Source organism: Enterococcus sp. LJL128 (assembly GCF_056924295.1).
In genome coordinates, this window is sequence record NZ_JBXPBP010000001.1 from 173014 (window position 1) to 228184 (window position 55171).

71 protein-coding genes, 1 tRNA gene, 1 pseudogene and 1 other annotated feature (2 of these 74 running past the window's edge) are annotated in these 55171 nt (G+C 39.2%); of the genes and pseudogenes, 6 read left to right on the forward strand and 67 right to left on the reverse strand.

Annotated features, from left to right (window positions below; all coding sequences use genetic code 11):
- Positions 1-305, forward strand: the 3' end of a protein-coding gene (locus AC1Z3K_RS00835; RefSeq protein ID WP_461731520.1) for a recombinase family protein. Its footprint begins 547 nt before the window's first position; the window shows 305 of its 852 coding nt (coding positions 548-852); the start codon falls outside the window, past its left edge; its stop codon occupies positions 303-305.
- A gap of 41 nt (positions 306-346) precedes the next feature.
- Here AC1Z3K_RS00835 and AC1Z3K_RS00840 read toward each other — a convergent pair whose 3' ends face one another.
- The 57 genes from AC1Z3K_RS00840 to AC1Z3K_RS01120 all read right to left on the reverse strand — a co-directional run bounded on the left by AC1Z3K_RS00840 (position 347) and on the right by AC1Z3K_RS01120 (position 42438).
- On the reverse strand, positions 347-1210 hold the full coding sequence (locus tag AC1Z3K_RS00840; RefSeq protein ID WP_461731521.1) for a lytic exoenzyme target recognition domain-containing protein: 864 nt from the start codon (positions 1208-1210) through the stop codon (positions 347-349).
- The gene (locus AC1Z3K_RS00845) at positions 1203-1445 is read right to left on the reverse strand and encodes a phage holin (RefSeq protein ID WP_461731522.1); all 243 of its coding nucleotides are present in this window, start codon (positions 1443-1445) and stop codon (positions 1203-1205) included. The genes AC1Z3K_RS00840 and AC1Z3K_RS00845 overlap by 8 nt, the downstream gene beginning before the upstream one ends.
- A gap of 2 nt (positions 1446-1447) precedes the next feature.
- The gene (locus AC1Z3K_RS00850; protein WP_461731523.1) at positions 1448-1777 is read right to left on the reverse strand and encodes a hypothetical protein; all 330 of its coding nucleotides are present in this window, start codon (positions 1775-1777) and stop codon (positions 1448-1450) included.
- Positions 1778-1902: 125 nt separating this feature from the next.
- Positions 1903-4671 (reverse strand): hypothetical protein, encoded by a 2769-nt coding sequence (locus AC1Z3K_RS00855; protein WP_461731524.1) that lies wholly within the window; start codon positions 4669-4671, stop codon positions 1903-1905.
- The gene (locus tag AC1Z3K_RS00860; protein ID WP_461731525.1) at positions 4661-5140 is read right to left on the reverse strand and encodes a hypothetical protein; all 480 of its coding nucleotides are present in this window, start codon (positions 5138-5140) and stop codon (positions 4661-4663) included. The genes AC1Z3K_RS00855 and AC1Z3K_RS00860 overlap by 11 nt, the downstream gene beginning before the upstream one ends.
- A complete protein-coding gene (locus AC1Z3K_RS00865) occupies positions 5130-5321 on the reverse strand; it encodes a hypothetical protein (protein ID WP_461731526.1) in 192 nt (63 codons plus the stop codon). The genes AC1Z3K_RS00860 and AC1Z3K_RS00865 overlap by 11 nt, the downstream gene beginning before the upstream one ends.
- A gap of 4 nt (positions 5322-5325) precedes the next feature.
- Positions 5326-5985, reverse strand: a complete 660-nt coding sequence (locus tag AC1Z3K_RS00870) for a hypothetical protein (RefSeq protein WP_461731527.1) — start codon at positions 5983-5985, stop codon at positions 5326-5328.
- Entirely contained in the window at positions 5982-8051 is a 2070-nt protein-coding gene (locus AC1Z3K_RS00875; RefSeq protein ID WP_461731528.1) for a peptidoglycan amidohydrolase family protein, read from the reverse strand. Before AC1Z3K_RS00875 ends, AC1Z3K_RS00870 begins: the two co-directional genes overlap by 4 nt.
- An 11-nt stretch (positions 8052-8062) precedes the next feature.
- Positions 8063-8938: a hypothetical protein gene (locus tag AC1Z3K_RS00880; protein ID WP_461731529.1), complete on the reverse strand. Its 876-nt coding sequence runs from the start codon at positions 8936-8938 to the stop codon at positions 8063-8065.
- A gap of 27 nt (positions 8939-8965) precedes the next feature.
- On the reverse strand, positions 8966-10048 hold the full coding sequence (locus AC1Z3K_RS00885) for a right-handed parallel beta-helix repeat-containing protein (protein ID WP_461731530.1): 1083 nt from the start codon (positions 10046-10048) through the stop codon (positions 8966-8968).
- 10 nt (positions 10049-10058) lie between these two features.
- Positions 10059-14312 carry a tape measure protein gene (locus tag AC1Z3K_RS00890; protein WP_461731531.1) on the reverse strand — a complete coding sequence of 1418 codons (4254 nt, stop codon included), beginning with the start codon at positions 14310-14312 and terminating at the stop codon, positions 10059-10061.
- A 278-nt stretch (positions 14313-14590) separates the two neighbouring features.
- Positions 14591-15205 carry a hypothetical protein gene (locus AC1Z3K_RS00895; protein ID WP_461731532.1) on the reverse strand — a complete coding sequence of 205 codons (615 nt, stop codon included), beginning with the start codon at positions 15203-15205 and terminating at the stop codon, positions 14591-14593.
- 57 nt (positions 15206-15262) lie between these two features.
- Positions 15263-16612: a hypothetical protein gene (locus AC1Z3K_RS00900; RefSeq protein WP_461731533.1), complete on the reverse strand. Its 1350-nt coding sequence runs from the start codon at positions 16610-16612 to the stop codon at positions 15263-15265.
- Positions 16613-16627: 15 nt separating this feature from the next.
- The gene (locus tag AC1Z3K_RS00905) at positions 16628-16780 is read right to left on the reverse strand and encodes a hypothetical protein (RefSeq protein WP_461731534.1); all 153 of its coding nucleotides are present in this window, start codon (positions 16778-16780) and stop codon (positions 16628-16630) included.
- Between the two features lie 11 nt (positions 16781-16791).
- Complete coding sequence (locus AC1Z3K_RS00910; RefSeq protein WP_461731535.1) at positions 16792-17160, reverse strand: hypothetical protein; 369 nt, start codon at positions 17158-17160, stop codon at positions 16792-16794.
- A gap of 20 nt (positions 17161-17180) precedes the next feature.
- A complete protein-coding gene (locus AC1Z3K_RS00915) occupies positions 17181-17426 on the reverse strand; it encodes a hypothetical protein (protein WP_461731536.1) in 246 nt (81 codons plus the stop codon).
- Complete coding sequence (locus AC1Z3K_RS00920; protein ID WP_461731538.1) at positions 17423-18136, reverse strand: hypothetical protein; 714 nt, start codon at positions 18134-18136, stop codon at positions 17423-17425. The genes AC1Z3K_RS00915 and AC1Z3K_RS00920 overlap by 4 nt, the downstream gene beginning before the upstream one ends.
- A gap of 4 nt (positions 18137-18140) precedes the next feature.
- Positions 18141-19283 (reverse strand): hypothetical protein, encoded by a 1143-nt coding sequence (locus AC1Z3K_RS00925; RefSeq protein WP_461731539.1) that lies wholly within the window; start codon positions 19281-19283, stop codon positions 18141-18143.
- A 5-nt stretch (positions 19284-19288) separates the two neighbouring features.
- The gene (locus tag AC1Z3K_RS00930; protein WP_461731540.1) at positions 19289-20398 is read right to left on the reverse strand and encodes a hypothetical protein; all 1110 of its coding nucleotides are present in this window, start codon (positions 20396-20398) and stop codon (positions 19289-19291) included.
- Positions 20379-20699, reverse strand: coding sequence for a hypothetical protein (locus tag AC1Z3K_RS00935; protein WP_461731541.1), 321 nt, complete (start codon positions 20697-20699; stop codon positions 20379-20381). Before AC1Z3K_RS00935 ends, AC1Z3K_RS00930 begins: the two co-directional genes overlap by 20 nt.
- Positions 20680-20907, reverse strand: a complete 228-nt coding sequence (locus AC1Z3K_RS00940; protein WP_461731542.1) for a hypothetical protein — start codon at positions 20905-20907, stop codon at positions 20680-20682. Before AC1Z3K_RS00940 ends, AC1Z3K_RS00935 begins: the two co-directional genes overlap by 20 nt.
- Positions 20908-20945: 38 nt before the next feature.
- Entirely contained in the window at positions 20946-21209 is a 264-nt protein-coding gene (locus AC1Z3K_RS00945; protein WP_461731543.1) for a hypothetical protein, read from the reverse strand.
- A gap of 14 nt (positions 21210-21223) precedes the next feature.
- On the reverse strand, positions 21224-21904 hold the full coding sequence (locus AC1Z3K_RS00950; protein WP_461731544.1) for a structural protein: 681 nt from the start codon (positions 21902-21904) through the stop codon (positions 21224-21226).
- Positions 21905-21906: 2 nt separating this feature from the next.
- Positions 21907-22455: a hypothetical protein gene (locus AC1Z3K_RS00955; protein ID WP_461731545.1), complete on the reverse strand. Its 549-nt coding sequence runs from the start codon at positions 22453-22455 to the stop codon at positions 21907-21909.
- 11 nt (positions 22456-22466) lie between these two features.
- Positions 22467-23846: a hypothetical protein gene (locus AC1Z3K_RS00960; RefSeq protein ID WP_461731546.1), complete on the reverse strand. Its 1380-nt coding sequence runs from the start codon at positions 23844-23846 to the stop codon at positions 22467-22469.
- Positions 23847-23873: 27 nt separating this feature from the next.
- Positions 23874-24080 carry a hypothetical protein gene (locus AC1Z3K_RS00965; RefSeq protein ID WP_461731547.1) on the reverse strand — a complete coding sequence of 69 codons (207 nt, stop codon included), beginning with the start codon at positions 24078-24080 and terminating at the stop codon, positions 23874-23876.
- A 224-nt stretch (positions 24081-24304) separates the two neighbouring features.
- Complete coding sequence (locus tag AC1Z3K_RS00970) at positions 24305-25843, reverse strand: hypothetical protein (RefSeq protein ID WP_461731548.1); 1539 nt, start codon at positions 25841-25843, stop codon at positions 24305-24307.
- Positions 25836-26675, reverse strand: coding sequence for a phage terminase small subunit (gene terS / locus AC1Z3K_RS00975; protein WP_461731549.1), 840 nt, complete (start codon positions 26673-26675; stop codon positions 25836-25838). The genes AC1Z3K_RS00970 and terS overlap by 8 nt, the downstream gene beginning before the upstream one ends.
- A 43-nt stretch (positions 26676-26718) precedes the next feature.
- Positions 26719-26997 carry a hypothetical protein gene (locus AC1Z3K_RS00980; RefSeq protein WP_461731550.1) on the reverse strand — a complete coding sequence of 93 codons (279 nt, stop codon included), beginning with the start codon at positions 26995-26997 and terminating at the stop codon, positions 26719-26721.
- A 1-nt stretch (position 26998) separates the two neighbouring features.
- Positions 26999-27211: a hypothetical protein gene (locus AC1Z3K_RS00985; protein WP_461731551.1), complete on the reverse strand. Its 213-nt coding sequence runs from the start codon at positions 27209-27211 to the stop codon at positions 26999-27001.
- 200 nt (positions 27212-27411) lie between these two features.
- Positions 27412-28686 (reverse strand): site-specific DNA-methyltransferase, encoded by a 1275-nt coding sequence (locus AC1Z3K_RS00990; protein WP_461731552.1) that lies wholly within the window; start codon positions 28684-28686, stop codon positions 27412-27414.
- A gap of 46 nt (positions 28687-28732) precedes the next feature.
- Entirely contained in the window at positions 28733-29008 is a 276-nt protein-coding gene (locus AC1Z3K_RS00995; RefSeq protein WP_461731553.1) for a hypothetical protein, read from the reverse strand.
- A 16-nt stretch (positions 29009-29024) separates the two neighbouring features.
- Positions 29025-29210 (reverse strand): hypothetical protein, encoded by a 186-nt coding sequence (locus tag AC1Z3K_RS01000; protein WP_461731554.1) that lies wholly within the window; start codon positions 29208-29210, stop codon positions 29025-29027.
- 52 nt (positions 29211-29262) lie between these two features.
- Entirely contained in the window at positions 29263-29562 is a 300-nt protein-coding gene (locus tag AC1Z3K_RS01005) for a hypothetical protein (RefSeq protein WP_461731555.1), read from the reverse strand.
- Between the two features lie 414 nt (positions 29563-29976).
- Positions 29977-30047: transfer RNA gene (locus AC1Z3K_RS01010), tRNA-Cys, on the reverse strand.
- 121 nt (positions 30048-30168) lie between these two features.
- Positions 30169-30639 carry an ArpU family phage packaging/lysis transcriptional regulator gene (locus tag AC1Z3K_RS01015; RefSeq protein ID WP_461731556.1) on the reverse strand — a complete coding sequence of 157 codons (471 nt, stop codon included), beginning with the start codon at positions 30637-30639 and terminating at the stop codon, positions 30169-30171.
- Between the two features lie 194 nt (positions 30640-30833).
- Entirely contained in the window at positions 30834-31034 is a 201-nt protein-coding gene (locus tag AC1Z3K_RS01020; RefSeq protein WP_461731557.1) for a hypothetical protein, read from the reverse strand.
- Positions 31031-31264, reverse strand: a complete 234-nt coding sequence (locus AC1Z3K_RS01025) for a hypothetical protein (RefSeq protein ID WP_461731558.1) — start codon at positions 31262-31264, stop codon at positions 31031-31033. The genes AC1Z3K_RS01020 and AC1Z3K_RS01025 overlap by 4 nt, the downstream gene beginning before the upstream one ends.
- Positions 31265-31302: 38 nt before the next feature.
- Positions 31303-32034 carry a DUF1642 domain-containing protein gene (locus AC1Z3K_RS01030; RefSeq protein WP_461731559.1) on the reverse strand — a complete coding sequence of 244 codons (732 nt, stop codon included), beginning with the start codon at positions 32032-32034 and terminating at the stop codon, positions 31303-31305.
- 13 nt (positions 32035-32047) lie between these two features.
- The gene (locus AC1Z3K_RS01035; RefSeq protein WP_461731560.1) at positions 32048-32371 is read right to left on the reverse strand and encodes a hypothetical protein; all 324 of its coding nucleotides are present in this window, start codon (positions 32369-32371) and stop codon (positions 32048-32050) included.
- 11 nt (positions 32372-32382) lie between these two features.
- Positions 32383-33189 (reverse strand): DNA adenine methylase, encoded by an 807-nt coding sequence (locus tag AC1Z3K_RS01040; protein WP_461731561.1) that lies wholly within the window; start codon positions 33187-33189, stop codon positions 32383-32385.
- Positions 33190-34140, reverse strand: a complete 951-nt coding sequence (locus AC1Z3K_RS01045; protein ID WP_461731562.1) for a hypothetical protein — start codon at positions 34138-34140, stop codon at positions 33190-33192.
- A complete protein-coding gene (locus AC1Z3K_RS01050; protein ID WP_461731563.1) occupies positions 34133-34732 on the reverse strand; it encodes a hypothetical protein in 600 nt (199 codons plus the stop codon). The genes AC1Z3K_RS01045 and AC1Z3K_RS01050 overlap by 8 nt, the downstream gene beginning before the upstream one ends.
- Before the next feature lie 21 nt (positions 34733-34753).
- Entirely contained in the window at positions 34754-35143 is a 390-nt protein-coding gene (locus tag AC1Z3K_RS01055) for a DUF7448 domain-containing protein (RefSeq protein ID WP_461731564.1), read from the reverse strand.
- A gap of 11 nt (positions 35144-35154) precedes the next feature.
- Positions 35155-35595, reverse strand: coding sequence for a RusA family crossover junction endodeoxyribonuclease (locus tag AC1Z3K_RS01060; RefSeq protein ID WP_461731565.1), 441 nt, complete (start codon positions 35593-35595; stop codon positions 35155-35157).
- Between the two features lie 162 nt (positions 35596-35757).
- A complete protein-coding gene (locus AC1Z3K_RS01065) occupies positions 35758-36018 on the reverse strand; it encodes a hypothetical protein (RefSeq protein WP_461731566.1) in 261 nt (86 codons plus the stop codon).
- A 7-nt stretch (positions 36019-36025) separates the two neighbouring features.
- A complete protein-coding gene (locus tag AC1Z3K_RS01070; protein WP_461731567.1) occupies positions 36026-36880 on the reverse strand; it encodes a DnaD domain protein in 855 nt (284 codons plus the stop codon).
- Positions 36881-36892: 12 nt separating this feature from the next.
- Positions 36893-37621, reverse strand: a complete 729-nt coding sequence (locus AC1Z3K_RS01075; protein WP_461731568.1) for an MBL fold metallo-hydrolase — start codon at positions 37619-37621, stop codon at positions 36893-36895.
- Positions 37614-38657 (reverse strand): hypothetical protein, encoded by a 1044-nt coding sequence (locus tag AC1Z3K_RS01080; RefSeq protein WP_461731569.1) that lies wholly within the window; start codon positions 38655-38657, stop codon positions 37614-37616. The genes AC1Z3K_RS01075 and AC1Z3K_RS01080 overlap by 8 nt, the downstream gene beginning before the upstream one ends.
- A 2-nt stretch (positions 38658-38659) precedes the next feature.
- The gene (locus tag AC1Z3K_RS01085) at positions 38660-38857 is read right to left on the reverse strand and encodes a hypothetical protein (protein WP_461731570.1); all 198 of its coding nucleotides are present in this window, start codon (positions 38855-38857) and stop codon (positions 38660-38662) included.
- Complete coding sequence (locus AC1Z3K_RS01090) at positions 38854-40797, reverse strand: AAA family ATPase (protein WP_461731571.1); 1944 nt, start codon at positions 40795-40797, stop codon at positions 38854-38856. The genes AC1Z3K_RS01085 and AC1Z3K_RS01090 overlap by 4 nt, the downstream gene beginning before the upstream one ends.
- Entirely contained in the window at positions 40790-41089 is a 300-nt protein-coding gene (locus AC1Z3K_RS01095) for a hypothetical protein (RefSeq protein WP_461731572.1), read from the reverse strand. The genes AC1Z3K_RS01090 and AC1Z3K_RS01095 overlap by 8 nt, the downstream gene beginning before the upstream one ends.
- A gap of 48 nt (positions 41090-41137) precedes the next feature.
- Complete coding sequence (locus AC1Z3K_RS01100; protein ID WP_461731573.1) at positions 41138-41425, reverse strand: hypothetical protein; 288 nt, start codon at positions 41423-41425, stop codon at positions 41138-41140.
- Positions 41407-41676, reverse strand: a complete 270-nt coding sequence (locus AC1Z3K_RS01105; RefSeq protein ID WP_461731574.1) for a helix-turn-helix transcriptional regulator — start codon at positions 41674-41676, stop codon at positions 41407-41409. Before AC1Z3K_RS01105 ends, AC1Z3K_RS01100 begins: the two co-directional genes overlap by 19 nt.
- Before the next feature lie 28 nt (positions 41677-41704).
- On the reverse strand, positions 41705-41908 hold the full coding sequence (locus AC1Z3K_RS01110; RefSeq protein ID WP_461731575.1) for a hypothetical protein: 204 nt from the start codon (positions 41906-41908) through the stop codon (positions 41705-41707).
- A gap of 12 nt (positions 41909-41920) precedes the next feature.
- Complete coding sequence (locus tag AC1Z3K_RS01115; protein ID WP_461731576.1) at positions 41921-42184, reverse strand: helix-turn-helix domain-containing protein; 264 nt, start codon at positions 42182-42184, stop codon at positions 41921-41923.
- Between the two features lie 11 nt (positions 42185-42195).
- A complete protein-coding gene (locus AC1Z3K_RS01120; RefSeq protein WP_461731577.1) occupies positions 42196-42438 on the reverse strand; it encodes a helix-turn-helix transcriptional regulator in 243 nt (80 codons plus the stop codon).
- Between the two features lie 126 nt (positions 42439-42564).
- On the opposite strand from AC1Z3K_RS01120, the gene AC1Z3K_RS01125 reads away from it, so the two are divergent.
- From AC1Z3K_RS01125 to AC1Z3K_RS01140, 4 genes are all read left to right on the forward strand, one after another.
- Positions 42565-43041: a helix-turn-helix domain-containing protein gene (locus AC1Z3K_RS01125; protein ID WP_461731578.1), complete on the forward strand. Its 477-nt coding sequence runs from the start codon at positions 42565-42567 to the stop codon at positions 43039-43041.
- Positions 43042-43132: 91 nt separating this feature from the next.
- The gene (locus AC1Z3K_RS01130; RefSeq protein ID WP_461731579.1) at positions 43133-43603 is read left to right on the forward strand and encodes a toxin; all 471 of its coding nucleotides are present in this window, start codon (positions 43133-43135) and stop codon (positions 43601-43603) included.
- A gap of 84 nt (positions 43604-43687) precedes the next feature.
- Positions 43688-44107 carry a hypothetical protein gene (locus AC1Z3K_RS01135; RefSeq protein WP_461731580.1) on the forward strand — a complete coding sequence of 140 codons (420 nt, stop codon included), beginning with the start codon at positions 43688-43690 and terminating at the stop codon, positions 44105-44107.
- Between the two features lie 132 nt (positions 44108-44239).
- Positions 44240-45472 (forward strand): tyrosine-type recombinase/integrase, encoded by a 1233-nt coding sequence (locus tag AC1Z3K_RS01140; RefSeq protein WP_461731581.1) that lies wholly within the window; start codon positions 44240-44242, stop codon positions 45470-45472.
- Positions 45473-45512: 40 nt separating this feature from the next.
- Here the strand turns inward: AC1Z3K_RS01140 and sufB are convergent, their stop codons facing one another.
- The 5 genes from sufB to sufC all read right to left on the reverse strand — a co-directional run bounded on the left by sufB (position 45513) and on the right by sufC (position 50762).
- Positions 45513-46907: a Fe-S cluster assembly protein SufB gene (sufB, locus tag AC1Z3K_RS01145; protein ID WP_461731582.1), complete on the reverse strand. Its 1395-nt coding sequence runs from the start codon at positions 46905-46907 to the stop codon at positions 45513-45515.
- A gap of 97 nt (positions 46908-47004) precedes the next feature.
- Positions 47005-47466, reverse strand: coding sequence for a Fe-S cluster assembly sulfur transfer protein SufU (gene sufU, locus AC1Z3K_RS01150; RefSeq protein WP_426082916.1), 462 nt, complete (start codon positions 47464-47466; stop codon positions 47005-47007).
- Positions 47453-48688: a cysteine desulfurase gene (locus tag AC1Z3K_RS01155; protein ID WP_461731583.1), complete on the reverse strand. Its 1236-nt coding sequence runs from the start codon at positions 48686-48688 to the stop codon at positions 47453-47455. Before AC1Z3K_RS01155 ends, sufU begins: the two co-directional genes overlap by 14 nt.
- Positions 48685-49971, reverse strand: a complete 1287-nt coding sequence (gene sufD / locus AC1Z3K_RS01160) for a Fe-S cluster assembly protein SufD (RefSeq protein ID WP_461731584.1) — start codon at positions 49969-49971, stop codon at positions 48685-48687. Before sufD ends, AC1Z3K_RS01155 begins: the two co-directional genes overlap by 4 nt.
- Positions 49972-49988: 17 nt before the next feature.
- Positions 49989-50762, reverse strand: coding sequence for a Fe-S cluster assembly ATPase SufC (gene sufC, locus AC1Z3K_RS01165; protein WP_426082910.1), 774 nt, complete (start codon positions 50760-50762; stop codon positions 49989-49991).
- 267 nt (positions 50763-51029) lie between these two features.
- Here sufC and AC1Z3K_RS01170 point away from each other — a divergent pair.
- Positions 51030-51557 (forward strand): annotated as a pseudogene (locus tag AC1Z3K_RS01170) (transposase); the annotation flags it as partial.
- 260 nt (positions 51558-51817) lie between these two features.
- Here the strand turns inward: AC1Z3K_RS01170 and AC1Z3K_RS01175 are convergent.
- The 5 genes from AC1Z3K_RS01175 to AC1Z3K_RS01195 form a co-directional block, all read right to left on the reverse strand.
- Positions 51818-52666, reverse strand: coding sequence for a MetQ/NlpA family ABC transporter substrate-binding protein (locus tag AC1Z3K_RS01175; RefSeq protein ID WP_461731585.1), 849 nt, complete (start codon positions 52664-52666; stop codon positions 51818-51820).
- Between the two features lie 18 nt (positions 52667-52684).
- Positions 52685-53371: a methionine ABC transporter permease gene (locus AC1Z3K_RS01180; protein ID WP_426082906.1), complete on the reverse strand. Its 687-nt coding sequence runs from the start codon at positions 53369-53371 to the stop codon at positions 52685-52687.
- Positions 53364-54398, reverse strand: a complete 1035-nt coding sequence (locus AC1Z3K_RS01185; protein WP_461731586.1) for a methionine ABC transporter ATP-binding protein — start codon at positions 54396-54398, stop codon at positions 53364-53366. Before AC1Z3K_RS01185 ends, AC1Z3K_RS01180 begins: the two co-directional genes overlap by 8 nt.
- Positions 54399-54501: 103 nt before the next feature.
- Positions 54502-54757, reverse strand: a binding site (T-box leader).
- A gap of 62 nt (positions 54758-54819) precedes the next feature.
- A complete protein-coding gene (locus AC1Z3K_RS01190) occupies positions 54820-55137 on the reverse strand; it encodes a glycine cleavage system H family protein (protein ID WP_461731587.1) in 318 nt (105 codons plus the stop codon).
- Positions 55134-55171: the 3' portion of an arsenate reductase family protein gene (locus AC1Z3K_RS01195; protein WP_461731588.1), read on the reverse strand. Its footprint extends 322 nt past the window's final position; 38 of the gene's 360 nt are visible here — the last part of the coding sequence; its start codon lies off the right edge, out of view; its stop codon occupies positions 55134-55136. The genes AC1Z3K_RS01190 and AC1Z3K_RS01195 overlap by 4 nt, the downstream gene beginning before the upstream one ends.

Here is a 55171-nt window from a genome sequence, read left to right on the forward strand (position 1 = left end):
TTAATGAAATATATGATATGTATTTAGAAATCAAGTGTATTAGTAAAGTAACAGAGTTTATTAATGATATGGGGTATAGAGGATTAAGAGGAAAAAAATTTCATTTTAACTCAATAAGAATTATTCTGACGAATATTTCTTATACAGGATTTTCTCGATTCAAGGGTAGTATTCCATGCAAATATAAAACCATCCCTCAAATCGTTTCTGAATCAAAATATGATGAAGTACAAAGAATTCTTAAATCTAATGCTAAAGGAAATGGTATAGAATATAAAACAGTCAATGAATGGCTCGCAATATAGAAAAAAACCTGCTTCTTAATCGAGGCAGGTTTTTCCTTTTATTACCCTTTTAACAAATGCTTTCTGTCCCAAGCACTCAACCATACACGTCCTCCATGTTTAAACTGAACAGGAATCCAATAATAGTTTCCACTACCATACGCTCCAGAACCGATGCTACTTATTTTCGATTCAGGAATAATGAAGTAGCTTCCCTGATTGGTCACTTGTTGAGCTTCAGGTAAAACATTTCCTTTAGAATCAGTAATCGTGATGTCCTCACAGGCGATTCCATTGTCAGTCCAATTGAATTCCACCGGCACTAAATCATTACACCGAACCTGCCAAATGTTATGAACCTTTTTCAGCTCATCTACTCTGTATACTTTATTTTTACTTGCTGGAGCTGGTGATGGCTTAGCCGGCGGCGGTGTTGGTTTTACATTCTCACTAGGTTTGTTAGTGGATGTTTGCTCTCGATATACCATCTCACGTGGTCGACCATTGATCTCCCAAATTTGGTTATAATTGTCTACAGTAACCCCATCACTACCAAAATTGCAGTGGATCATCTGAGCAGTTCCATCCGTTTTTCCATCAAGCATAATAACTACATGGCCAAACGCGCCTAGTGAGCTGCCTCCGTTACGTGGTCCCCAAATGACTACATCACCGCGTTTTGGATTAAATGAACCATCTACCGCATCGTGAATTAGTTTATAGTTGATACCTGGTAGTGCTGTCTTTAAAGTTTCTGTATTATTGTTCATACTGATTCCTAATGCCTTACTTACAGCGGAACTGCAATCATACTCAATCCGACCATCGCCATCAGCATCATTTCCATAACGATCCCCCATATCATAATAAACCGGGATTGCCTTTAAGTCGTACATCACTTTTATACTGCTTTCAATTCTACTCATCTTTATTCCCTTCTTTCATTCGCTTATCTGCTTCTATCGCTGCAGCAGTGAAGCTATTGTTTTTCCACCATGCTATTAATGTAGACACAATAGTGAACAATAAAGAGACGACTTGATAAACATCATTTTCTGCGATATCGAGCGTTCCTTTACCTAAAATAGCTAGTAGTTGATTAATTAAAGCTAAAAATAAAACGATTGTTCTTGCGATTGTTTCTGATGATACTTTGTTCATTTTTATTTCTCCTTTCTAAATAGCGTCTTAATGCGTTCATCGTGCTTTATTACAGTGTCTTCTAATCCGTTAATCTTTGTGTCGTGGACATCTAGTTTCTGAACGACTTCTGTGTGTCGCTCATGAATCCACTTTGTTTCAGCCTCAACATTTTTAGATAATGCCTTTATTGATTCTGATAACCCGTCTAAATTTTTTCGAATTGGATCAGAAATATTGTCCTTAACTGCTTGATATGCTTTTCTAATCAACCAGGCGCACCAAGCAGTAAATGTTCCTAAGATTGCTAATAGTGCAGCAACCTCTGCAATAGTTAAACCAAAAAATCTCATACTTCACCAACTTCCCATCATTTTCATAAATACTAAAATCACCACAATACAAAAAGGAATGACTATTAAACAGCCATTCCTTAAACCTTTAAAAAACTCATTGCGTTTCACTCCCCATGTAGTGACTACTGATTATAAAATTCAGCCTTTGTAATATACGTATCGGATATTTTCATTGTGCCGCGTACAGTCAAAGAACCGTAATCGGCTGACATTTCCGCGGATTCTGTTGCTGTTGCCGGGTTTGAATAAAGGACTACGTTAATATATCCATCAGCGTCTACGCTGTCTTTAACGTTTGCTACTGTTTTGATTTCTGCTATCACACTTGACGTATTAGCTTTAATATTTTGAAGTGATTTATTATCGCCACGTTCAATACCTAAGACAGCGTTGTTTGCTCCTGCAACGTTTGCTTTACCTAATACCCTAGCCTCTAACATGTCAGCATTTTCGTTACGTAATTTGTTTATTTTTTCTTCTTTTGTTGTTAAACCTGAAAAATAAAATTCATTTATTTTTTCATACAAATCTATTGCATCATAACGCTGTCTTAGTAAGCAGCGTGTCCCTGATACGCTTGTTGAGAATGTAGCAATATCATCATTTTCAACAGCAAAAGCAATGATTTGCGATTGTTCAACCTCTACATATCCTGATGTTGTATGATTTGCGTGATAGGCAACAGTTAGGACGTTACGATTAGAAGTCAAGTCACCAACTAACTTACCTTTGAAATCTGACAGCTGACTAATTTCTGGTTCTGCTGCTACTTTTTGCCAACCTCCTTTCCAGTTCCCGTCAACAATTACCCGGTAAAACATTTGATTACCATCATCAACCCCGATTACGTTTCCGTACGTTGATGATGTCATTTGTACCATGAACCTAAAAGCTTGCGACGTTGGTGGATGGTCAGATACTGTGTTTGTTGATACGTAAGACCTTAGCCCTGCTGCTGTTTTAGCTACATCTAAAATACTCCCGGTTGTCAGCGTAGAAATTGGCCGTCCGTCGTCTGCGGTTATTTTAATCATTTGTGCTTGTGATACGTTTGCTTTACTGAATAAAGTTTCCGCTACAACTCTTACAGAATTTGCTGTTGCTGCTTCTGTTACGCTTGTGCTTGTTGTTGTATTAGCTAACTTGACAATACCTGATTGTAAAGTTGTTGCCGGTTGTAAGAATTTTTCATCTGCTTCGGATTTTGTATAGGTGTCACTCTTTGTTGCATAGATATCAGTTGTGCTAATTGAAGTTGTTAGCTCTATACTTGCATAGTCAATATTCACAATACTTGCTATTGTTCCGTCTGAAGCTGGCGCATACGCAATGACGTAGACAAAACCGTCAGGGTGAATCAAGTTTGAAATAGCATATTCTGTATTGTAATTCCACGATATTTTCTTAATCTGAGTTGTTAAATTTGTGCTTGTACCAGACCACGCATTATTAAAATAAACAGCTGCGCTTAGTTTATTACCTTCTACTCCGCTACCAAATCCGAAAACACTAGGCACTAAACTTTTAATTTCTTTTTTTGCAAAAGCAACTTTTTCTGCAAGAGTAGCAGCACCTTGAAAAATAGCAGGATACTGTCTTTCTAATATTTCTATAACATTCCATGAAAACATTACTTGAAAAATATTACTGTCAGCCGCACTAGATTGTGTATAGACATTTCCGTCTAAGTTTTTTACAGCATCATATTGAGTTTGATTATTCTCAATCGTAATTGAGCTAGGTGCTAGTAAATTGGGATACGCCGTTCTCGTCATGCGATTTGGATTTTCTATATCACTTCCAGTGACTTTTCCTTTCAAATCTGATGTATCAACTAAAGTTATAGAGTTTCCTAAGAGAGCTTGTTTAGTTACTACATCTGGCTTATTCTGAATGTAACCAGCAGTCAGCGGTTCTGCATTGTTCCAGTCAGGTGAATCCTGCTTCAAGTAATACTCCCATCGAGCATTAATCCCGCCCTTTTTAAAGACTTTGATACTTGTCACTGCTTTGACTGCAATAGTGTAGTAGGTCGCGTTATTAGCACGAACGAACTCACCTTCTGACGCTTCATCTTCGTGTTTTACGTCAAATAATTCACGTGTATCTCCTTCAAGAGCAAGTGTAAAAGTATTTAAATGCCAACCTTGTTCTCGAATTATAGGGAGTGCGTGCGATATCCCATCTGCTGTTATTGTGTTATCAGTAATGGTTATATATTCGCCGGCTTTTAGTTTATCTTGTTTCAGGCTAAGCTGAGACTCAATCTTCATCGAAGAATATGTGTTATACCACGTCGGATTATTATCATCGATATTGTTTGTACTCAAAATTAAAAAGAAAATACCGTCGTCACCAATAAATTCAATAGCAGCCAGATACATTCTAGGTTGTTGCTCGTTTGTTGAGATAAAAACAAGCATTCCTGTTGAAAGACGGTCAACCGATTCGATAGGTGTCCAATCCGACTCCTCCCAACTTGCATCAGCGAAATTAAAAGCTACACCAGCTCCAGTAATCCACAAAGTATCTACTACACTAGGGTCAAGGTCCAACGCCTTGACGTAATCTTTTTGATTGATTTTTTCAATAAACGATTGAGATAAATTTGCTGCTACATCATAGGTTCCGCTACCGGTTATTGTCAGCATCCCATCCTCGTTTTTTATTAGAGTAGGTTGACCACCGGAGCCTCCACCACTTAATTGTACAAATCCTGTCTCGTCAAAATTGAGAACCCAAACAGAGTTATCAGGAAGAATATATGCATAATCTCTTGAAGGATTGGTGATTTCTGATAGATCATTTACAGGAACTTCCCAAAAAGCACATGGATCTGGAATAGGATTAACAACTTTTTTGGCTGAAGGATTACAATAGTTAGGTTTCATCTGGGGCTCCTCCTTTCAATATGTCAGCAAAGCAAGCAGCACACTCAGTAACCTCAACGCCTAAAAATTGAGACACTGCTTTTATGAATAGTCTATTTTTATTCAAAGCAGCTGATAATAAATCTTCATCAGAATCGCTTGCTTGCCAAGCCTCAAACGCAGTCATCATTGCTATTCCTAAATGTTTTACACTACACCATTTTTCTTTATCACCTGTTGCTCCGTACAAATTAAAAAGATAGAGCATATCAGAGCGGCGTAGCTCAGCGAGTGTGTTAATCTCTTCTTTCAAATCTTCAATTTTTTCAAGTTGTTGTGGCGTATCACTATCAAAATCGATGAAACCATTTTCCAGCTCAGAAACTCTTTTTTCAAGAAGTGTTTTTGCATGCATCTCGGCGCTGGCAATTTGGACAAAGCTCCTGATAATATCCTCTGCTATTCCATCTGTGCTGTGTTTATTTTTCATTATTACTACCACCTTTCTTTATCTTTGCGATTTGAGCCTTCACTTTGTTTTTCTTCAAACGTTTTTCAAATTCAATTGAACAACTCTCAGCAACAAAAAGACTGACCACAGATTGATAGTCAGCCGGATGGTCGGAGAGATGAGCTTGAATCTTCTCTGCCTTTTTATCAAATTTATTCATACCATTACCTGTTTACATGGGAGTATTTTAGATAATTAACCAATGTCGCGTTAAACACCCCTTGCCCCTTCAGTTCTACTTTTTTGTATCCCGGTGCTAGAATAGTTCCCTTCTGCCACTCTTCCATAAAACCTACAGCTGCAAGAATATCGAAGTTTGATAAATCAGTTGCTGGATAAACACCCTCGCCGTTTATCCATCCTGGATGCTGAACTTTTAAATAAGGAGTGACGTCAATCCCTTCTATCCAAATTTGAAAATCGGATATTTCACTAGGAAAAATGGAGATACCTGCCTCTAAATCGTGAATATGTGATTTAGTTGAATGTCCATGAGGATTCGGGCTGATAGCGTCTTGATTTAGAGAAAGAGTTGTATCGTTAACCTCAACAACAGCTGGCTTCGTTGCTCCAGAACCAGCAATCGGCATAATGAATGATTGAATGATTATTTTGAACTCAAACCGTTCATAGTAAATCAAATCCGGACTAACAGAAATGTAAAAAGTAGCAGGATGATTGGTGTCTCCTTGTCGAGTGAATTCCATACCGTAAATGTCAACGACTTGATTCCGCCGCTGCAGCTGGTCTTGTCGAGTATCACGAGTTCTATCAGAAACTCTTTCAGCAACTTTATTTATCGCTCTGTCATATGTTAGTCTCATTGCGGATCACTCTCCCGGTCAATTTTCAAGAATTTTTCTAAGACTATTCGATTGTGTTCTACTCCGCTCTGATCAAAAATATAGTCGATTCTAGTTATATAAAACCAATCATCCAAACTAAGAATTTTCTTCATGTAATTAGAGCATTCCTCAATCATCAGCAACTGGTTATCGTATAACAGGCGAATCTTATCCCCTACCTCGATATCTGCCGGAAGTCGTTCTGTAGTCAGTTCAATTTGATAAGAGCGCCGCGCTTGTTTTAATTTTTTTACTGCAGCATCATAAGCAGTCTTTGCGGCCTTCGCTCTGTCTTCATCTGTTATCTCCTCAGAGTCAGTATTAAACGGCGCCAAATCATTGAAGCTGAATGACCCCTCAATCACCTTACCAGATTCAAGTGCTATACTTTCAGAATCTATTACAGAGTATTCAAGCTCATTATTGGGGGCTAGCTTTGTGAACTCAACATAGTCATAGTCTCGTTCATTATTGACTCCTTTTTTTAAGATGACCACTGGAAATTGCGAATCCTGAGCAGACTTATCTTGTTGAATTTCTCTTAAGCTCATGCTAGACATCCCGCTATCCGATTTTTCACCATAAACTGTCGCTACATTGATTACATTATCGAACTTATGAATGATTGTGGGCTCGGTAATGATTCGTATGTTTTGATCGCTTGATGGTTTCGTAGAAAGCGTATAAGGTTTCTTATCACCAAAGACACCTATTTCCAAAGAACGCCCGAAATGGAAGCCTACACGCCAAAACAAGTCATCAGTAAGCTCGCAAGTCTTTGTTAATCCTTCGAGTTTATTCTGACGGCTATAAACATAGTCGATGACTCGAGATGCTGAATCTTGTAAATATTCGATATTCCATCCCTGATAACGAAAATCTAACGTACTATATAAATCATTTACAGTTCTATTTTTTGCAGCAAGATTTGTAGATATTTGTCTATATTCCCATTCAGAAATGACATGCATCAAGTCAACAGTGATGATTTCTCTTTCCTTGTCTAACTCATATCCGATGATTATTCCATGAAAGACCTTATGATTAATAAAGATTTTCATCTCCTCATGTCCTTCGATAAATTCAGCATATTCAATCGGTAAATCAACGCGAGTATCAGGAACAAACATCAACTCGTTAGTCCAAGATAAAGTATTAAGAATCTTGTTAACTCGCTTGACTACTTTACCTTTACTGATAATTTCTAGGAAAAACTTTTCATTAGTTGATGCATAGTGATCAATTTCAATATCGAATGCCTGCTCAAAGATTATAATTTTATCGAATATCAATCTGTCCGATTCTGAACCAGAAGAACGAATACCAACGACATAAACAGCTGTGCCATTTTCTACTTTAATCCGAACATCAAACCCCGACTTCTCTACACCTTCAACATTCGGATATTCTTCTTTCACATCTGGCCGGTCAATAATTTCTGTTTTTATTCGTTTAATCTCTTGACCGGTTACTGCATTAATAAATAAGATTTCCTGAATATCTTTACCAGAACTGTAATGCCAACCGGTTGCTTCGACATAACCATTTTTTATGCCTAAGTAGTCCAGTGTTCCGGCGTTCTGTAAATTCTCAGGACTAGGAGTAGGATCATCTGGCACTGGTTCTGAATCAGCGTTAGCAGCACGATAGATAGTTGCAGGAGGATTACCATTAGCATTCCATATACTTGAGTAAGTATTCACTGTAATGCCGTTATAACCAAAATTACAATGAATGATGTTTGAGGCATCGGTAAAAATACCAGTGTGTCCTGCAGCCCCTGAAGATGCTCCTCTGTTTCCCCAAATGAAAACATCACCTCTTTGCGGAGTAGCTACTGACTTCCAGCCAGCTGCTTCAAGATGTCCAAAAAGACTGTCTGTATTTCCCATCAAACCAGCGGATAAAAATCCACCAGCGATGAGAGCGAAATAAACAGCCGAGCTACAGTCATAACTCGATGGGCCACCTCTAGCAGCCATACTGTATGTTACTTTGCCTGAACGTTGCCCCATCCAATTAAGTGCCGTTTCTATACTAGCCATTTCGCCACCTTCTATCCTCTTGTTGTGAATACTCTCAAAGCGGGATTATCCTGTGAAAAACTTGTTGATAATCCTTGCTCATCTGGATAACTGGCACCTAGATATATCACTTTCAAAGTATTTGGAGAATCTGGTTCTACATCGAGCATTAAACGTCCAAAAGTACCGTTTCCCAAAAAGTATCCTGTACTAAAGGCAGCAGAATATACAGTTAATTGATTCCATAAATTATCCGTTATACCCCAACTTTTTGCTGTAGCTTTATCAACTGTGCACAAGACATCATTAGAACTCAAGTTTTCAACTCTGTATCCGATGATTGTTGGCGCAACCCACTCAACTGTCATTTTATTACCATCACAGTCTCGAGTATCAATTCTTCTATAGCTAATTCCAGCATGTCTATCGGGGTGATGATTTCCATTATTTACTAGATGATATTTCGTAGGGAAGTCATACCGCTGTGGTTGCTGGTCTAGTAACGCACTAGTTATTGAGCAGATATCCTCTAACCTATCTTCAAGTTCCCTTAATTTGTCCTCTATTTCATGGATTTTTTTCCATTGCCCACAGTCGGAACAGATCATAGCTTTCTGTATTGTATGCAGCTTATTGATAAGTTGATTCACATATTCTTGCCAATCACATTCGCTATATGCGGGTAATTCAGCTTGCTGCCTTCCCAATAAACAATCAAGTAAATCATTTAAATCTTCACAGTTATTGTGTAACACATTCAATCTAGGGTTTAGTCCTGTATCTTTCTGAAGACTATTGCACATTTCCTCGGTGATTCCAGTGCATTCGATTCCTGGAGCAGTTTCTTTCAGATCATTACATGCTGCACAGTAATCGATATTATTATCGCAATTGCAATAAGACATCATTCTATTTTCTCCTTTCAGTTGTCGCCTTTATATTGTAATGCTGTCCACTTTTACATAGACACACACCATTCCACAGCAATCATTCGTATTAACGATTATGCTGTTCATTCCTTGATGAATTACAAAACCGAATGTTGAGCAATCAAGGATTTTCAGGTTGTTAACATCGATAGAAAAAACCTCAGGACAACATTTTTCTTGATAGAAAATATCGCCGCTAGAGGTTATTGTCAAAAGACCTTCGTACTCACCAAGTATTTGCATAGAATTACCATTAATCGTAATTATCGGATCTTTTACTTTTCCATCGATGGTAATAGTCACATTCTCACTATCAGTATTTGTGTTGCTGTAAAACTGGCCAGCAATTGTTCCATCATCAACAGATGATTTACAAAGCTTTTCACCTAGCATCTTCTCATCGCCCCAAATCTTGCTACCTGCTTCACAGTTATAAATAATTCGGTAAGTATCACCACATTGTTTATAAAAATCACTAGCTATCTCTTTTTTCAGTTCGCAAAGAGAATTTTCAGCATTAAGGAAGTCACATTCACAAATACATCGAGGACAAGACTTCTGTGCTGGCAGTGAGCATGCTACACAACAATCAATGCATTCATCTACTTCTCTGAAGTCCAAACAGTCAGCAAAATCACAAGCTGAATAAGGCTGCAGGAATACTTTTCTTGAATCTGCTTTGTGCCATATCCCCTCATAAAGAATAAGATCCACATCAAGACTGACTGTGTATTTATCTATTGAATATGACTCGCTGAAGTCTTTTATAAATGCATTAGTCCACAACAGCTGCTCTCCTTCAATCGCCCACAATTTACCAGCCGACATTAGATTCATGAATACATAGTCTTTGTAATACTTAACCTGATCACAACTCAGCTTTCTAGTATCGAGATTTAGAGTCAAACTCAATGACTGTTCTTTAGAAAATTGTTGTTTGGATTTGAATGGAGCATAGCTGCCATGACCGAAACTATAATCAATAGTTGCAGACTTGAACCCGCCGCTTAAATCTGCGGATTTCAACATGTCATAATTGTCTATTACTAAATCATTGAACTGAATATATTTTCTAACTAAAATGGTCACTTAATCACCTCTATTTCAAGTATCTACTAGCACGCTGCATCATATAGTCAGGATTTCCACCAGACACATGCTGCGTAACCTTATTCGCATTAGTTGTCGTTTGATTAATATTGTTCACAACAGTCGATACAGAAGGAGCAAGCATGTTTTGAGAATTGAATCGATTTGTCATTGCATTAAAGGCTCCTTGAATATCCAGCCGATTAACACGTTCCATAAAATCAAGTCCGAAAGTATTTACAGCTGCCTTTCTTTGAACAAACTCGCCGGGTGTCAGCATTGCAGGAACTGTGTCGGTTCCTTTCTTTTTAAACACACCAGCAACGCCGCCATCAGAATGATACTCAGGAACTTCACCACCCTGCGAGCGACCTATCGCAGTACCAAGTGAAGCACCACCAGTAACCAAAGAACTACCTGAACCAGTAACGCCGACATTTACTGTCTTGTCTTGTAGACCGTTTATAGCAGACTTAATTGATTCTATAGATTTAGATGCAAAGTCCTTTACTGTGATTTTCAACTCTTTTGGTGGAATCTTTAGATTATTAAAATCAATAGTTGTCTTTTTAGATTGTCCAATCTTTGCCTCGTAATCCCTATTGTTTGCTTTAATTTGCTTTTCAGTAACTGGAAGTCGTTCCCACTCAGCAATTGATTCTTCTGATTCTAATACAGCAGTTAGCAAATCCGTATTAGTCGCTAACAATTTCTTGTCATCGACAGGAAGTTTCACCCAGCGGTCATATGCTTCAGTAGATGAATTGATCACGTCTAAAATACCCGGATTCGAAACTACAAGTTTCTTCTCTAATTCTGGCATATTATTCCAGCGGTTAAATGCTTCCTCCGAAGCTGTCATGGTTGCTAGATAATCTTTATTTTCAAGTAGTAACTTTTTATCTTCAACAGATAAAGCATTCCATCGATTCAGAGCCTCTTGAGAGCTGTAAATCGAATTTATAAAATCGTAGTCATCACCAATCAGTTCAATTACTTCTGCGTCTTGGCTATTCCATGATGACAGCTTTTCTTCTGAGCTGGCCAGCGTCGCTAAGAAATCGTAATTTTTGGCATCTAGCTCTTTAATCTCAGGTTGGAAATCATTCCACAATCCTAAGTTGACCATCGTTTCTGCCATGACCTCTGGAGTATCAGAATAGAGAACAGCTTTTTTCTGTTCAAAATCCAAGTCATTCCATTTGCCCTTTGCCTCTATAGATTCAATCATCGTATCAGTCACATTGCTATCGATTAGAGCTTCACGATCGCTAAAGTTGAGATGATTCCATTTACCAGCTGCGATTGTTGCTTCAGCAATCATCAACTTAGCATTTGAGGAAATATCTGCATCCTTTGAATAAGTCATTAGCTGACTGAATCCTGAAGCTGACTTGGACATCTCGTTCAGTTCTTCTTGGAGGTTTGACTTGATCTTGCCACTTGAATCAGTGATCATCTTATTCCAATTTTTAGCAAGAACTGATGGCGATTTAGCCATTAAGTCAGTAGACTTTTTATATTCTTCAGCTCTCTTCGCAACTGTACTAGACATATCAGTAAAACTTTTAGACAGTTCTTTATTAGCATCAATTTGAGACTGAGCATATTGTTGATCTTTTCCATAAGGACTGTTCATTTCTATTTTCCCACCAGTGCTCAAATCGATTTCATTTGCTAAATCTGAATATTTAGCCATGATGGAACTGATTTGCGCCTCAATTGGTGCTGCCTGGTTTTCTGATCTTTCGCGAATAATATCAAGTTGTTGCTCGATGTATTGACTATTAGGATCTAACTCCAACTGTTTAGATAATGCTTGTCTAGTATCATCAATGAGCTTTCTATTTTCCTCTTTAACATCAGCACGTTGCTTTGCTAACCCTGAAAGCCATCCTTTCGCTTGGTCTCTAGTTGCTTGAGATACATCGCCTGTCATTTGGGCTAAAATCTGTTGAGCATCCTCTCTACTTTTGCCAAGAGAATCAACGTAAGCTGCCGCACTATTATCAGAAATATTTTTAATCATCAAGGTTTCTTCAACAGTTACTTCTCTTCCCTGATTTTTGGCATTGCTTCGGATGGTTTCAATTTCTTTGTTATTATCTTGGATAACTTTTAGATTTTTTTCCTGATCAGTTGCATATTGCTCAGCGATTTTTGATGATGCTTCTCGAATATCTTCAGGCAGTTTACTAACTATATCACGAAAAGCTTGGATTTTTCCTGTCATATTTTCTTCGATGGATTTACCCATATCAGCAAAACCGGAGACAGCTTTCTCAGTGCTGGTCGTAATCCCTTGCTCTAATAAACCAACTTCACCGATTGCTCCTTGATACTGATCTTGAAAACCTGTTAATGATTCGTTTAGTTCATCACTAACGTTGGAACCCCAGTTTTTAATTTTCTGTTGAGAGTTATAGGCCTCTTTACCCCACATCTCCCAAACAACAACACCAGCGCCAACTGCACCAGCAACTAACCCCAACGGACCAGCTAGAGAACCAAGCGACCTAACAACTTCGATGATTGTTCCCGGCAATCCTGCAATGTTAGAACCGAATGCCTTAAAAATGCTGAATGCTCTTGAAAGTCCAGAAAAGCCAAGAAATGCCTTTCCAAGAATTTTGGCAGCAGCTGCAGTCTTAATGAAAAGACCTGGTAACTTACCAAGACCTTTGGCAAAACTACCGCCACCTAAATCGGTTATCTTATCCTTAACAAACTTTACAATCGGCTCAAGTCTTTTCTTGAATTCCTGAGCACTTTCAACCAGCTCGGTGAAACCTTCCTTCAATCCCTGACCAAAACTTTGCCAGTCAAAATCTTTAATCATCCCACCGATAAAGCTCTTAAACTCATTGAATTTTGTAGATGCAAAATTGATAAACTCAGCAATCTTACCTTTGTTGTTTTCCAAAGCTGAGGCTAGTTTGCTGAGATTCTTTTCGTAAGAAGATCCAATTTTTGCGAATACTCCAGTGAAGCCGCCAAGACCTAAATCTTTCAGGATATTATCAGCTGATCTAATGACATTCGTAACACCCCGAACAACTGCCGTCTTCATCGTAGTTAATCCAGTACGAATACCACCTGTCGCATTTTTAGCTTGCTCAGCGAATGAAAGGAAGCCGTTCACTCCAGTTGAATTGAGCTCCATAATCTTTTCGATGAAACTATCCATCGCGATGTCGCCACTTCTTAGACCTTCACCCAAGTCATCAGCACTAACCCCCATAGCCTCGGCTACCTGAGCAATCTGAGCTGGCATAGCTGTCAATGAACTCCGCCATTCGACCATGTCCATCTTGCCTTTAGAATAAGCCTGAGATATTTGTTCCAGTGCTGAACTTTGAATCTCACCACTGGCACCGCCGGCAAGAATTGCATTATTTAGAGCTAAGAACATTTCTGTAGAACGACCAATGTCTCTATTTTTCGAAGTGAACCGCTGAACTGAGAGAGCAGCATCATTTAACGTTGTAGGAAGTCCGGTCAACTTATCTCCGAGTTTGTCGATTGCAGCTTGAGAATCTTCTACTCCAATTTTCAAGTTAGACATAACCTTCGGAAAATTGTTCAGTGTATCGAATCTGGTAATCGCTCCATCAACGGAACCCTTTACCATGTCAACAGCTGCACTCACACCTTTAATTGCGGCGCCTAAACCAATGAACTGATTAATCTTGGAAGCAAGCGGGTTAAACATGTTAAGCATTTTGCTGCCAATTCCGTCCAACTGATTCCCCACTGAGCTAAGTGTAGATGAAATATCAATCTTAACTTTGTTATTGCTTAAGCTTTGCAGCCTAGCAGACAGACGACCTAAACCAGATTCAGCTTGTTCTAAGTTTCCAGCATCAACTTGTAGCCGGGCTTTTTTATTATTAAGCTGATTCATTTCACGATTAAGACTGTTAAGTTCTCTATCGGCACCCTTTAATTTTTCAGTAGTAACTTGCAGGGTTGCCTTTCTAGCTCTGAGCTTTTCCATCTGTGTATTAATTTCAGCGATTTTCACTTTAGCATTATCTATATTTTTAGAATCTGCTTTGATGGTCGCCTTTTGTGCTGCGAGCTCCTTCAGTTGAATATTAACCTTGCTAATCTCTTTCTTGGCATTACCCAGTTTTTCAGCATTAATCTGCAGCTGCACTTTTGATGTTTTAAGCTTATTAATTTGAGAATCCAGCTGAGCTAATTGCTGACGAATTTCCCTGCTGTTACTTCGAATATCAACGGATATTCTTTCGATTGCCATTTACTCACCTCCCTCCGTATCGTTTGAAACGTTACAAAATAAAACTCTATAAGGAGCCGGCTGGTCTACTTTTTTCTTTGTGTCAATGTCAAGCTCTTTCCACTCAAGGAAATTGCGGTAACTTTCTTCATTCGAATACTGGCCAAACGTCACTAATAGTTCAGCAACTCCCCAAGTATCTAAGATTGAGCCTGGACTAATATGTAATTTTTTGGCAGTATATAAAGCCATTCCGATATACGTATTTACATTAGGGAAAAAACTATCGTCTAACTCTTCTACTTTATTTCCTTCGCCAACGCTGAGAGCTTTTCGATAGGCAAGCCGAAAAAAACGTCCGACTCATTTACTAATTCAGGATGGTTATAAAGGATTTCTAAGAAGGTTTCGAACACAGACATTTGTTCCATATATTCGCCATAATAATCATCGATTCCAAGCATCGTTGCAACGATATTATATAGAGGTAAATATAATTGATCACCAGCAAGCAAGATTCTTTCAGTTAAAACCGTATCAGATGCTCGCTCGATTGAGCCATCAGGCAAAAACTCGCTGAAAAATGGATTTAGCTCCATGAAATATTTGACTAAACTAGTATTCATACGAGGTGTGATTCGTTTATCTTTTAAGGTGACAACTGCACGATAACGACCACTTACCTCTATCACTGCAGCATCTTGATAAGGGAAATCCGCCAGCTGGTCTTCATAAAGTAGAAAACTAATTGTGTAGTCATTTGATTTGATTTCAGTTTTGTTAGCATCACCATTGACGATTAGTTCATCTTCCTCATTCATAGCTAGATAAGGCGTTGAGTCTTTTTCAGCTTCCGCCATCGCTTCTTTTATTTTCAGAATTTCAGCAACTGTTCTGGTTTCTGTTTCATTCATGTGTTTTCCTCCTCAAATATAAAAAAGAGACGAGGGAAAACCCTCATCTCAAACGTATTATTCAATTACCCGGAACATTTCGTAGAAATCACCATTTCTATCGCGTTGAACTGAAATAGTGAAGTTAAAACTAGGCTCTTCATTTGTAATCGAAGCTGGGAACGATGTAACCAAAACATTATTGTAAATGTAGTTCAGTTTCACACCATCAGTCTGCTCGTTTACAAAGCTCATACGAACTCTACGTTGTTCTAGAGCATTTTCATTACCCACATAATGCTCAGCATCAACTTTCTTAGGATAGCTGATAATGACCTTCTGTCCTACAAGCGAGCTATGGAAAATCAATTTCCCTGCATCGACCATTGTAGTTGTTGTTCCGTCAAGCACGATGAACTGCTTTTCATTCACTGAGACAATGACAGGGCTACTTACTCGATTTAGCATTGAATCAGTCACATTGCAGTTGTCTGCCATAGTTGCTAAAGTAAATGAACATTCATCCATATTCATATCTGCCAGCTGCACATATCCGTAATCATTTCCATCGATAGTAATAGCAGTAACTTCTTTTTCAACTGTTTGAGGAATCCAACCTGTGGTCAAATCCCCTCGTGAGTTTAGTGGATTAAGTTTCCAATAATTCGGAGTAGCCATTTTACCTGTGATGGTTCGCTCGATTGTGATACTTGTCGGATCATAACTAGCTCCGAAGCATGATGCATCACGTGGGCTAACAGTAAAGTCACCTGAAAACTCATCCAGACAACTCAGTTTAACTACATCGTTCACTTCGAAATCTTCGATACTATCGTATACAAAAATTGTTGAGAAGCCGATGTTTGGGATGACCGTATCATCAACCGGAGTGGCTTCTAATTTAATCAGAACGCCGCTCTCTGATGCATCCCAGCCTGTTCCTTCCTGAGAAGTTGGAACTTTTGACAAGTCAACTACGACAGGGAAAAAACCTTCACTTTGAACAGTTACCACCTGAGAGTAAATATCTGCATTTGTCATATTCTGATTGGTAATATCAGAAATAGTTGTTTTTAAAGTATACTCACCAGCTGTCGGAAAATGAACATAATAGGTGATAACACCAGCGACAAAATCAGTTGCATCTGCAAGGACTGAGAATGTCGCTCCAGAGGTTAAGCCGGCACCGTTAGTCACCATCAGTGTTCCTGTTGTCTTACATCCTTCAGCAAGACAGTTGAACATGTCATCAGGAGTGCTATATCCATTGTAAGTTGCTGTTGTTCCTTGATAATCGATGTAGTTCTTTGTGTTTACCCTTACGCAGCTGTCAATATCTGTCAGCACAGCGAAATCAACTTCCATCAATTTCGTTAAAGCCTTTAGCCCGATTTTATTAATCAGGACATCATTTCTACATTTAGCCATTAAATTATGCCTCCTCTATAAGTTGTTTTGAACAACACGTGCTGCGTCTCTTTCGTAGCGACCGCCGTTCTTTTGATTCAATGTTTGAAGTTTCTTTTGTACAAAGGCCTGAGCATCCACTGCAGGCTTTTTTTCTTCAACCTTCTTTTCTTTATCCAGTTTCGTCATTTTATTGCCTCCTAAATTTTTGGACGGCGTAAAACCGCCCGCTTAATAAATGGATCACCGGCTGATGCGGGAATCCTGACAGACCTAGCAAAATGAACTTGTCCATCTCGGCCAATCCATCTCAACGCCTTAGCATTTTTAGGCCGGATTGTATAAGGTCCATGACCATCATGATAAAAAGGCGAATAGTCAATATTTCCTATATTTCGTGAATCTGCCTTTAATTTGGCTGCATCCACTCCAACAAGATAGTGACCTTCACCCTTTTTTTCTTTTGTTATGGCATCACGTGTGGCGCCTGACTTAACATGAACCTCATCCTTGATGGTTTGTTCCATTTTTGTCGCATAATTATCAATTCTTTTGTTAATTGAATTCATAACAATATTTTCTAAAGACATCAGGTCACCTTCTTAAACATCCGAGTTGGTACACCATTCAAGTGATACACCTGGTCGATTAAAAATAAGCCATCATGTTCGATGACTTCATATTTTTCTCCAGCTCTAAATGTCACTATTCGGCCAGATGGCAATGTCATTCGCTTTTCACGCTGAAAATTGTATTGCGATACTCTTCTCTTTCCGCAGGATGAACAACCGGACTTTCTAGCCTGCTGCTTCAATCCTAAAAATTCAACTTTCAAATTACCTCACCCCACCAGTTCAACATTTTTCTGTTACATAAGCTAATTAACCCAAGCTGATTTTTATACGCACTCTCAATCAACCTCATGAAAACACGTTCTAAATATGCTGTCGGGTCCAGATTGCCGTTATAGTCATCTGTTGAAATATATCCCTCACTCGATGAACTGTCATTACACGTCTGGCATTTTGAACAATCACACTCATTCTTTGAAGTGATGATGTGCAGCATATCACAGAAAATAGGAAGCAAGCATTCAGGAAGTTCTTGATAACCAGCGATGTACTCGACAATCAGCATATACTCGTACTGACAGTTACAAAGGTCATTACCAAGATATTTGCTGAGGTCGACACGTAACTCGTCAGAGAACTCACTATAGAGATACTCATCCGCTCCAATTGGAAATAGCTCTTCCTTAATACCAAAGCGACGGATTAACGTCAGTTCAAAACTTTCTGCAAAAATTTGCGTAAAGAAGGGCGTGAACTTAAAAATCCCGCCCTCACAACCACATCTTTTCACATCCTCAACTGTGAAAATCTCTTTTCTTTCTTCTGCTAGAAATGTCTCACACGCTTCTTGAGTCCAGCAAGTCATCATACTGACTAGGTTTATTAGTTCAGTGATGTTTTTTTCTAATTGTTCTGTTTCGGCATCTGGCAAGCAATCACAATAACCTTTTAACTGCTCGATAATTTCCTTCATAGGCCTAGCCCATAGGGACCAGCGTCTCAGGAACAAGCAATCCGTCCAATCCTTGAAGTGTGTCGCCTAAACAGTTCGCATCTAGAGGAATATCTGTGATTACAGCCAAGCGGTTCGTATCGACTGAGAATGTAGTACCTGCGTTATACAAGTAATCACATTCGACAGCACATCCCTCATCTGGTCCAACAACAGCAAAGGAGTTTCGTTGGAATTTAGGGTCAGTTACTGCTAAATCAGTAAGCATCATTCCGCCTAATGTGTCTCCATCCAGTACCCATGCATCACCTTTGGCGTTTGTTTGGTCATAAGGAACAATTTTATCCTGAATGAAAGGAATGTTGTTATATCTAATTTCATTTCCGTTTTTAGTCCATCCATCAGGTAAGTTACCGAATCGACCAGGTACAATAGCCTTTGCAATTGAGCGATGAGTAATTGGATGAACAGCAATCACATAGTTGCTCCCTCCAAGCGCTGTTAAACGGCAGCCGAGTGAGAAGAATGCACTTAGGATATCAGCACCATTGATGGCCAACACTGAAGCATCAGATAAGATTTCTAAAAGACCATGAAACGGTTTTAATGTCGCTGTTGCTGTTGTAGTAGTTCCTAAAATGATATTTCGAGCAGTAAAAAAGCGCATTGACTCGTGAGCCATACGCTTCTTAGCTTGTTCAATTGATTCGCCTTTTCTCATGAAGTAGTTGATCATATCAGTTGCCTTGAATTTCACGATTTCTTCCATCAAACCGTCTAAAATTTCTTTACATTGGCGTAAGCAAAGTAATTTCATTGGTGCTTCTGCGGCACACTTCTCTAAGCCAAGTGGCAACCAGCAGCATTCTCCAGCAGTGTCGATAGGAAGTGATGTTCCCCAAGTATACGGTAAAACAATATTATGGTCATTTGTGACTGGATCTCGACGAGTGACTAAATTCCCGCTGTTTACTGTATTCATTACCATTCGTGTCATTGGTGTGCTCATGAGCCATGTAACCAACGCATACTGGTCCTGAATAGGAAATTTTGATCTGTTCTGTGAAAAATCAGGCGCAATTCCAATCTTCCCAATTTCTGCTAACTGAAGGACTTGCTCAGAGTCCACAGCAATTTTTTCTAAAGTTGCTAAACTAGTATCTAACATTTATTTCACTCTCCTGCGATAAATTTTAATGGGTCATATTCATCATCGTTATTTTTTTGAGTTGCTGATGAGGCAACATTACCTTGAGAATCAACAACTCCCAATTTGCCGAACTTCTCTAAAACTGCAGAAACTCGCTTGCTAGTAGCAGACAATTCTTCTTTGCTTTTTGCATCTGAAGCCTTTAAGCGTTCATTTTCAGCTGCTAGCTCTTCATTTTCTTTCTTAAGACCTAAGACAATCGTCTCTAAATCTTTAATTTTTTCATCTACAGAATCCGGTTCAACCTGAACAGGGTCTGGCTCTGTTTGAGCAGGTTCTGCTGCCGGTGTGACTTCTGGCTCTGGTGTTGGATTTGGTTCAGGTTCAGCCACCGACTCTACTACTACTGGCTCTGGTTCTAATGCTGGATCAGTAGTATGTGGTTCTGGTTCAGTTTTAGAAAAATATTTGTCATATAGCTTTTTTACAATTCCGTCTTTCATATTGTCCTCCTTGTTTTCGCTATTCAGCACCATAGTGCTATTACAGTTTCCTGGCTCACCAATGATTCCAAAATCATGGATAGTTAGCTTATCAATTACCGGTGCCCAATCCAGTCGCTCAAGTAATTCTTCATCGACCGTATCATCTATTGAGTAGCTAAACTCTGCACTAATACCGATTGTGTTATGCTGCCGACGTAGTTCTTTAATGAAAATTGATTCTTCATCTATAGCCATCCTTGCATCAAGTCCTTTACGACCATCTCCTATATCGACAAGTCTTAAATCTTCTTTAGACCATGCTCCGACAGGAAATGGAAACTCAGCATATGGAAAATGACCAATGTTGATTACTCCAACATAATCATCATCAAGTGAATTATAAAAATCCTCTAAGACTCCTTTTTTGATGTATGCTCTTACTGAGCCATCTCCATATAAGACACTTCCTTCATCCAATAGCCTGACAAATTCATTGTTCGGAGTGATGGACTGGAGATAAAAAACCTCGTCTTTATCAGTTTTTTTAACAGATAAATCAATAGTTCCGTCGAGTAGTTTTTTATATTGCTGACGGAAAAAGTTTCTTGCTTCAACCTCCTTCAGTAAATTACTTTTCCTTTTTTTCATCATTAATCACCTCGACAATGTGATACTTGAGCTTTTTCACTCTGCCCCCGCAGGATTTGCATGACGTAATTTCATAAGGAATATTGTGAGCGATGAGATGTTCTTCAAGCTCTGAAGAATGGCCCTTTTCTTTTGTAGCATCAGTTAAGCTCTTAATAAGCAGCTCATCATCTGTTTCATAGATTTTCCCGGGATACAATCGTTCATGACCATATGTAGCAATTCCTCTAATCGTCTTGACCACAGGCAGCGCTACAGTAGCGTCTATTCCGTCATATAACTTAATCTTTTGCTTTGTCATCTGCTGCCACCTCTTCATTTTTATCAGCAGCGGCTTCTTTATCTTTACTGTTTTTCGTATCAGTAACGGTTTTATTCTTACTTCGATTGTTTTTTACATTGCCAGCTGTGTATGGCTCCGGAATAACTTCTTTCAATCCGGATTCAGTTTTTCTCAACGATTTCAAATAATCGCGTCTTTCTTTTTCAGATTTAAAAATAGTTACCATAAATATTCTCCTTTCCATGAAACAAAAAAGACCACCGTTTATAGGCAGTCAATTTGCTTACAAGGTGTGTCTGGAATTTCAGTTTCAGTTTGCGGTAAAGTTGTAAAGCCACAGATACATTTAAAGCTAGTAGTGATGATATTTCCTGTTGCTTCATCCGTATAGCTGAATGCATTCGCAACTGAAGTGCCAAGCTTCCAAGTTTCTAATTGAGATAGAGTAGTTTGAGCACCAGTACCAGAAATCGCCAATTTACTTCCGTCTTTCATGTTTACCTCAATATTTACTGTCCGTTTAATCATGTTCCCACCTCCTCTCAATAAGATTCAATTATCCATTCGATTATGCACTGGTCATTTGGATGTGCGGTGGCAGTGAGCTGCTCCTTGTAATTGTGTGTGTAAAACTTACCATCACCTAAATCGATGGACTGTCCTTCAAAAATAAAAGGCTCATCGTAATTCACAGTCGTTCCGTCCAAAGCTTTGCATATAGCACAAGCACCAGACCACGCCTTCCATCTCTTTTTTACCGATAGACGTTCGCCGTAAACAGCAAGAAGCTGACTAACAACATCTATATCAGCCAGCTGGTAAATATTGTGAATTTCTGTTTTGGCCAAACGTTCGGCCTGATACCTTTCCTGCTGAGGAATATTTTCAAGCGCAATCCTCAAAAGCTCTTGTTGTTCATAAAAAGATAGGTCAGGGTATTCATTAGCGATAAGAGCCGCTAGTTCTTGTGTGATGAACTGCAACCTATCTCTATATCCATCGAGCAGCTGTTCAAAAGATAACCTATAATCCTGAAACATCTGAGAATTAGCTTGAAACTCAAATGGTGCAATAGTTTTGTTCTTTTCGACAGTTCCATCAGCTCTAATCAACCAAAGCAATGCAACAAAAGCCAGTATGTTTTCTAGGCTACCATCAGTTTCCTGTTCATTGACGATATCTGAAGCATAAAGGCTGATAAGTTCGGTCAGTTCCTCTTCCATAATCAGAACTCCAGATCGTCATATTCAGCCACTTTTTCCTGAGATTTACTAATTAATTCATGGATTTTCATTGAACTTTGATTGTTCAACCGATTTTTAAAGTCGTTGACGAACTCTTCGTCTTTCACAATTAAAACTGAAATTAGCTCAAGTTCACCTTTTTCCCCTTGTCCAACTCTGTAAGCAGTAACGCTGTTCGAGTAAATCAAGCCGTTTTCCTGCTCTTGAATGGCCCGGTTATCCAAAACAACATCATAAAATGATGTGGTCTTTTTGCCGTCGGTCTGCTCAACCTTGCGATAGCGATTATTCAAGAACTGATCCACGTTGATGGCCGCATTCTTTTTTCCTGTTGTTGTATAGGTAATGCCATCGGGCGTGATTTGCCGCTCTGTTAGGTCAATCTTTTGCCCTGTTAATTTTCGCTGGGTCAATTCCAGTTCGTTCAATTTCTGAGCATCAGAAAAGTTATAAACTGGAGTCCCTGCGATTTCCATCACTGGCGATACCTTAGCACCCTCATCTTTAATAATTTTATTCAAATCTAGCATTTCTTTTCCTCCTAAATTGCAATATTATCAATCAATTCCTTTGCTTTATCCTCAAAACCAAGATTGCTGAGGCGTTCAGCAAGTTCTACTGTTTTCAAGGCATTGTCAGTCTTAGCGTTATAATCGATAGTGTCATCCTTATAAAAATAAATCTTCTCAACTTCTAACTTCGGCGCTAACATATTGCTGAGCTGAACTGCAAAAAGTTCTCGATAAGGGATGATGACGTTCTCCATTGCATTATCCAGAATCTTTTCCATCGAGATGTTGCCGTTCATCTTGCCAAGACCAATCAGCGCTGGATGAATACCGAAAATTTGTGCTACTATCTCACCAGCTGTTTCGGCAAAAGTTAAGAACTCAGTTGATTTAGTCACACGAGGGATAGTATCTAATTTATCGAACATATTATTGACAACAGCGACATTTTTACTAGTGCTGTTTTTCAACTGCTCACCAAACTTAACCGCCTCACGCTTAGCTTTATCAGCTTTCTGAGCATTTGCCTGTACAGTGTTCTTCAGTACATTCGATGTACTAGCCTCGTTGCCATCTGAGAAGTCACCGGCACCTTTCAACCACAACAAAATACGACCTGGTCCGTCATACTCCAAGTCGTCAATGAGATGTTCATAGATTGATGTAATAAGCGTGTTTCTCAGCCTGTCTCTTGTCAGAATGGACTCACCTTTCATCGATGATACATCTGTTCTTAGATTAACAAAGTCCTCGACAGGAACACCGATGTGCCTTTTGTCTTTTGTGATCAGTATTCCTTTTTTGAAAAGCTCCTTCATATCGAAATCAAACCACCCAGTCAGTTCATCTTTTTTTATTGATGAAAAATCAAGTTTCTTTTGATTTCTAGAAATGATATAGGCTAAAGTATCATCAAATCCATAATACTCGGTATTTTCGGCAATTAAGTTGCCAAAATGGTTGTACTTAATCATCTGTAGACCAGCTTCATCGCTTAGATATCTTATGCCAGTTCTGCCAAAAACGAGTGCCCGCTTGACTGCTTCTCTCAACAGCAGATAGTTAGTAGTTCCCTGAGCGTTCTGAGCGTACAAAAAGGCTTTAACCTTTTCGTCTGCCTCATCGCCTTCGCCAGTAGTAATCGGCGCACTAAATATCATGCTTGTAATTGATGAGACAACATACTCAAGAACTGGCATATTCTCCCACAGCCAATCCAGTAGATCAGGTGTTCCTTTTTTCTTTTGCTGATCATACCCGCTGGCACAATCATCTGGTGAATCTTTAATGAGTGTTTCCAAAATTTCATACGTACTATCAGAACCCATGAAATCCGAGGCGAGCTTCTCCTGTCTTTGAGAACTAAGTGCCAGTTTTTGTTGTTTCTTCTTTTTTCTTCTGCTTTTCGCCACTTTATCACCACCCTTCAATTTCATTTTCTATAAATAATGTTTCTCCGCAGATTCTATTGCGTCATCAATAGATAAGCCTGCAGAACGAAATCCAGTTATATACTTCAATAAATCAAAATATGATTTAGAGGTTGAAAGAGCAATATACTGAACCCTCTCATTTTGTTCATCACTAAATCCCATTCTCTTTTTTTCATAATCAAATGAATCGTTTAGATTCTTCTCAAGTAGCATAAAACATCACCTTCAATTGTTATTTTTAGAGACAGTTAACATAACGCATCTTATATCAAGCTGTAGAGTTGCCGGGCTATTAGCGTACCTATTTTGTGAAAATGGAATGGTATACCCAATATTAATTTTAAAAATCCTTATATATCAACCTTTCACTTTTCTAAACTATGTGAGAAACAAGAATCGAAAAGCCTCGAAAATTGTTATCAATCAGAGTGTATAGGCTACTCTGAATTGTCAATTGAATGCAGCAAGATAGCATGAACGGATAGAAGAACTGCGTCGAGCTCATCCGGAGACTTACCTAGCAGTTTCTTGATTTCATCCTTCGAAATAATCGCTATCTTTCCATTTGATTTTATTAGTGATTGTACATAGTTCATTTGCTCTTCGAGTGCATCTTTCATCTTCGATGTAAAAGAGATGTCCAAACTACTGATTAGCTGCTGCAGATCCACATGCATCTCCGCTCGTTTGTTGAAACCACGAACAGCAGCAAAGTGATTCAATTCTTTCCTCGTTTTTGTGGTACCTTCACCAAAATTGATTCCTTGTACTCGCTTATTTCCTAGCTTTTTGGCTAACCCCTCAACAAGCCAAATACCAAAACCAATATCGACACAAATCTTTTTCACATCAAAACGAGTTACCAATTTCATGATGTCATCAATTACTTTAAAACTCGTAACACCATCTATCCAATCAGATTTATCAATCACTGCAAAGTCCAGCACTCGGACCATACCTGAAGGCTCCAGTCCTGAAAGGACAACATCGATATTGTCTTTTCCTTTATGGGCTGAATCAATACCTAAGAAGAAAATGGTATCGGGATGGATTGGTCCATCATTCACTACGATTTCATTAAACAGCGACTTGTCAGCATAATCGTCAAGTTCGCATAACAAGTACCGTTTTGCTGTGCTTTCTTCTTTGAAAAACTCAGAATTGATTATCTGTTCTTTTGATTTATAACGGCCCTCTTCCAATGCAGTTCTGGCATCCATCCAAACAATCAAAGTGTCCTCGGGAACATCATCAGCTGTGATGGAATCATAGAAACGACCTTTTCGGTGAGGGTTAGAGATTTCAAAACTAAGCAGCTTCTTTCCATCTTCCGATGAAAACTCCCGGCGTCCCATCTCGGCATAAACAGCATCAGGAACGAGTGCAGCTTCATCGACGATGTAGTCACCGCCACGACCGATAGCAGCGTTGGAACGGAGGGTATCGTTAAAAGCACCACCTAATGAGATGGCTTCAATCATTCCGCCACCCTTCAAAGCAATTTTCTTTTTAGACATCCCCATTTGCAGCCGCTCTACTTTATCGGCCGGCTCCATCATTTTTACTCTAATAGATATGTCTGCATGCTGGAGATGATCAGCAACGTATTTCATAATAATCTCAGTAACCTGTGCATCGTTGCCGGCCACTCGAACAGGGTTACCTTCATTCGCCCGCAGCAAAGCAATCTGACCGCAAGTGTAACTTTTACCGTACTGACTAGGCGTAACGACCTTGATGGTTGAATAACCGCCCTGAACTGCACCAATTAACATCGCCTGTGTGAAGTATGGTTTGCTACCAAAAAAGGCTAAGGATTGACTTGCACCAATTCTGGCCAGACGTATTTGTTCATCTCTTTCGATGCTTATACGTCTGTAATGTTGAGGAATTCGCCCAACTAACCAGGGTTCTAACTGGTCGGATGGAGTCGCACTATCCAATAATTCTATGACCTTTTTCTGCGTTTCATTCATCATCGGTCACTCCAAAACGTTCCATGAACTTAGCAGCAAGCTCCAGTTTATCTTCGACTGGCAGCTCATCTGGCCCGTCATTGGTGATTCCAAGCTCAAGGTTAATTTTTTTCGTTTGTGCATCCAGCAGTGTCACTCTTTTTTGAGTGAGTTCAATATCATTCATCTGCTTTACAGCTCTAGTCAATTGCCCAGTAATTTTAGTAAGCTCACTTTCAATCTTGAGAATCCATTCGATCTTAGGTGTAATCTTTTCTCGCTTCTCCGTCACCTTTAAGTCATCGGATGGAATGGCGATCGAAACGACCTTACCTTCTCGTTCAAAAGTCTGCTTTTCTGCCGTTATCTGATGAAGAATACTTTTTTCATTTTCTGTCAGACCTGCTTCAGCAGCTCGTACCCTTTTCATCATGCGTAGTTGCCGAACTCGCATCGTGCGTATTTCTTCCTGAAGAATCAAAAGAGGATCATCAGACATTACATCCAATAGATTCTTTTCGTCATCAGATAATAAATCCATATAAATCGTTTCATACGCTCCATGTTTCAGAGCGTTCTTATTACGAGGTGGTGGAGATGCATTGCAGTTCCCCTTGTTGCCTAGCGCGTTCTGATTGCCTTTAGGGGCGCCCCGCCTTTTAGAACGTTCCGTTTGGTCTGATTGGAGCGTTCCGTTTAACTGCTGTTCCCATTTGTCTTTTGACTTCCAGCCGCGAACGGTTCCGGCTGATAAATCCAACTGATCAGCAATTTTGATAAGGTCAATCTTTCCATCATGTTTTTTATAAATTTCCATAGCTTCATCACGCCGAGGATCTCTTTTTCTAGCCACTCATCTCTCACCACCTCACTCTCAAAAAAATTGAGTATTGTTTTTAGTAATTTATTATTTCAAAATCCTGGTCAAAATTCTCAGGATTGATTACCCATAAATTGCCTTCTTTGTCTTTTATAATATAGTCGCCTTCCTCAACAGGAGTATAACCATCGAGCGTAAGCACCATGAAAAGAATACGGTTCTTTGCTATTCCGTCTATACAGATAGTATCGCTCAAAACGATGACCAACCTGCCTTCAGTAAAATCTCTAACTTCGTTGAGGTTTCCGCCATTCCATTCGATAACATCGACCTCTTTGCATTCTTTTGCTCTCAAATCATTCACTCTCCTTCAGCATTAAATCAGCTTCGATTAATACTTTCAGATCAGAAATGCTGTTGAGCTTTATCTCTCCAGCCTTTAAATTTTTGAGCCATTGTCCTAAGGCAGCTCGGATTATTTTCTTATACTCATCGATTGATTCGGCTTTTTCTAATGCCTTTTGAATCTCGTACTCAATATCTATGTTTTCATTTTGTCTGGTTTCCATTTGCGTAATTCCTCCGCTATGTCTATAATAGAAAAAGACACTGAGCTGTTGAAAACCACGCGTGGTCTTGTCTCAGTGTCTTCGGAGTGTTCGCACTTCGTTGAGTGGACCGAGCGTTAGCGCGCTCGGTCTTCTTTTTTATGTTAAACACCATCTTTCAATCGATTCGTTACAAGTTCCCGAAAAATGGTGCTGTAACCCTAATTTACTTTTATTGCTTTAATTCCTGTTGATTCCTCAAAACGTTTAATGATAACATCACAAAATATTGGGTCAAGCTCCAATAGATTGCAGCGCCGGCCCAGCTCATGTGCGCACATGAGCGTGGAGCCGGAGCCTCCAAATAGATCCACAATCAAATCACCTTTTTTTGAGCTATTTCTAATCGGGATGGCCAACAAAGACAATGGTTTTTGTGTAGGGTGAACATATGCGTTCACGTTTCCCCGGCTACACTCCCAAATTGTGGATGGCAGGTCATCAATCAAGTCATCGTGCCACACAGTCGATTGTTTCCTATTCCCCTGCCAAAAAGGAGCGCAACCCTTTTTATGAGCGTAAAAAACAGGCTCATGTTGCCATCTATATTGACTCCAACCGTTGCTAGCAGAATTTTTTACCCAAATACATTGGGAACGGACAAATATTTGATTGTCGTTCATGGCGTTTTCAAAGTCACGTTGAGTGCTCGACGCGTGAAACACATAAATTGCTGAACGCTCAGACATTAAATGAGTATAGCTGGCAAAAACCCCATGCAAGAAAGACTGAAACTCCTCATCGCTCATGTCGTCATTCATAATTGAATCTCGGCCAGAATCAAGAAGTTCTTCATTTTCGGACACCACAGCGACGTTGTAAGGAGGGTCGGTAACAACGAGACTGGCTAGCTCTCCATCCATCAATGCATCAATATCAGAAAGAACAGTTGCATCGCCGCACATCAAGCGGTGTGGCCCCAGCTGCCAAATGTCTCCTTGAACGGCCTTCGGTCCATCCTTCTCTATTTCTTTTACCGCTTTGTCTACATCGAAACCATCTTCTTCAATTGGTGTTTCAATTTCGATATTGTACTCAAATCTTTCAATGATTTCTGTAGCCTCGTTTTCTTTAAAACCGGTCAGATCCAAATCACCAGATTCAAACTCACGTAAAAGTGGAGCAAGTTTCTTTTCATCCCACTTGCCTTTAATCTTATTGAGAGCTAAATTAAGCGCCTTTTCACGTTCGATAGGTAAATCTACTACCGATACCTCTACTTCTTCGCAGAGCTCAATATTTTGAGCCACAGCGACACGCTGATGTCCACCAACAAGAAAACCTGTGCGAGAATTAAAAACAGGAGGATCGACAAAGCCGAATTCCTCCAGTGATTTTTTTAGATCTTCGTATTCATCCATGCCGGGAACCAAATCCACACGTGGGTTGTATGGTGCAGGTTTTAAATCTACTAATTTCATTTTTACTATTTTCATAATTTCCTCCAAAATAAAAAGAGCTTTTCAGCTCTCAAATTGTCCTTTATATAAAATTTAATCCATGTTCTGATTGTAGATAGTCTTGAATTTTTCTAGCAGCTTGCTCAGCTGCATTATAACGCTTAACTACGTTCTGAATATCTTTCGTTTTTAAAGTTCCCCAGTCCTTTGATTCAATCACAATCGAGTAGGTTGAGTCCTCGACAATCAAATGAATCGCTGGTATTTTGGAATCTAATGTTTTAACGGCGAAAAAATTTTTTTTGATATCTCCTAACAGTTCATAATCATTTATTTCATCAATTATTTTCAAGTCCATTGATTTTTCCTCTTTTCTATTTTTGTAAAAATGCTTTTACATAAATTCCTAAACCGCTATTCAGGTTAATACCAAACTTTTGTTCAAATTCTTTGTGAGCCTCTAACCTGTCATCGGCTGTTTCACCATTGATAATTTTTTCATAAGCCACTCGCCATTCACGATTCGATTTAATTTTTTCTGCTACTTCTAATGCGTTCATGATTTTTTATCCTCCATTGCCGGGGCTAACTCGCCCCGGCCGTTTTTATTTTCTAGAATTCGATATCAGTATTATCAGCTATTACTGTTTTAAAATACTTTGCAGCTTCGATAGCTTGTTCGTAGGTTTCAATAAGTTTTTTCATTTCCTCTTCGTTGTGCATTCCGAAAGATTTTGAAGCTATTTCTATAACTCCTTTTTCGCTAGTTTTTGTTTTCCAATTGTATGGCGTCAACCGAAATGAGATAAAGTAGTAAAATTTTTCTTCTGTGCCTTCATATTCGATGAAGTAACTTTCTTGATCTTCGTACAATACATATCCGTTCATTTTTGCTAATGCTGTTCTTTTCATTTTTATCAACCTCGCTTTATTTATTTGTTGTATGTATATTAACTTGGGTTGACGACTATTACAAGTCTTTTCTTGTTATTTTATAAACTTATTTTCTCAAACAGAAACATCGATACAACGCTGTTTAAATTATTTTTTCTGGAAAATAATAACAGATATTTTTCTTTTTTTAGTTATTTAAAAAAAACGAGCACAAATGAGTGCTCGTTCCGAGATACCAAAAAATAGATAGACTGATCAAAAATTTTTGTGTAATTGTGTCACTTTCTATTTTTCGGTGATATCAAAATGCACTGTTTCCGGAATCGAACCGGCCGGACTCCCCTTCTCGGGTCCATCCCAAGTCCTGCACCTAGCCTCAGGGATTCGAACCCCGCACGCTTCAGGAGGTTGCGCTACCTAGTGCACTTGATAAGGCGATAACCGGATTTGAACCGGTGATAGAGGTTTTGCAGACCTCAGCCTTACCACTTGGCTATACCGCCATTGACAGCAGTAGGAGATGTCCTACTAACTGACAATATCATAATAACACCGTTTAACCGGACATAGCCCGGATAATTGCTGGATATTTACCGGATAAGAACCCGATAGAAACCCGATTTTTCACCGAAATTCTACTAGCTCCAGAGCATCCGCAAATTGTATAATTGCCAACGCCGCGTCCTGAGATACGAGGTCTTCACTTATATGCAACTGCTGTGAACAGATATAAACTGAAAGTCCCAATATATATCGATTGTAAAAAATCTTCTTACGACGATCGCATATTTCAGGTTTAAAAGGATGTTGAATTGCCGCAAATCCTAAAACAAATAACTCGTGCAAATAATCAAACTTTTCTCGCGCCTCTTCATTTTCAATAAGTATTTTTTCAGCCTCAGCATTATTCTCGCCGCTGGATGCCGGAGGAACCAAAGAGAAGCTAGAAGTCAGCTTTGGCTCCCGAGGCTGTCCATAGCGAGTTCTGGCAGCCAGATATGCATTCATGAACACACCAACGTTGTATTTCGTACGATCCAAGTTAACATCTTTTGGATCTGGAGTTTCATATTTACTAACATCAAACAGTACCATTTCGCCTTGATTCCTCCTGTGGTATAATAGATTGTCTTGGTCGGGAGGAAACAGAGAGTTATGCTAGCTAATTAACTCTTAATCTTTTCGGCTTTTTTATTTGTTTTTGATGTTCCGTTAGCAGCTGCTTTTTCCTGAAGGCGGCGCTTTTTCTTTTTAATTTTTGATTTCGTTTTTCCCATGCTATCACTCCTTTATAAAAATTTAGATGCAGGGATTATTTTTCCATTGCAACACTCAGGTAGAGTTTTTACGGCCTCCTTGGCATCAGAACGCAAGAAGCATAGAGCTTTTCTATTATCTAACTTAGAAACGGTGATTCGATTTCCTTCACAAGCCGTTACGAATCCTAACGACTTTTTATTCGATAAAACTTTGATTACATAGCTATTCATTTGATTATCTCCTTAAAAACAACTCCATCGATGGAGTGAATCAGTTCTATACCACCTTCGAACTCTTTCTGTTCATATCGTTCATTGATATATTCAATTTCATGCCTACTTAGAATTTCTTTTGCCTCTTCGCTCAGAAGTGTCGTATTTCCCCTAAAAGGTGAAAAACCAAATTGCCTTTCGAACTGGTCCACTAATATCTGCTGTTCCAATTCTTTTGGTTTATTCATACCGCTATCTCCTTAATCATTTCCATTATGGAAAGAGTTCAATTGTCCGAATCTACTTGTTTTACAAACGCATCATTCCAATATGCCTGATTAGCTTCTTTAATTTCTTTTTCAGTAAAATCCTGCTGCCAGTAACCACCGTTTTCAGATTCAAAACCGATTTCATACTCTTTCCCTTTTCTGAAAAGGATTTGGCGGTCGTCATCTGTTTCAAGAAATACAACTTGATATAGCTGCTCCTGCTTCACTTTGTAGCCGTCCTGCATACGAATGAGGGTTTCGACAGGCTTTGTCTTTGACACATTCATCCATTTACAAAAGTCGTCTGAATCATGTTCATCAAAATCATAGATGTATTCCCATATTTTATAATCTAAATTCTTTTTATTTTCTTCATACCAATCAGCTACATACTGAGTAACCTCAACAGGCTCACTCTGTTTTAGTGAATCCCAGATAAACTGCTCATAGGAACGATTGTCATCACGTTTATCAAGCTCAAAGCTGACAGTGTTCATCAATGCTCCAATTTTCCCTTGGGCTTCCCATACCTCAGCAAAATTATGAGGGATGGTTACACCTGTCTCTTTTTCGATGATTTTCTTTGCTTGCTTGTATGCCATTTTATCAATATTCTTCTGGAGATCTTCCTGCTCTGTTTGGATTTCTTTGAGATCATCGACAACGCCTTCTCTTGAAAATTGATTCGCTGAAACTGACCACCAAGCATCGGTTCCGTATTTAATTATCTTTTCCTCTACCCTATTCATTCAGTCTACCTCCTCAAAATAATGAAAGCTGTACATTTATCGCCTTGGCTCTCTTATGAATATTTGTTTTTTTCAGATGATTAATTAGGGATTTGACAATTGCATGATCAAGCTTAGCCTGAACATATTGATCCCCCCAATTAGCCCAATCACAAAACTCCCATTTACCGTCATTTCTTTCATAACTGACAATTGGTGTGTCCTCGTTTCCGAACCAAATCTGAATGTAATCAACTTGATTCTCTCGGTCCCATCCAGCAGAGATCCAGTCTCCTCTTTCAAAAGATTTAGCTGTGATACCAGCTCTATGAAAAATATCAAGTAGCCTATTTTTCATTTCCTCACTCCTCATAGTAAATTCATTTGCTGATCCGGCTGAAAATTCATCCAAATAACTTCAGTCCGTTCAGATTTCTTTTCAGTCGTGATTCCAACTTTTGTTTTTTTCGTGTCGGTGTACCAGCTGCTTAATGCATCATCATACATGCCGCTATGGTAGCCGGATAGGATTACTTTGCCTTTATAATTCAGCAGGCTGTGTAGTAGCTCCTCATGCTGCTGGTTAGTAAATCCATGCTTATAATGATCGCTAACCAGCGATGAACTAAGATAAGGAGGATCACAATAAAGCAGCGTATCCTCGTTATTAGTTTCATTTATCAGCTGAATAGCATCCTTACTTTCTATCTGTGCATCCTTAAGACGAGCAGCTGCATAGCCGATGCGATTCTCCATGTCATTCCACTCATAAGCACAATAAGGACCATTCCAGCTGATGCTTTTTCTAAATCCCGGCATCGCATAAGTTTTGCCCCCTACACCGAACCACAACCGGACCAACATCCTTCGAGCGTCTTCTACAGGGTCTGACGAGATGTTATCGGACTGCTCAAACTCTTCTCTGGAATAAGGTGTAAATTTTATCAGGTACTGAAGGCGATCCGGTTGGTTTCTAATGACTTCAAACATGTTAACCAAACGGCGATCTAAATCGTTTATCGTTTCAACCGTTGATTTTTGTTTGTTAAAGAACACCGCGCCACTACCAAAAAACGGCTCTAAGTACGCCTTGTGCGGCGGCATGTGACGGATGATTGTATCAGCCATCCGCCATTTGCTGCCGGGATAATTTATAAGTCTCCGGTATTGTGCCATTTAATCAACTTCTGCCAGACTGGTTACTGTTCTCACTTTAACTAAGCGGCCACCATAGTCAGCTGCGATTTGTCGAGCCGTCTCCTTTTTTTCAGATAGATCGCTGGCTTTTTCATGATCTAAAGAAATGCGGGCTGCCTGTTCTTCAGGATCGACATCCAGAAATGCCTTGCCAACCATCACGCAAATTTTTTCAGATTTTTCTAGAACTCTGAGTTCACGTGTTTCTGCACCCTTTTCTTGACAGGTATTATTTGAAAATGTTAGTGGAACAGTGGATGGCACAGGTTTGCTTTTTTTTACAACTTCAACTACTCTCTCTTGCCGCTCATTGTAATCGAAATCAATCCATTTCAAATATTTAAGGAGAACAGATTTTATATTCGATCTTTTTGTTGATATTTCCTTTTGAATATAACTGTGTAAGAATGTATCTACTTTTTTAGTTGTGATTTCAGCGCCGTCCATGAAATTCATAAAAACAGATAAAAAACTCCGGTAGGAATTTTGTGTTCCAACCTTCCAGCCACCATCCTGTAAAAATTCATTTATTTTTTCTTTGGTAATTATTGCCATTGTCTTTTCTCCCTTCAGCGGTAGCTTCTTAGCAGAACTCGGAAACTCCCAAAATTGTAACTCTTCCCTTGATAAGTGTTGCCGGCTTAGTTCGTTATCTCTAATCCAATAATTAAATTTATTTTTTTGCACACCGCATACTTCCATCAGATAATCGTTACCATAGCCCAAACTCTTGAGATACAAAAAATTATCAACAGTGAACTTTTCGAAATCTAAATCAGGTAAAGGTGATGACTCTGAAATATTATCAGCGCCTAATAAGCGTCCCAACACTTCCACTCGCTCGACAGTTACAGGATCACTCTCCCAACCGACTGGATCGGTTAAGAGAGTAAGTTCCTGCATTACTGCCTGCTTTTGATTCTTATTCACTGTATGGGTCCTCATCATCAGATTCAGCTGAGTTCTGTATCTCAACTTTATTCTTAGCCCATGCATCAGCAAACGGAGCAAATTCTTTACGAGCGATTTCTAGCTGATTCAGCAGTGTGAATTCTGACATTTCATAAGCGACAGCAATCTCTGTGATTGAGTCGCCTTTCTTCACTCGATCTAGTACGTCGCGCGGATTGATGGAAATGGTGTCTGGATATTCTAAGCTATGAGCTGACATGATAAACGAATCGATGATATCTTTATCAACCTGCATCTGTCGCTCCTCTGTCTCAGCAACGCCGTCTTCAAGGTCCAAAGATGTCTGTTCTTCTTCCAGAACTTCAACAGTGCCGTCCTGGTTTACGACATATTCGATATTTGGCTTATTGGTTTGTTTGTTATAGGGAACGCTGTATTCATACGTTTCGGGATGAATAACGACCTGAACAGTTTTGCCGAGGTAATCCCAAAGATCATCAGACTTCCCACGCAACGAATCGTTGCTAACGACCATTAGCACTTCGATATTTCCGTTAGATTTTGACGTTACCTTCTTCAATTCCGGACTAAAGTTTACTTGTTTTGACATGATAAATTCCTCCTCTTTTCTTTAAGCTTCACAAACTCGAAAATGTATATCCTTTACAACAAGAGAGCAAACGCTGAAATAGTAACCGCCATTTCCATCGTCAGCAAAGCAATCAGCCTGAGCTACAACATTTTGGTTGTGGAATAGTACGATTTCGGCTCTCGATGTATGTCCATCACCGTTATATACATTTTTACCTTTGTCCAACCTAATGACCTCAGTAATCACAGCTTCCAACTTGACATTAGTGAACTTTCCGCCAGCATTCGCACAACAATCAGAAGCGCTCATCTCGATAGTTATTCTAGTGCCATCGTCAAGTAACAGTTCATCTTCAGTCCATGATTCAATTTTTTTATACAACAACATTTTTTTTAGCTCATCAAAATCCCCATAATTAACGTCATACATTGTCTTTCCTCCTAAAATAAAGTTTCTTGTTGTGCTTCAAGTGACTGGATAGTGACCTCAGCCCGTGGCTGCTTTGAATAAAACTTTTCGCATATCAAAAGGACCACTTGACCATCATCCTCCCAAATAATCCCCTTTAATGCATCGAGGATTCCTTTAGCATAGTTATCAGCGTCGGGCTTTGTGGTCGGTCGAAGTTCACGTCGTTCTGCTAGTTCAGCCTTCTTATTCGAAAAACTTTTCAAGCTCCGTTTAAATATTTTCACTTCAACTCGAAGGGCTCCAGCTAAAAGATTAGCTGGCCGTTTCTGAATTGCAGCTGAAGAAACCAGACTTTTATATTCTTTGGACTTTGGATCATCATATACTCGGACAAATTTTCCCCGCACAGTAAATCGAGGTCTCCCCTGAGGAACAGGATCACCAGGAATGATAATTTCGATAGCTTCCACTGGCGTAGTCCTCCTTAACCTTCTGTTTTTTTTCCATTTTTTCTATTTCTTTACGAACTTCATTTCCATTCAAATTGCAAATCGGACAAGGTCCGCAAGTAGATCTTCCGTATTTATCTTCTACCCAGATGACTTTATTATCGAAACAAGTAAAGCATTCCATTAAATGCCACCTCTCATCCATGATTGATTAGATTTCGGATAATAGTTTTTTTCTATCTCCTTGAAATTGGAAATATTTTCCTTTTTCTCAGGAATTTTTTTATCAATTGAAATGCTCTCCTTAACAACACCTTGACAGACGTCCGCTGCTAGTTCTGCCATTTCCAAACTGGTGTAATGCTGAGCATTTTCGATGTTGAATGTTGGGTTACCATTTTTATCAATGTACGGATACCTGCTAGCTTTAATCACATAAGGCATGTGATCATCACTCCTCTCCTTCTGGATTTAACCAATTGTGCAACGATACTTTAGGTAATGGCTCGTCAGAAACATGCTCCTGTTCAGAGATGCTAGCATTGCGCCTACTAGCTATAGCTGCAAGAGCTTGCTGTTCGGATTTGATTCCCTTACGTTCCCAATTAAGGAGAATCCGATCCATGTATTTCAAACTGTATGCCTGATTCAAAACCGCCTCTTTCAAAGCAACAAGAATCAGGTCATCAGAATAATTGTCAGTCAACTGCCAAGAAGTGACCATTTCGATTTCAACTGGCGAGAGTGGTCTGCCGAAATTTTTTTCAATTTCCACCAGAACTATATTTATATTATTTTTATCAATTGGTGGAGTAAGAGAAGGTATATTCTTATCATTCTTTTCATTCTTCTCTTTCTTTTCATTCTTGTTTATGCTACCTTCGTTGCTACCCCCGTTGTCACCCTTGTTGCTACCTTCGTTGCTATTTTTGTTGTTTCCGTTGTTGTGTCCTTTGTTGTTCTCCACAGGGTCTGAAACTTGCTGATAGTCCTTGTATTTCAAGACTTTATACGTTGTTCCTTTTTGCCTAGATTTAGAAACAGTTATCATGCCTTCATTCTCAAGCAAGGTCAAAAACTTACTAACCGATTTCCTACTAGCACCCCATCTGGCGGATAGTTTCATTTCACTGGTCAATCTCTCACCGATGTCTATTGTTTCAATTTTTCCATTTACGAGGACTTTGTTCGGCTTGTGGTTGGCCATCAACAGAAGGTCAAGCCACCATTTTAAATAAACAGGGTTGTCCCAAACCCAGTGGTCTTGAATTGAACGGTAAAGTTTTATCCAGCCTCCTCCGGCCATTTTCTACACCACCTATGCTATATAAACCGGAACGCCGGTAATTTTTTTAGTTTCTTTTTTGAACAGTGCTTCATCACTATTGGAGTCTGATAGATGCAACAGCCACACTTCTTGCAGCTTATTAGACTTATTCGCCTTGATGAATTCGAGGGTGTTGGCAAAGTCGAAGTGACTCTCCATTAGACGAGTTTTATGTTTTCGGTCAAACCCTGTTGTTAATGTTTCGTCAATGATGTCCCTTGAGTAATTCGCCTCAATCATCAAATGCGTAATGTTCGGAAATTTGTACTTCACATAGTAACTGTCAGTCACGAATACCAAGCGATCGCCAGCAATATTATCGATGAGAAAACCGCAAGGCTCTGCTGCATCATGCTCTGTTTTAAATGGAGTGACAAACCAAGTACCGATTTTAGTTGTTTCTTTGTATTTCAGCTCATTGAACCGATAGAAATCATACTGAGACAATTTCAAAGTGCTGTCTGCGAACAAACTATCAGTTGTTCCATGAGTGGCGTAAACCTCGACTGATGTTCCACCAATTAGTTGATTTATATATTTGCAATGATCTCTGTGCTCATGAGAAATGAGACAGCCCAAAACTTTTGAGAAATCATGTTTCATTTCTCTTTGAATTTGCTTATATGGAACCCCACATTCTATTAGTAGCTGAGAATGGCCATCATCAATCAGATAACCATTCCCTTTACTGCCAGAACCAAAACTTTTGATTTTAAGCATACGGATCAACATCCTCAACTGGTTCTGATGCATCAACACGATCAGCAGCCACCTCGACATATTCATCAGGTTCATTTTTTTCCACAGCTGGAGGAGCAGGTTCGAAGATTTCTGTATTAGCCTGTTCCTGAATTTCCTCAATAATTTCAGCTTCTTTAACAGCCATTCTACGACTTGAAAAGTCATCCTCTGCTTCTTCGAACTTTGTTGCTACATAAGCATTAGAGAAATCCTTAGGAATTTTTTTAACTATCCTATTACGCATCTTGCGAACAATCATCGCTTCACGACTTTGTGGATCTTTCCAAGCCGGACTAATCTTCCCAAGAACTTGCATATCTTTGTCATCCAACATATCATCAAGACTATGTGAGTCAGCAAAAACACGAATCTTCTCTTTCTTATCATTTTTCTCTTTATCCCACATCAGATTATTGAACATATGAGCAATGAGATTCGCTTTCACATCTTCACGTTCACAGATTGCATACTCAATTTGTCCATCTTCATATTCAAGCGGGTAGACAACGCGAACAACTTTTCCGCTCCCCTTAGGTACCCAAGTTGGAGGTGTTACACTTATTCCTGTGTAACTCATGTACGTAAAATCATCATCTTCTTTTACTTCCCAATGGCGATGGACCTTTTTTATCCCTCTTCCGAATCGTGAGAGCAATGCGTCATTCCCATCACCTTCGATTCCCATTTCGACGACTGTAGCCTTTGCATTACCTTGACCACGAGACTCTCCTCTTTTGATAAAATAGACTTCTCGAGGCGTTGCAGCCGAATTCAGTTGTAAAGATGCTACTGTTAGTAATATTTGAGTCAAATTGCTTTGATCAATTTGATTAACTGTCAGTCCTTCTTTGAGCAGCATCTCATTGATAGAAGAAATAGAATTCATCACGCAAGTTCGTTGATATTCAGTCATTTGAATGCCGTTATCATACAACTGACTTTCTACCATCGGCATAAATGTGTCATTGAGTTTGGTTAACCCTGTTCTGTATGTTGCTGGCGCTTGATTTGTCATTTTTAGTTTTCCCTCCAAAATAGTCTGTATTCTTCATATGGTCCCAATTTTGCGTAAATATGTTTTGGTTTAAAGTGGTCTATGAGTCCTAAATTCATAAGTTTTGATTCGACCTCTTCCAGAATGTTTTCCATTGAATCAAAAATCCCAATAAACATCCGATCTGTTCCCTCTTTTGCGTAAACTAAAATTTGATTCATGTATTTACCTCTACTTTCAGTTTTTTGTCTTCAGACACTCGCAACTCAATTAGTTGTGATTCTGAGTCAATCAGTTCATTTACTGCCTCAGCATTATCAACAAAAAGTGGTAAGTGTAAGTTATGGAACTCCGACAGAGTATTGATGATGTCGATGTCACAATTAATCTTTGCGCCGTTGTTCAGAGATGAACTGTATCCGACACCTTTATAAGTAGCCTCACACACCTCATTCAATCCGCCATTTTTTTGTAAATCGAACAGTTTGAACTGAACTAGCTTGAATTTAGAATTGATACTTTCCTCGAGCATTTTCACTTTCAAGCGAACAAACTCATCAATCATGAACAATTGGCGTTCAACTTCCTGGTTCTGTTCCTTCAGTTCTTTGTCCTTCTTTCTAAGCTCGCCAATTCGAGCTTCAAACGGTTTGAACTGTTCGAATTGTTGCAGCTGCTCTTGTAACTTTTCCTTGTTCTTAACTGCAGCATCGTAAGCGGTTTGAGCTACTTGGATTTCCTGAGAAGAATCGGCCTTAGCTGTTAATACTTTTTGTTGCAGCTCATCGATTTCCTTTAAAATCTTTTTGTGACTATCGGTATCTTCAAAAGAACCAATTTTTGATTGTTGGAAAGTCAGCTCATCATTGAGTAGATCCAGTCCCTTTTCTTTATCAGCCAGCTCAGTAGCTAGTAGAGTTTTCTCGTTAATTAAGTTACGCAGCTTTTCCTGATTTGCTTTTACTTCTTGATTTTTGGCTTTACCAACTGCAATGTTCTCTTCTAGATCATTAGCTTTTTTTAGATTAAACTTTTCGATGATTTCAGCCAGCTGCGACTCAGGTAATTCTTGTCCACACGTCACACACTCTTTCTGATGCTCATCGAAAGAAAGGTCTTTTAGTTCCGAATACTTATTGCGTAACTTCTCAAGTTCCTCTTGTTCATTCTTAATCAATAGCTCCAGCTGATAAATTTCAGATGAAACTTTTGATTCTTGTGACCGCAGATTAGTTACAGTCCTTTGCAGTTCGATAACTTCATTTTGCAAATTTTGAGTATTCAGATTTCCAGTAGCCAGAAATTCAACTTTTTCATTAGACATTTTCAAATTTAGTTTTGATATTTGCTCTTGGTAATTTAAAGCAGGATCACCTTGTTTAGCTAAGAGCAGCTGCTCTTCTTTCTTGGTGACTAGTTCAACAGCAGCAATAATCATCTCTTTCAATTCATCCGGATTGCTATCATCCAGTTTTAATCGATTTATCGCTTCTTGATTTTCTTGAATCTGAAGTGGAATTCCGTCAATCTGCTGTTTGATTTCCTTCTTTTGTGCCGCCAATATTTTTTTCATATCTTCGACAGAATGGTCCTTTAAAATCTTGGAAACTTCTGCCAGTTTAGGATTAGACTTTATGATGTCATCGTCTGTCATGCCAGAGAGCTTCACAAGAAGCTCTCTGCGTTCCTTCCACGCTAGTCGCATAAATGAACCTGGATTAGATAAAATAAAGAATAGCGACTCATTAGCTATGCCTGAGACAAATTCTTTCCACTCCTTCTCCTTTGTAGGAACCATATCGATGAAATACTTGGTTGTGTCACTACCTCGAGTTTTCTCAAGAGCTCCATTTTTCGTAGTCCATTTTTCTGACTGAACTCGTTTGAGAATTACAACCTTACCGTCTATAACAAGCTCTGCTTCGATTTCTGGATCAAGTCCCAGTTGTTCTTCGTTGTCATCATTAAGCGGCTTAGGATTCAATTTTTCATCAGATAGATTTTTCCCAAACAGCAGCCAGCGGAAACCATCTGCCAGACTAGTTTTACCAGATGCGTTCCGACCAAAAACTGTTGCTCCTTGACCTGACAAATTTAGCTCAAAATCAGATATGCCTTTAAAGTTCTTATATGAAATTTTGTTAATTAGGATATTAGCCATTGCTGTCTCCTTTCATGATTTCTCTTAGCATTGCAAACACTTCGTTAGCAGCTGCTACTTCTCCTTCATGTTCTTGCTCCGATGCTCGTCGATCTCTACAATGTGAACAATCACAGTTTTCAGATAAGGTGTCACATAAAGACAGTAGTTGAGTAATATGAGCAATTTTGGAGCCAACTCTATATACGCCGTTTGCATTTTCAGCTCGTTCTTCTAAAATGACTATTGCCGCTACGTTCTCATCAATACAAGCATTGAGTAATTCACTAGTTAATTTTTTAATTCTTTCCATATTTCGCATCCTCAGATTTCATGGTATAATTACTTCAAATTAATTTTCTTATTTGTCGGAATCGCTGGCGGGCGTTTCCGGCCTTTTTATTTTTTCTCCACACACGCCACAATACACATGGTCAGATTTGATTCTTTCATTTCCACAGATTGGGCATGTATCATTAAAAGCAGAATTTAAAGCGGCAATAATTTTCTTAACGTCTTCTCTTTCTAGTTCGTTAGCAATTGCGTTCAATCCTTCAGTTAGAACAAGAAGTGCATTTCCGTTTTCAGACGTACCAATCTCTAAACACTCGCTATTTGGTCCAATTAATTTCAAAATTTTTCTTTCCATTTTAATTCCTCCACTTCAAAAGTTTCTTCTTTTATTGGTTTGAACGTAAATACTTTTTCAATTGGAACCTCAAATACTTCAGCAATGTCATGAGCTAATAGAAGCGATGGATTATATCTATTCCGCTCAAGTTGAATGATTGTTTGTCGAGATACAGACACCAAATCAGCAAGCTGCTGTTGTGTCATACGCTTCATAGCTCTGTATACGTGGATATGACTTTCAAATGTTGATAGTTTTTTCTTTGGCATTATTTCTTCCTCCTCAAATTTTATTAATTTATTTCTTAAGTTGTTTCTCCCGGCAATCGGAAGCTTCCCACAAATGGAAGTCAAATAACTCAGCTACAAGAAAATAGATTTGCATGATTAACATATAGCCGACTGCTAATTTAGATATTGAATCCACTAGCAGAAATATGATAAATCCAATTAAAAACAATGTATAAGAGATTCTGTTGTACTCCTTCAATGCTTTTCTCATTTACTCACCTCCTTAAAGTTTGTGCTTAGCAATAAACTCATCGATGTCATCTGCATTTATCATGTAGAGTCTGTCAATCTTCGAAACCGGTAGTCCTTTAGCCAACCATTTTTCAAGAGTTGAGGGCGATATAGTTGCATAGATACATGCGTTTTTTTTCGACAAATATTTAGAACGAATAGCATATTCTTTTTCGATTTGCCGTAATGAACGATCAACTCTACTCGTGACTTCGTTCATCATATTTTCCATAAATTGATCGCTCAACATTTGCATTTAAGTACCTCCTAAACTATTTGCTTTTTTTCTTTGTGCATTTTTGGAACAGTTTGAATAAAAAAATATTCCGGGAACAATACGCTTATCGGTTGCTGTAACGCTTCAGAAATTTTACTTGCTTCTTCAAGAGAAATGCTCATTTCAGCACGCTCTCTCTTGCCATATTGCTGTGGAGAAACTCCGATGGTTTTACCCATTGCTTCCTGAGTTATTTTGGCTTTTTTTCTAGCCTCATATAATTTTAAGTGCATTTTTGGAACACCTCCTACTAGCAATATACCATCGTTGTTCCAAAAATGCAAACCATTTTACCGACTTTTCTTTAGAAAAAACATTTTTTTGCGGTTCTATTGCATTTTTGGAACTATTTACATATAATGGAGCAAACAGAAACAAAAGAAGGAGGGAAACCATTGAGTCTATTTTCTGATAAACTAAGCTCTCTAATGAAATCAAGAGATATGAGCGATGATGAACTTGGCAATTTAGTTGGTGTCAATCGCACTACTATAACAAGGTGGCGAACTGGTGAGCGCAGTCCAAAAATGGAAAAACTACCTGAGATAGCATCCGTATTTCAAGTAGATCCTAGAATTTTTATTGGAGAAATAGAAAATGCGCATGACATCTTGACAATCTATAGTCAACTTGACTCGACCAGACAAGAGTATATTTACAAATCAGCGGAACAACAATTACAGGAGCAGATATCTGAGAAAAAACGACCAATAATTACTTTAGCAGCTCACTCAGATGATCCGAACAGGACTTATTCTGATGAACAAAAGGAAAGTCTCATGAAAGATTTAGAAGAAATTGCCAAGAAACATAATGTTGAATTGAAGGATGATTAAAGGGGATTGTTAGTTTATTTTAATGCTTATAAATTGGTAAACACGTAAGATTTTGAGCGTTCAAAAATAAAATGACAAAGGATGATAGTTAATGAATGATTATGAGAAGTTGCTCGAAAAAGTTAGTATTGAAGTCCCGGTGATTGAGTGTGATCTTAGCCACCATCCGGATAAAGCATACTACTACAGGAATGCTATATTTATTGACAAGTCTCTACCTACGACTCTGAAAAGGCAATATCTGTTTGAAGAATTTTCACATTTTAAATCTAGTGTTGGTGAAATATTAGATCAAAGTTGTTTAGGAAACAGTAAACAAGAAAAACTGGCCAGAAATATAGGGTACACTGAAGCTATATCTTTGGATGACTTAATCGATTGCTACAAGAAAGGAATCAAATACTATTGGGAATGTGCTGAGTATTTAGACTTTACTGAAGATTTTATCTACGAGGCAGTTTCTTATTTACGTTCGAAACTAGGTGAAATCATTTACTACAAAAATTATATTATTAGATTCGTGACTGAAACGCTTTTAGATGTGCAAAAAAAAATAAGTTGACCAGCACTGCAATGCTAGCCAACTCATGTCCTCAAATTCATGAGAATTGTTCGAAATAATTATATCATGAAATGAGGATGAAAAATGAAAAAATTATTTAACATTGGGATAATCACCATTTTATTATTTGTACTAGGAAGTTGTTCTACCCCACTTAAATCAGAGTCTTTTGACGATATTGAAAATGGTATGGCCGATAAAGAGGTAGAGAATATACTTGGGAAACCTTCAAAGAAAATTTCGAATCAAACGGAAGTTGCTGAACTAGTCGACTCTAAGATGAAAACTTATGGAACTATATTGACAACAATTGATGAAGATAGCGATGAATATAAAACTTTTTATAATCAATCACTGATACTAGCTGAAGCTAAACTTCGATTAGAACAAGGTAATTCTGTTATTGTTTATGAATATGAATATACGTATGAAACACCCGAAGGCAAAGAAATATCCACAGAAAAAGAATTGTTTTTTTATGATGGTAAACTAATAGCTGAATAAAAAAACACATCCCCAGCCGGCAAGCATAGTGGATGTGTATGAAAAAGCAGCACATTGGTAGATGGCTTATTTTTCTATACTCATTTTATCAAATGAGATGAGTATATACAATACGAAAGGAGGTAAAACGGAATGGTACAGTACAAACAATATTTAACTAAAACAGGAAAGAAGCGGTGGAAATACAGTGCTTACTACGGCATGGATGAAAAAACTGGAGAAAGGATTCAAATACGTGGTCAAGGTAAGCTCTCAAAGGCTGAAGCAAAACTAGATTATGAACGGCAATTGGAAAAGAGAAAAAGAAAAGAATCAGATAAGAAAAAAATTAGGTTTAAGGATCTGCTGACTGAATATCTTGAATATTATAAAAGCAGCGGAATCAAGCCGGGTACCTATAAAAAGTTTAAAGATGAAATGGACCGATATGCTATCCCTCTACTTGGTACCTTGTATGTGGATCAAATCGAGATTGAGGACTGCCAAAAAGCATTCGATGAACTAAAGAGAAAAAGAAAAGACTTTAGAAAGATTAAGAATCAGATTAAAACTGTTCTGGATTTTGGAATTACCAAGCAATATATTTCGTCGAATCCTATGCAATACATTCTTGTTGGGAAATCTGATTTCAGTTATAAAAAACGGCGGCTATCATCCTCAGAAAATTTCTATGATCCAAAACAACTGATGACATTTCTTGAAGCATTCAAAGAGGTTGAGGAATATCAAAAATTTGTATATTTCAGATTACTCGCTTTTACAGGCTTGAGGCGCGGTGAGGCTCTTGCACTATTCGAATCAGATTTATTGAGGGATGAAAAAGCAATCGATATCAATAAAACGTTAACTGAAGATGAAAATGGCGGCACCTTCATCTCCTTCTCTCCAAAAACAGAAGAATCGAAGAACCTGGTATATCTTGATGATGATACATTTGATTATCTTGATAAGTTAATAAAAGACCGTAACTCATATGACAACTATGGTTCGCTAGCATACATCCATAACTCAAAGTATATTTTTGTTAGTCCAAAAACTAAAAAGCATTATCATCGAAGTGCTCCAAACGATTGGCTGAAGAACTTCTTTGATAGGAATGAAGATGAACTGACAAAACGTGGTTTACATCGAATATCACCACATGGTTTCCGACACTCACAAGCAACACTTCTATATGAACTTGGTGTAGATCCGAAAGATGCTCAGTACCGGCTACGTCATAAAAATCTTAAAACGACTATGGATGTTTATACCCATCTTTCCAACCGTCAAAAGCGGGCGCCAATATTGAAATTAGACGAATTTTCGGCTAATGGTGCAATATTTGGTGCAACGGAATCCTCAGAACAAAAAAAAGGGTCTTGAAAACCGCATAGCAAAGCGATTTCCAAGACCTATCTTCTTATTAGCCAACCGAACCTTCCATCTCATAACTAATCAATCGATTCAATTCCACCGCATATTCCATCGGCAGTTCCTTCGTAAATGGTTCGACAAAGCCCATCACAATCATTTCAGTCGCTTCAACTTCACTCAAGCCGCGACTCATTAGGTAGTAAAGCTGTTCTTCCGAAATTTTTGATACCTTGGCTTCATGTTCCAGCGCTACTTGGCTGTTATGAATCTCATTGAATGGGATAGTATCTGATTTGGATTTATCATCCATGATGATGGTATCACATTCAATATGAGAGATTGAGCCGGCGCTGTCTTTGCCGAAGGTTACTTGACCGCGGTAGTTGACTTCACCGCCGTCTTTGGCAATTGATTTGGATACGATGGAGCTTGATGTGTTTGGTGCATTGTGAATCATTTTTGCACCAGTATCCTGAATTTGGTTTTCACCGGCGAAGGCAATGGAAAGCATCGTTCCACGAGCGCCTTTGCCATCTAAATGAACACTTGGGTATTTCATTGTTGTTTTGGCGCCGAGGTTGCCGTCAATCCATTCAACGGTTGCTCCTTCGTAGGCTTTGGCACGTTTCGTTACCAAATTATATACGTTGTCTGACCAGTTTTGAATGGTTGTATAGCGGCAGTATGCATCTTTTCTTGTATAGATTTCCACGATAGCTGCATGCAGACTATTGCTTGAATAGGTTGGTGCGGTACAGCCTTCTACATAATGCACGCTGGCGCCTTCGTCCACAATAATTAGTGTCCGTTCAAACTGACCCGTGTTTTCTGCGTTAATCCGGAAGTAGGTTTGCAGCGGCACATCTACGCGTACGCCTTTCGGTACATAGATGAAGGTACCGCCAGACCAGACAGCTGAGTTTAATGCTGCCAGCTTGTTGTCAGTTGGCGGAACCAGCTTAGCAAAATATTCCTTGAACAGCTCTGGATATTCCTTTAAGGCTGAGTCAGTATCAGTAAAGATGATTCCCAGCTTTTCGAATTCTTCCTTCATATTGTGGTAAACCACTTCTGATTCGTATTGAGCAGAAGCTCCTGCCAAGTATGCACGTTCTGCTTCTGGAATCCCGATTTTTTCAAAGGTTTCTTTGATTTTATCAGGCACATCGTCCCAATCTCTGGCAGGACGATCACTTGGTTTTTGGTAATATTTAATTTTGGAAAAGTCGATGTCCGATAAGTCGGCTCCCCAGGTCTGCATCGGCATTTTATTAAACTGCGCCAATGATTTCAGACGGAAATCCAGCATCCATTCCGGCTCTTCCTTTACTCGTGACATTTCCCGGACAACATCCTCTGTTAGTCCGTCTCCTGTACTAAAGACTGGCTTCACATCATCGTGAAACCCAAATTTATAATCTTCTAATTCTGGTACGCCGCTCATTGTTTCACGCTCCCTTTATTCTCTGGATTATAAAGCTTCTATTCTGCTTCTCTCTCTAATTCTTATCTGTGTATTCTTATATCTACTTGGTGAACTCTTAGCAGTGCAGCTGTCCAGCGGTTCCTTGGCCGTCGTTTTCAACTGCCTGTTCCAGTGCCTTCCATGCTAAGGTAGCGCATTTGATTCTAGCTGGAAATTTACTGACGTTTTTCAGCATAGAGGCATCGCCCAGCTTTTCTTCGTCTGCTGTTTCATTACCTTGAACAAGCTGAGAAAAGGCCTCTGCTAGTTGTTCTGCTTCCGCTACGGTTTTCCCAATCACTGCATCGGTCATCATGCTGGCACTAGCGGTACTGATAGAGCAGCCGCTGCCGTTAAAGGCAATATCCTTGATTACATCATCCTGAATAGCCACCTGAAGCTCAATCACATCACCACAGGTTGGATTGTTCAGCTCAATTTTCTGACTGGCGTCGCCTAGTGTACCATGATGATGGGGGTGACTGGAATGATCCAAAATCACCTGACGATACAAATTTTCTAATTTAGATAGGGCCATGTTGGAAAAACTCCTTTGTTGCAAGAATTGCTTCGATCAGCCGATCGGCATCTGCTTTTGTATTGTAAAGATAAAAACTCGCTCTGGCGGTTGCCGGCACGTCAATGTATTTCAGCAAAGGCTGAGCACAGTGGTGCCCGGCACGGACTGCCACGCCTTCCATATCCAAGGCAGTTGCTACATCATGAGGATGCAGTCCTTCAAGATTGAAGGCAATCACTCCGGTATGGTCTTCAATCTTCTGCGGACCATAGACCGTTAGCCCTTCAATGGCCTGCAGCTTGGGCAGGACATAAGCAACCAAATCCGCTTCATGCTGATGGATATTTTCCAGACCGATGTCTGTCAAATAATCCACGGCTGCGCCTAATGCAATGGCTCCGGCAATATTAGGTGTTCCTGCTTCAAATTTCCACGGCAGCTCTTTCCAAGTGCTGTCCTGTAGATTGACAAAGTCAATCATTTCGCCGCCGAACTCTACCGGCTCCATTTTTTCCAACAGTGCGCGTTTTCCATATAATACACCAATTCCTGTCGGTCCGCACATCTTATGTCCGCTAAAGGCATAAAAATCAGCATCCAGCTCCTGTACATTGACTGGCATATGGGGAACCGCCTGTGCGCCATCCACCACCATGATTGCACCATGCTGATGGGCAAGTGCTGTCAGCTCGCTAATTGGATTAATAACTCCAAGAACATTTGAGACATGGGCGATTGAAACAATTTTTGTTTTATCTGTAATTTGCTTTTTTGCATTTTCAAGATCCAGATAACCGTCTGCTGTAATATCGATATATTTCAGAACGGCTCCTTTACGCTGAGCCAGCTGCTGCCAGGGAATGATATTGGAGTGATGCTCCATATAGGAAATCACGATTTCATCTCCCGCACCTACTGCTAAATCACCATAGCTTTTCGCTACCCAGTTCAAGCTGGTTGTTGTTCCTCTGGTGAAGAGAATCTCGGCTGTTTCATTGGCGCCAATCAGTCTTCTTACCTTTTCCCGAGCAGCTTCGTATTCCTTTGTTGCCCGTTCTGCCAACGTATGAACGCCTCGGTGAACATTGGCATTATCATGCTCATAGTAATAAGCCAGCTTATCTAGAACGGCTTGAGGCTTTTGGGTGGTTGCTGCATTATCCAGATAAACAAGTGGCTCGTCGTTCACTTCTTGAAACAAGATTGGAAACTGCTGACGAATATTTTCCACGTTTATCATGCGTTCAACTTCCTTTCAATAACCTCGACAAATTCATTTTGAACAGCCTTCACAGGGATTGCTGTAATAACTGAACCTAAGAATCCACGGATAACCAGACGTTCAGCTTCAGCCTGCGGTAGCCCCCGACTCATTAGGTAGTACATTTCTTCCGGATCGACACGGCCGACACTAGCAGCATGTCCCGCTGTTACTTCATTTTCCTCTATTAACAGAATTGGATTGGCATCCCCTCTGGCTTTATCAGAAAGCATTAGTACCCGGCTTTCCTGCTGAGCATCTGCCCCTTTAGCTCCCTTAAGAATATGACCAATTCCGTTAAAAGTAAGTGTTCCCCGTTCACGAATAACACCGTGCTGAAGGATATGACCAACAGAGTGAGAGGCTTTATTTGTTACTCGAGTATCAATCCCTTGGGTCTGCTTACCTGCACTAATTGCGACTACTTTAACTTCTGAATGAGCACCTTCCCCAACTAAATCTGAATCAAAATCAGCAATCACATCGCCGTCATTCATCACGCCTAACGCCCAGTCAACAGAGGCATCCCGCAGGATATGCCCTCTACGGTTCATATAGGTAGCAAGATTTACGCCTAGCTGATCGACTGCGGAGTATTTTACCTTAGCTCCTGCTTTAGCAATGACTTCAACCACAATATTTGCTGAAACCTTGATATTTTTATCAGCCATTGTCTGGAATCTTTCCAAATAGCTGAATTCACTATTTTCTTCCGCTACAATCAGCACATGCTTGAAAAATGCCTGGTCACTGGCGGAATCCTGAAAGAAGATTGCTTCAAGAGGTTCTTCAATAACTACATTTTTCGGTACGTATAAAAACAGCCCGCTATTCATAAAGGCAGCATGATACGCAGTCATTTTGTCTTCATCCATCAAGACTGCTTTTGTCATATAATATTCTTTAACCAGCTCAGGATAATCCTGCATGGCTGTAAAGATATCGGTAAAAATAACTCCTTTGTCCGCCAACTCAGTCGACAGCTGTTCAAAAATCGTTGCTGAGTTCTGTTGTACAACCATTGGGTTATCATTCATTTCACCAAAGTTTGGAACATTTCCAGAAGCTGGTTCATACGTGTCAGTGGTCACGTTGAACAGCGGCCAACGGTGAAATTTCACCCGTTCAATCAGCGGCAGCTCCAGCCCATCGATTTTTTCTAATGCAGACAAACGAAAGTCAGTCATCCATGAAGGTTCTTCCATTTGTGCAGAAAAAGCGCTGATGTCGTCAAGATAAGCTTTTACATTTGTGTCTTTCATTTATCTTGTCCTCCTCCTTATGCTTCTTCTTCTTTGTATTCAATACCTAATTCTTTGCTGATTCCTGCATAACCTTCTGCTTCCAGACGTTTTGCCAGCTCGGCATCACCGGTTTTCACAACTTTTCCGTTCATCATGATATGCACCACATCAGGTGTGATGTAGTTCAACAGACGCTGGTAGTGCGTAATAATCAATGCACCAAAGTTTTCGCCGCGCATTTCGTTGATTCCTTTTGCTACAACCTTCAACGCATCAATATCCAAGCCAGAATCTATTTCATCTAAAATTGCAAAGGTTGGTTCCAGCATCAATAGCTGCAGGATTTCATTTCTTTTCTTTTCTCCGCCGGAAAAGCCTTCGTTCAGATAACGTTCAGCCATCTCCTCAGGCATATTCAGCAAATCCATTTTGCTGTCTAACTTTTTCAAAAATTCCATTACAGAGATTTTATTGTCTTCTTCACGCTTGGCATTAATTGCCGCACGCATAAATTCCGCATTGGTAATCCCTGGGATTTCGCTTGGATACTGCATAGCTAGAAATAGACCTAAACGTGCACGTTCATCGACTTCCAGCTCTAAAATATTTTCACCGTCAAAAAGGATTTCTCCTTGAGTTACTTCATAATTTGGATTGCCCATGATGGCAGCAGACAATGTCGATTTCCCTGTTCCGTTGGGTCCCATGATGGCATGAATCTCACCTGTTTTCATCGTCAGATTTACGCCCTTTAGAATCTCTTTATCATCAATTGATACGTGTAAATTTTTAATTTCCAAAACTGACATGTATATTTCCCTCCAACTTTTATTCAAAATTTCGTTCTCAATCATTTTATCTTAATTGAGAATGAATCGCAATCTCTTTGCTGTGGAGAAGGCTAATTTTTCTGGACTTTTCTTATATATCACTTGCCTTGTTTAGAATATTTACAACTTGATAAGAAGTTTTATCAATAGCTATCGTTTTCATTTTCTTATCCAAAGCTCTAAAAGAAAACTGATCGTTTTTAGAATCCAGCAGGTTAGTGCTGCCTCTATAGCCTTGGAAACTTGTTTCATTTAGATGACAGTTATCACATGTGCTAACTAGTCAATCACGAACAAGTCAACTATCGTACCATTAGTCTGTTCAGAAGACATGAGGCAACTGTGCACCTTTTAGTAGAAGCCTTTGTTCCATCTCGTTGTCAACTGATTACCAATCAAGTGATAGAAAATAAAACCCCCTTCATTGAAAACACAATAATTGAAGCAAATGCCCATAGATTCAGCTTTGTTTGACACAAAGCGACCACTCGTTATGAACGATTAGATAAAAACAATAAAACCCTTTATCAATAAGAAATCTAGCCTTGGTTAAAAGAAGAAACGCAATCTGGTGGATTGACGAACCATCAGTTGAAAGAAATTGCTTATCACTTTGAAGTAGATTTAGAGGTGACAGAAGAACACTTACATAATGAAAAGCAGCGCCACTTAAAGAGAAAAAGAAGAGTCTACAAAAAATATCTGCGCAAAGTTCAAATGAATTATTTACCGAGAAAACAAATATATGAAGCGTATGTCCGCTATCATAAAGAAAGTAAAAAGAAATACAAAAAATATTTTTTTCGTTGAAAACTGACACTATTTTGAAGAAGAAGATACCTATAGTTTTCCAGCCCTTCGGACAGTTCCTTTTAAACAGGGTAGTAGGAAAAAAACAAGCCCGATTTTGATATTGTTTATCAAAATCAGACTTGTTTTCTTTTTGAAAGCGGGTTATGGACCACGCACCCTTAGTTTAACTATATGCAAATCTTTGAAAAATGCACTTCTGGTTCATTTTCTAACTTTTATCTTTATTTATCAACTGGTTTTACGGAACCATCCCATTTATCAAGAATCCAGTCTTGAATTTCTTTGCTGTGCAGCGCATCAATTAGCTTATTAATTGCTTCGTTGTCCTTATCTTCTGAACGGACTGCAATAATATTAACATATGGTGAGTTGTCAGCTTCCAACAACACAGAATCCTTCACTGGATTCAAGCCTGCATTATAGGCAAAGTTGGCATTGATTGCTACTAAGTCAGCTTCATCATTTTGGTAAGTTGTAGCCAATAGCTCTGGATTAATATCATGAACAAATTTCAGATTTTTAGGATTTTTATCAATATCATCAAATGTCGCAGTTTCTAAATCAACGCCATCTTTAACTGTTACTAAATCGGCATCCTGTAAAATCGTAATGATTCGACCCCAGTCAGATTCTGAATTTGAAGTAATTACTGTTGCTCCATCTTTCAGGTCTTTAATATCATCAATTCGCTGAGAGTATAGCCCCATTGGTTCAATATGAATGCCGCCGGCATTCGCAAAATCATACCCGTTTTCTTTTACTTGAAGATTAAAATAAGGAATATGCTGGAAGTAGTTTGCATCGATTTCGCCATCTGCCAATGCTTTGTTCGGCAGAATGTAATCATCAAACTTTTTGATTTCTAAATCAATTCCTTCTTTTTCAAGAATTGGTTTTACCTGTTCCAGAATTTCCGCGTGAGGAGTTGGTGATGCACCAACTGTCAATACTGTTTTTTCGCCCTCTGCTGCCTTGGAGCCATCTGTACTTCCGCTATTATTGCCTCCGCATGCCGCTAAGCCAAAGCTTAGGGCAACGACTGCTGCTAAACCTGCTAATTTCTTTTTCATGCTTAATTCCTCCCATTATTATCGTTTGTCTGTTCGTTTCGCTAGAAAATCGCCCAATCCCTGAACAATAAATACTATAAGTAATATAATAACTGTCGCTACAAAGGTAACGGTCAGATTGTTCCGTTGATAACCTTCCTGCCAAGCTAGTCCGCCTAGACCACCGGCACCGATAGCACCAGCCATCGCTGTAAATCCAATCATTGAAACGGTTGTAACAGTTAATCCTGAAATCAGTGCTGGAATACTCTCTGGGATAATCACCTTGCGGACAATTTGCCAATAGCTGGCACCCATTGCCTCAGCAGCTTCAATAACTCCGGAGTCAACCTCCCGAAAGGCAATTTCTACTAATCGTGCATAAAATGGCGCAGCTGATAATACTAGCGCCGGAATAGCTGCCTTAGCACCCAGCATCGTTCCTACAAGTACCTTTGTGAAGGGGATTAATAAGACCATTAAAATCATAAAGGGTGTGGAACGGAAAATGTTGCTGATAATTGAAACAGCTGTATATAAAAATTTGGCATAGGCTTTATTGTTGCGTCCAGCAGTGTAGAGAAGCAAACCTAAAATTAACCCAATCACCAATACACAGACCATGGAAATAACCGTCATATAAACAGTGTCGATTAATGCCTGTTGCAGGGTTTCACCGTTTACTTTGCTAAAGTCAAAATAAGTTTCTGCAAAACTCTTATCCACGATGAATCACCTCCACGCCAACTTCTTTTTCTTTGAAAAATGCCAAGGCTTCCTCAACTGCTGCCTTCTCGCCAGTAATCATGACTGTCAGCGAACCGAAAGCTCCTTCTTTAGCCTGCTGCACTTTGCCGTGAACTACATTGATGTCAACAGGAAATTGACGAATCGCCTGAGAAATAACCGGCTCATTGGCATTATCCCCTTTAAAATGCAAAGTGGTTACTAATCCAGCTGGGTTTTCGACAATCAGTTCTGCCAACAGCTCCTCTAAATCCGCTTCCGGATCGATTTCTCTTTGGACAAACCGCTTTGTTACTTCCTGTTCTGGATGGCGGAAGACATGAAGCACTTCGCCTTCCTCAACAATTTTGCCCAGCTCCATAACGGCAACCTTATTACAGATTTTTCTGATAACATGCATTTCATGGGTAATCAGCACAATTGTTAAGTTCAGTTCTTTGTTAATTTCCAATAGTAAATCCAAAACTTCATCAGTTGTTTGCGGATCCAATGCACTTGTCGCTTCATCGCACAACAGAATCTCCGGATTGTTAGCCAGTGCCCTGGCAATACCAACCCGCTGCTTTTGTCCGCCGGAAAGCTGACTCGGATAGGCATTCCCCCGTCCTTCCAGTCCAACTAGAATCAATAGCTCTTCTGCCCGTTTTAAGCGCTGTTCTTTTGAAACTCCAACCAGCTCCAACGGAAGCATAATATTTTCTAAAATCGTACGGGACCACAGCAGATTGAAATGCTGAAAAATCATACCGACTTTCTTTCTAAAACCTCTTAGCTCCCCAGCGCTTAGTTTGGTCACATCCTGATCCTGTATCACAACTTGACCATCACTTGGCAGCTCAAGCCCATTTAAGAGACGAACTAGTGTACTTTTTCCTGCACCGGAATAACCAACGATTCCATAAATATCACCTTTTTCTATTGATAAGGAAACGTCGTCTACTGCTGTCACTTTTCCGGCTTTTCCGGAGAATTCCTTTTTGACATGACGTAATTCAATCAAAGCCATGCTGCTCACTCAACTTTCTGTTTTTAATTCATTTGCATCCTTGCTCAGACCAGCCGAACAATAAAAAAACTTCCGTCCTCTACTGATTATAATACATATCAGTAAAAAGGACGAAAGCATATCTTCCGTGTTACCACCTTAATTTACAGTTATCTCACGATTACTGCCTTATTCAGTACTTGATTTTTAATCATCGTATACTGTGGTGCTGTAACGGGCACTCCCGTAATAAGCTCACTCCTGCTTGCCTATTCTGCTCTAAGACCATCTTCCATACCAAATCTGCTGCCTCTTTTCAGCTTGCCAAGGCTCTCTTTTCAAACAGTTCAAATATGTACTCTTCTTTTCGATGCTTTATTATTTTTGATTAATGATGAAATTATAGCAACATCAACTTCAACTGTCAACGTTTTTATCAGAATTATTCTTCTACTTCTGTAAATACTGCCAGCCACGCTTGTGTTTCATCCTCGTTGTCCAGCAGCTCAGGATTTTTAACAGCTGCTTCATTCACAGCTGCAACCATCCCGGAAATTGGGCTGGAGAATTCACTAACCGATTTTTCTGCTTCCAGCTCTACAAAAGAGTCTCCAGCAGATAGCTTTTGCCCAACCTTTGGCAACGTGACAAAAGAAATTTTTCCTAAATCCTCCTGCGCAGCATTAGTCAAGCCAACTTTTAAGCCTTCTGTGGTTTTTTCAATCCACAAATTATCGACAACTTTTCGGTCTGTACTCATTTGCTAATTGCTCCTTCATACTCAGACTCTTTAA

Coding starts and splice junctions, on each gene's coding strand:
- AC1Z3K_RS00840 (WP_461731521.1), bottom strand. CDS start 1,210: ATGAGTAGAATTGAAAGCAGTATAAAAGTGATGTACGACTTAAAGGCA.
- AC1Z3K_RS00845 (WP_461731522.1), bottom strand. CDS start 1,445: ATGAACAAAGTATCATCAGAAACAATCGCAAGAACAATCGTTTTATTT.
- AC1Z3K_RS00850 (WP_461731523.1), bottom strand. CDS start 1,777: ATGAGATTTTTTGGTTTAACTATTGCAGAGGTTGCTGCACTATTAGCA.
- AC1Z3K_RS00855 (WP_461731524.1), bottom strand. CDS start 4,671: ATGAAACCTAACTATTGTAATCCTTCAGCCAAAAAAGTTGTTAATCCT.
- AC1Z3K_RS00860 (WP_461731525.1), bottom strand. CDS start 5,140: ATGAAAAATAAACACAGCACAGATGGAATAGCAGAGGATATTATCAGG.
- AC1Z3K_RS00865 (WP_461731526.1), bottom strand. CDS start 5,321: ATGAATAAATTTGATAAAAAGGCAGAGAAGATTCAAGCTCATCTCTCC.
- AC1Z3K_RS00870 (WP_461731527.1), bottom strand. CDS start 5,985: ATGAGACTAACATATGACAGAGCGATAAATAAAGTTGCTGAAAGAGTT.
- AC1Z3K_RS00875 (WP_461731528.1), bottom strand. CDS start 8,051: ATGGCTAGTATAGAAACGGCACTTAATTGGATGGGGCAACGTTCAGGC.
- AC1Z3K_RS00880 (WP_461731529.1), bottom strand. CDS start 8,938: ATGATGTCTTATTGCAATTGCGATAATAATATCGATTACTGTGCAGCA.
- AC1Z3K_RS00890 (WP_461731531.1), bottom strand. CDS start 14,312: ATGGCAATCGAAAGAATATCCGTTGATATTCGAAGTAACAGCAGGGAA.
- AC1Z3K_RS00895 (WP_461731532.1), bottom strand. CDS start 15,205: ATGAATGAAACAGAAACCAGAACAGTTGCTGAAATTCTGAAAATAAAA.
- AC1Z3K_RS00900 (WP_461731533.1), bottom strand. CDS start 16,612: ATGGCTAAATGTAGAAATGATGTCCTGATTAATAAAATCGGGCTAAAG.
- AC1Z3K_RS00905 (WP_461731534.1), bottom strand. CDS start 16,780: ATGACGAAACTGGATAAAGAAAAGAAGGTTGAAGAAAAAAAGCCTGCA.
- AC1Z3K_RS00910 (WP_461731535.1), bottom strand. CDS start 17,160: ATGAATTCAATTAACAAAAGAATTGATAATTATGCGACAAAAATGGAA.
- AC1Z3K_RS00920 (WP_461731538.1), bottom strand. CDS start 18,136: ATGAAGGAAATTATCGAGCAGTTAAAAGGTTATTGTGATTGCTTGCCA.
- AC1Z3K_RS00925 (WP_461731539.1), bottom strand. CDS start 19,283: ATGTTAGATACTAGTTTAGCAACTTTAGAAAAAATTGCTGTGGACTCT.
- AC1Z3K_RS00930 (WP_461731540.1), bottom strand. CDS start 20,398: ATGAAAAAAAGGAAAAGTAATTTACTGAAGGAGGTTGAAGCAAGAAAC.
- AC1Z3K_RS00935 (WP_461731541.1), bottom strand. CDS start 20,699: ATGACAAAGCAAAAGATTAAGTTATATGACGGAATAGACGCTACTGTA.
- AC1Z3K_RS00940 (WP_461731542.1), bottom strand. CDS start 20,907: ATGGTAACTATTTTTAAATCTGAAAAAGAAAGACGCGATTATTTGAAA.
- AC1Z3K_RS00945 (WP_461731543.1), bottom strand. CDS start 21,209: ATGATTAAACGGACAGTAAATATTGAGGTAAACATGAAAGACGGAAGT.
- AC1Z3K_RS00950 (WP_461731544.1), bottom strand. CDS start 21,904: ATGGAAGAGGAACTGACCGAACTTATCAGCCTTTATGCTTCAGATATC.
- AC1Z3K_RS00955 (WP_461731545.1), bottom strand. CDS start 22,455: ATGCTAGATTTGAATAAAATTATTAAAGATGAGGGTGCTAAGGTATCG.
- AC1Z3K_RS00965 (WP_461731547.1), bottom strand. CDS start 24,080: ATGCTACTTGAGAAGAATCTAAACGATTCATTTGATTATGAAAAAAAG.
- AC1Z3K_RS00970 (WP_461731548.1), bottom strand. CDS start 25,843: ATGAATGAAACGCAGAAAAAGGTCATAGAATTATTGGATAGTGCGACT.
- AC1Z3K_RS00985 (WP_461731551.1), bottom strand. CDS start 27,211: ATGGAAACCAGACAAAATGAAAACATAGATATTGAGTACGAGATTCAA.
- AC1Z3K_RS00990 (WP_461731552.1), bottom strand. CDS start 28,686: ATGAAAATAGTAAAAATGAAATTAGTAGATTTAAAACCTGCACCATAC.
- AC1Z3K_RS00995 (WP_461731553.1), bottom strand. CDS start 29,008: ATGGACTTGAAAATAATTGATGAAATAAATGATTATGAACTGTTAGGA.
- AC1Z3K_RS01000 (WP_461731554.1), bottom strand. CDS start 29,210: ATGAACGCATTAGAAGTAGCAGAAAAAATTAAATCGAATCGTGAATGG.
- AC1Z3K_RS01005 (WP_461731555.1), bottom strand. CDS start 29,562: ATGAAAAGAACAGCATTAGCAAAAATGAACGGATATGTATTGTACGAA.
- AC1Z3K_RS01015 (WP_461731556.1), bottom strand. CDS start 30,639: ATGGTACTGTTTGATGTTAGTAAATATGAAACTCCAGATCCAAAAGAT.
- AC1Z3K_RS01020 (WP_461731557.1), bottom strand. CDS start 31,034: ATGAATAGCTATGTAATCAAAGTTTTATCGAATAAAAAGTCGTTAGGA.
- AC1Z3K_RS01025 (WP_461731558.1), bottom strand. CDS start 31,264: ATGAATAAACCAAAAGAATTGGAACAGCAGATATTAGTGGACCAGTTC.
- AC1Z3K_RS01030 (WP_461731559.1), bottom strand. CDS start 32,034: ATGAATAGGGTAGAGGAAAAGATAATTAAATACGGAACCGATGCTTGG.
- AC1Z3K_RS01035 (WP_461731560.1), bottom strand. CDS start 32,371: ATGAAAAATAGGCTACTTGATATTTTTCATAGAGCTGGTATCACAGCT.
- AC1Z3K_RS01040 (WP_461731561.1), bottom strand. CDS start 33,189: ATGGCACAATACCGGAGACTTATAAATTATCCCGGCAGCAAATGGCGG.
- AC1Z3K_RS01050 (WP_461731563.1), bottom strand. CDS start 34,732: ATGTCAAAACAAGTAAACTTTAGTCCGGAATTGAAGAAGGTAACGTCA.
- AC1Z3K_RS01055 (WP_461731564.1), bottom strand. CDS start 35,143: ATGTATGACGTTAATTATGGGGATTTTGATGAGCTAAAAAAAATGTTG.
- AC1Z3K_RS01065 (WP_461731566.1), bottom strand. CDS start 36,018: ATGCCTTATGTGATTAAAGCTAGCAGGTATCCGTACATTGATAAAAAT.
- AC1Z3K_RS01070 (WP_461731567.1), bottom strand. CDS start 36,880: ATGGCCGGAGGAGGCTGGATAAAACTTTACCGTTCAATTCAAGACCAC.
- AC1Z3K_RS01075 (WP_461731568.1), bottom strand. CDS start 37,621: ATGCTTAAAATCAAAAGTTTTGGTTCTGGCAGTAAAGGGAATGGTTAT.
- AC1Z3K_RS01080 (WP_461731569.1), bottom strand. CDS start 38,657: ATGACAAATCAAGCGCCAGCAACATACAGAACAGGGTTAACCAAACTC.
- AC1Z3K_RS01085 (WP_461731570.1), bottom strand. CDS start 38,857: ATGAATCAAATTTTAGTTTACGCAAAAGAGGGAACAGATCGGATGTTT.
- AC1Z3K_RS01090 (WP_461731571.1), bottom strand. CDS start 40,797: ATGGCTAATATCCTAATTAACAAAATTTCATATAAGAACTTTAAAGGC.
- AC1Z3K_RS01095 (WP_461731572.1), bottom strand. CDS start 41,089: ATGGAAAGAATTAAAAAATTAACTAGTGAATTACTCAATGCTTGTATT.
- AC1Z3K_RS01100 (WP_461731573.1), bottom strand. CDS start 41,425: ATGGAAAGAAAAATTTTGAAATTAATTGGACCAAATAGCGAGTGTTTA.
- AC1Z3K_RS01105 (WP_461731574.1), bottom strand. CDS start 41,676: ATGCCAAAGAAAAAACTATCAACATTTGAAAGTCATATCCACGTATAC.
- AC1Z3K_RS01110 (WP_461731575.1), bottom strand. CDS start 41,908: ATGAGAAAAGCATTGAAGGAGTACAACAGAATCTCTTATACATTGTTT.
- AC1Z3K_RS01115 (WP_461731576.1), bottom strand. CDS start 42,184: ATGCAAATGTTGAGCGATCAATTTATGGAAAATATGATGAACGAAGTC.
- AC1Z3K_RS01120 (WP_461731577.1), bottom strand. CDS start 42,438: ATGCACTTAAAATTATATGAGGCTAGAAAAAAAGCCAAAATAACTCAG.
- AC1Z3K_RS01125 (WP_461731578.1), top strand. CDS start 42,565: ATGGAGCAAACAGAAACAAAAGAAGGAGGGAAACCATTGAGTCTATTT.
- AC1Z3K_RS01130 (WP_461731579.1), top strand. CDS start 43,133: ATGAATGATTATGAGAAGTTGCTCGAAAAAGTTAGTATTGAAGTCCCG.
- AC1Z3K_RS01135 (WP_461731580.1), top strand. CDS start 43,688: ATGAAAAAATTATTTAACATTGGGATAATCACCATTTTATTATTTGTA.
- AC1Z3K_RS01140 (WP_461731581.1), top strand. CDS start 44,240: ATGGTACAGTACAAACAATATTTAACTAAAACAGGAAAGAAGCGGTGG.
- sufB (WP_461731582.1), bottom strand. CDS start 46,907: ATGAGCGGCGTACCAGAATTAGAAGATTATAAATTTGGGTTTCACGAT.
- sufU (WP_426082916.1), bottom strand. CDS start 47,466: ATGGCCCTATCTAAATTAGAAAATTTGTATCGTCAGGTGATTTTGGAT.
- AC1Z3K_RS01155 (WP_461731583.1), bottom strand. CDS start 48,688: ATGATAAACGTGGAAAATATTCGTCAGCAGTTTCCAATCTTGTTTCAA.
- sufD (WP_461731584.1), bottom strand. CDS start 49,971: ATGAAAGACACAAATGTAAAAGCTTATCTTGACGACATCAGCGCTTTT.
- sufC (WP_426082910.1), bottom strand. CDS start 50,762: ATGTCAGTTTTGGAAATTAAAAATTTACACGTATCAATTGATGATAAA.
- AC1Z3K_RS01175 (WP_461731585.1), bottom strand. CDS start 52,666: ATGAAAAAGAAATTAGCAGGTTTAGCAGCAGTCGTTGCCCTAAGCTTT.
- AC1Z3K_RS01185 (WP_461731586.1), bottom strand. CDS start 54,398: ATGGCTTTGATTGAATTACGTCATGTCAAAAAGGAATTCTCCGGAAAA.
- AC1Z3K_RS01190 (WP_461731587.1), bottom strand. CDS start 55,137: ATGAGTACAGACCGAAAAGTTGTCGATAATTTGTGGATTGAAAAAACC.